The organism is Burkholderia sp. SIMBA_051, from assembly GCF_046534915.1.
GTDB lineage: Bacteria > Pseudomonadota > Gammaproteobacteria > Burkholderiales > Burkholderiaceae > Burkholderia > Burkholderia ambifaria.
Genome location: NZ_JAWRXS010000008.1, coordinates 343,586 through 396,566 on the forward strand (window position 1 = coordinate 343,586; position 52,981 = coordinate 396,566).

A 52,981-nucleotide genomic window follows, 5' to 3' on the forward strand; every position below is an offset into this window, starting at 1 on the left:
TCCGAGTCACGAACGTCGCGACCTGACGCGCGAGATTCTCGAATTGATCGACCTGCGGCAGACTTTCACCGACATCCATATCGAGCAGGACCGGCCGATCATGATCAAGGCGCCGCGCGGCTGGCTCGCCGTCGGCGAGGAGCCCGTGCTCCACGACGAAATGCTGCCCACGCTGGCCTCGATCGAACCGGACTGGGAGGCGCTGCTTCAGCACGGCGCGATCGATCGCCCGTTCGTGCTCACGCGCTGCCGCCTTCGCTGCAACATCTACCGCACCAATGGCGGCCGCAAGCTCGTCATCTCGATCCGCCGCCTGCCGCTGCAGCCGCTCGCGCTCGACAAGCTCGGCCTGCCCGCCTACGTGCGCTCGATGATCGACAGCGCCAAGGGGCTGATCCTCGTGACGGGCCCGACCGGCTCGGGAAAGACGACGACCATCGCGTCGCTGCTCGAGCACATCAACCGCACGCGCAACAGCCACATCGTCACGATCGAAGAGCCGATCGAATACGAACTCGAGGGCCGCACGTCGATCGTCTCGCAGCGGCAAGTGCCCACCGACACGCCGAGCTTCTCGGCCGGCCTGCGCGAGGCGCTGCGGCAAAAACCCGACGTCATCATGGTGGGCGAGGTGCGCGACCCCGAGACGGCGGAGACGGCGCTGCAGGCCGGCGAATCCGGCCACCTCGTGCTCGCGACGATGCACACGGGCAGCGCGATCGGCACGCTCACGCGGCTGCTGTCGTTTTTTCCGGCCGAGCAGCGCGAGCGCTATGCGGCCGCGCTCGCGAACTGCCTCATCGGCGTGATCTGCCAATGCCTCGTGCCGACGGAGGATGGCGAGAACTTCGTGCTCGCAAGCGAACTGCTCTTCAACAACAATCAGCAGATCAGCGGCCTGCTGACCGATCCGGGCAAGCTGCCGTACCTTGCCGAGTTCATGAAGCGCAAGGAAGACAACATGTCGCGCATGCTCAACGACCACCTCTTCAGCCTCGTATCGAAGCAGCAATGCCTGCCGCGCGACGTGCTGCGCGCGACCTACAACCGGCTCGAGCTGCACGAAATGCTGCAGACGCTCGCGCCGCACTGAGCCCGCGCGAAGGCGGTGCCGGCGCAATGGCGCCGCTTTCGCCCGTCGCGCCGTGCGTGGCGGTGCTGCGAAGGTGTGCGGTGTCGATGGGCTCACGGTCGGGCGCTCAGTAGTAGGAGTTGATCGTCCAGCCCGCCGCGACGGGCGTGTTCCAGACCGTCTGGCCGGACTCCCCGCAAAAGCTGCTGACCCACGGCGTCGTGATACCGGCGTACGTCGCCCAGTTCGTCGTCACGACGATCGTATAGGTGCCAGGCGTGCCCGCCTGGGACAGCGCGTTGTTGATCCCGCCCGAATCGTCCTGAAGCGTCGGCGTCTGGCTCTCCGTATGCCCGAGGTTGTGGTTGCCGCTGTCGGTGATGTCGATGCTCTGCGAGAGCTGCGCCCGGTTGCCGGTGGGGCCGTTGCACATGCCGTCGTTCAGGTGCGCCCACGTGGACGCGACGATGATCCCCGGCTTGGTGAGGTTGACGGTCATCCTGAACGTATACGAGTACGTACCGTTGCTGCCGTTGTACGAATAGGCGCCCGATTGGAAGTTCGTCGCCGGCTGGCCCGTGCAGGCCGAGTAATCGCCCGCGCCGTTCGGGTTGGCCATCACGAGCTGACAGCCCGTGAGCGATGACGCCGGCTCGATTTCGCTTTGCGTTTGCCACTTGCCGCCGCGGCACGACAGCACGCGCCCGTTCGCATCGGTGGAGACGAGCGTCGTGCTCGCCGACGCGGGGGCGATGGCCGAATTCTGCGGCGCGGGCGGGCATGGGTCGCCGACGGTGTGCGCGTTGCCGAGCGCGAGATTGCCCGCTTCGTCCACCGCCAGCGCCTCCCATGTGGCGCCGTTGTACGCATAGGCCCGATTCGCCGCGGTGGTGAGCCGCACGTCGCCCTGATGCGCGGCAACGCCCCCGAGCGCCGCTTCGTCGGCCACCGGTTCGCGCCAGTGATAGGCCGCCTGCGGCACCCAGAGGTTCTGCGTTCCATCGCAATTCAGGACGTTGCCCAAAGCGTCGGCCGCGATGGCGCCGGGCTGCGTACAGGCGGCATAGTCGATCTGCCGCGCGAGCACGATCGGCACTTGCATCGTGTTCGCCTGCGGATTGCCCGGCACGGCCACGCGGTACAGATAGTCGACGTTCTGCGCCTGCGTGCCGTCGTAGAAAATCAGGCTCGCCAGATGTCCCGTGCCCGTTTTCGAGCTTGTGCAGGAGGTATTCGCCGGGTTGGGCGTATCGATCTTCCAGGTGCCGAAGGCGCCGATGGCCGCGCCGATCGCATTGTTCGCCGCCTGGATCGAACCGCCGCCCGGGCCGGCGTTCGCCGCGATGTAGCCGAGTTCGGGATCGGCAATGGTCCGGCCGCCCTCCGTGACAAGCAGCGCCTGCAACGCCACCGGATTGGCGCCGCCCGGGGCCGCGTAGACGAGCAGGCACGGCACCTGACCATAGGGGTTCGTGCCGCTCAACGCATTCGACAGGTAGGTCGACAGCTGATACGTCGAGCCGGTCATTTTCGCGATCACCGGCGAGGTGGTCGTGGCCTGGGCCGCGAGCGCCGTGTAGTTCTGTTGAATGAGCCGCGTGGCAGCCGCCGTCAGCTGCGACTGATAAAGCGCGGCCTGCTGCGCGCGCGTATCGTCGAGCGACGAGTTCGTGAGCGTTACGACGCCCGCCATCATCAATGCGGCGAGCGCAAGCACGGCCAGCATCTCCACCATCGTGAAGCCGGACATGCGGCGAGCCGGCCGCACGCGGGGGCCGGGGCGCCGCATGCCGTTGCGGGCAAGGGTACGGGTGCACTCAGTCATACGCTTGCGCCATCCATACCGGCATGCCGTTCGGGATCGTGTTCGCCAATGCGGCCGGCAGCGGCACGGCCGGGTTGCCGGGGGACACGAGATTGGCGCCGAGCGCCACGCCGGCCAGCGCCGAGCCCTGCGCGATCTGCTCGATGCCGTCGACCGCGGCCGCGGCCGACGCCGACGCCGACGCCGCATAGACCACGACCAGGCTGCCCGCATAGCCGGTATTGGGCTGCACGTAGTTCCGCCACATCGGATTGGGAATGGTCGCCCCGAGGTAGGGCGCGAGGCTCGCCGCCGGCACGCTGCCGGCGAACGACGGGTTGGCGCGCGCGAAGGCCACCACGGCCTGCCGGTAGGCGCTCATGTTCGCCGCGAGCGCCATCGCCGACGGCGCGAGCGGCGCCGGCGCCGCCTCGGCGCCGAGCAGCGCGTAGGCACCGGTAAGCATCGCGAAGGCGGCGACGATCCAGATCAGGAACATGGCGGGCGGCTCGTGGCGTCAATCGGAGCGAAGGCCGATACTCGGGCCTCGATCAGGCGGAGGTCCAGATGATGGTCTTCGCATCACCGGCACACGCTGCCTGAGCGGCGGCGGGCGTTACCGGCACGGTTTGCGCCGAGCCGCCGATCGAGACGGCTGTCCAGGTGCCGCCAGCAGATGCCGCGTTGATGCATACGTCCGTCGGCACGGAATCAAATTCGATCGTGAATGTACCGGTGCCAGCGCCCGTAACGGTTACTGCGCCCCCCCAGGCATCGGTGACGGTATTTGCCGCGGTGTCGATGACGAGCGTAGTCGGGATGATGCCGGCGGCAATGGCGACGGTGGTCGTCAACCCGGTGTAGCCGTTGGTCTGCCCCATATACAGCTTCTTGACGCCGGTCTGGATGGCCGTCACCTGCTCGGCCGTCTGATTCGACGAAGCACTGCCGAATGCGCCGCGCAGCAGCGCAATGGCACCGATGACGACGATTGCGGCGATCCCGAGATAGGCGATCGCCTCGAGCAGGGTGGCGCCACGCTGCATGCGCCGCGACCCACGGCTGCCCACCCTGGCGCGAATCGATGCGACGGTCTTGACATTCATGTTGCTCTCCTTGGTTTCCTCAATCGACACTAGAGAAAGACGTGCCATCTGCTTTCAACACCCGTTCGTTTGCACTGCGCTTGCACGTCATTACACGGCACGCTCAATGCAGACTCCGAGCCAAAGCCGCAATTTCCTGCTGAATTCCGAAGAAGCCGCTGATGAGCCACGACAGCACGAGCGCGAGCACGACGATCGCCGCGCCGTTGACCACGCGCATCTGCGCCTCGATCGTCTCCACGCCGTCGGTCATCCATTCGCTGGCGATCGCGTGCAGCGCCTCGGCGAAGCCCTTGTATTCGGCATACACACACAGATCGTCGACGATCTCCTCGGAAGGAAACCGGTAGCCGGCGTTCTTCATCGCCTCGCCGACGTTGAGCCCCGACTTCACGCCGAAGAGCATGTCGTCGATTCGCTGCCTGAGCCACGGCTCCGCATCGGTGGCCAGCCGCGCGAGCGAGCGTTCGACCGTGAAGCCCGCCGCCTGCAGCGACGAAAACGCGACGAGAAAACCGCAGCCCGTAATGAGCCGATAGATCGAGTAAGGCGGGTAGCGGTCGAGCCAGACCCGCACGTTGCCGGACCAGCGCGGCATCGAGTAAAAGAGCGCCGCGACGAGGATCGCGAGCACCACGAGGCAGTAGATCATGCCGCCCTGCACGAACCGGGACAGCTCGTAGAGCGACTTCGCCACGCCGTGCCAGCGCTCGGGGCTCACGATCGACGCGAAGCGCGGAATCACGAGCTTGCCGAACAGGTACACGTAGCCGATCGTCATCGCCACGATCACGCACGGGTAGGTCAACCCGCCGACGATGGCCGTGCGGATCCGGCGGCTGTACTGCACGACGGTGCACACGTTCAGCAGCGCGGCCTCGAGGCGTCCCGACTGCTCGCCGGCCATGACGATCATCTGCTCGGTATGCGGCACCCACCACGCCATTGCCTCGGCCAGCATGCCGCCGTTTTGCACGACGCTGCGCCAGTCCGCGAGCGTCAATGCCAGCGGCTCGTTCGGCTTGCGGCCCTCGTGCGACGCACGCAACTCGAGCTCCTCGAGAATCTTGAGCAACGGCAAACCGTTCGCGAGCATTTTCGCGATCTTGCGATAGAGCCGCAGGCGCGCCTGCGTCGTGAATTGCAGGCGCGCCCAGCGCCGGTTGAGTTCAAGTGCCATAGCCGCTTCCGAGCGGCTGCGGCCGCCCCCCGCTGCCCGGCATGAACGGGCCGACCACGCGCTCCGCCATGCGCGGATCGATGAGGCCCGCCGCCACTTTTTCGAGCGCGTGCTGCGCGACCGTCTGCCCCGCGAGCTCGCTGAGCCAGTACGCCTGTGCATCGGGCTTGCGCCCGGCGCGCAGCAATTCGCAAAACGTCGCGTCGGTACGCACGACCTCGGCCACCACGGTCCGGCCGACCGTGCCGTTCTTGCAATGCGGGCAACCGGGCCCGGCCACGCGCACCGCGTCGAACCGCGCGCCGACGGCCCGCTTCACGCGCGCGACGAGCCCCATGTCGAGCTGCGCCATCGCCTCGGCCAGCGGGCGCGAGCAGTGCGGACACAGCAGCTTGGCGAGCCGCTGGCTGATGAGCCCCGTGACGAGCGATTCGTCCGTCACCATCGCGATCGGCAAGCCGAGATCGACGAGACGGTCCACGATCGCGAGCGCGCCGTTCGCGTGCACCGTCGTCCAGACCTGATGGCCCGTCATCGCGGCGCGCAACGCGCTTTGCGCCGAAGCGCGGTCGCGCACCTCGCCGATCATGATCGTATCGGGATCGAGCCGCATCGCATTCGCGATCGCGGCGGCGAACGCGAGCGAGCGCGCCTCTTCCGTCGGCGCGTTGACGACGGGCGTCTGCACGGCGCCCTCGATCGGGTACTCCACCGGGTCTTCCACGGTGATGACGTGGATCGAGCCGGCCATCTCGCGCAGTTGCTTCGTCAGCACGCGCTGCAACGTCGTGGATTTGCCCGAGCCGGTCGGGCCGCTGATGATGTTCATGCCGTGCGGCTGCTGCGCGAGCAGCTCGAACGCGTTCGCCTGCGCCACCGTGAAGCCGAGCTCGGTCAGGGCCGTCGCCTCGCCCGCATCGTTGTAGAGCAGCCGCAGCACCATGACGCTGCCGACGCTCGTGGGCGCCGTCGCGATCCGCACGCCGAACAGCCGGTCCGGCAGCTTGTCGCGATCGCCGATGGCCGCGTCCTGGCGTTCGTTCGGCTTGTAGGTGTTGTCCGATACGCTCGACATCGCCGCATACAGCGTGGCGAGCAGCCGCTCGCCGTACTCGCGCGTCTGCTCCGAAATGCGCACGAGTTCGTTGTGGATGCGAAAAAGAATCTCCGTGCTGAAGCGGTTCACACGGATATGGATATCCGACGCACGCTCGTCGCACGCCCGCGCGATCAGGTTCTTCGCGAGGACCTGCATCCGCGTGTGATCGATGCGCTCGGCACTGCCGTCGCGGCGCGGGCCCTGATAGCTGCGCCTGATCGCATCGAGTGTCACGAGCCGCGTCGTATAGTGGCAATTGAGCCGTTCGAGCCTCGCGCAGTACGACAGCACGAACGGATTCATTTCGTGCCCTTCGGCAACGAGCAGCGTGCCGTCGTCGAGCAGACAGAGAAACTTGCGCTCCTCGTCGCTCGCGGCGAACTCGCCGCTGTCGGAAAGCGGGCGCGCCACTGCGGCGAGCGGCAGCGCCTGCCCCGGCGGCTGGCTTTGCGACGCTGTTTGCGCGGGCTGCACCGAAGCGGCGGCGGCAGCGGCCACGGCGCTCAGCACCCGCTCGCGTGGCCGCGCAACGGGCGCGAGAGCCGGCCCGGCCGGGGCCGCCGGCTGACCCTGCGTAACAGACGGATCGGTTTCGACCGGCTTCACGGCGCGCGAGAGAATCAGCGGCGTCACGCTTGTGGGCGTCTTGCCCGGAGGTGTCGGAGACGAACTCATGGCATCACCTCGCAGGCATCGGCAAAGCAGGCAGCGTCGGCACCGGCGGCACGCCGGGCGAGCCTGTCGACGCCACGTTGCGCGCGGGCTGCTGCCGCGCGCTCGCGGAGACGGTCAGCGTCGTGCGCCGTCCGTCTTGCGATGCGAGGACGATCGCACCCGGGCGAACGGCCGCCACGCGCATGCCGTTGGGCAGCGTATCGCCGGGCCCGACGTCGAACTCCGCGCCGTCGCTCGTCGACACCGTTGCGCTGAGCTTCTTGCCGAGCCCTTGTGTCGCCACGAGCGACACGTCCGAATACGAGGAGACGGTACTGCCCATCCGGTGCAGCGCTTCTTGCCGCTCCGCCACCTGCGCCTGCGCATCGAGCTTTTTCAGCTGGGCCTTGAGGATCATCGTTTCCTCCTGTAGCCGCATCAGTTCGTTGGCTGCCTGCACGGCGGCCGGTGTCGGAACGACGTTCAGGCGCGGCGCCGCTTCAGCGGGCGCGGCGGCCGTGGCAGCCGCGGTGCTGGCCGCGCCGGACGCGGCCAACGGCCACGCGCAGCAGCAGGCGAGCACCAGCACAGTCAATGCATCGTCATTTCTCATAGAGCACTCCGTCGAGCGTCCACTGCCCGGATTTGTATGAAAGCGTCTCGACGCGCACGCCCGGCTCGTCGAGATACCTGATGAGGCTGTCGGGCCGCACGCCGCCCAGTTGCGCCGACATGCGCCAGGTCTGCCAGCTCGGCGCCGGGGGCGGGCCGCCGCCCGGATGCAGCCGGTCCAGCGTTTGCGAAGCGACGCTGCGCTGCGGCGCGCTTGCCGGCTGCAGCGTGAACGTCAGGCCGATGCCCAGCAACTGGAAGGCGGACAGCATGCGCAAGCGCACGCCGCGCACGCCATCGATCACTTCGTCTCCCCCCGCGGGCAATGCCAGCGGCTCCACGTAGCTCGCATGCTCGCCGTTGCCGTCGATCGTCGCGCGCGGCTCCGCCGCCATCAGCATCGCCACGTTCGATCCGTCCCGCGACCAGCTGTAGCTGACGTTCGACGCGCGGCAAACGTAGTCGTCGAGTTCCCAGCCGCCCGGCGCGATGTGCGTGAAGTGATCGACGCACGCGCGAACGAACGCATCGGGCCGCGGCTCGCCGGCCCACGGGTGCGCGGCTTCGGGCGGTGCCGCGGGCTTGGGCGGATGCAGCGCGAGCTCCGCGCGCATCCGCTCGAACGCCTGCTGCCGCTCGACTTCCATACGGTGGCGCCGGTACGCGACGATGCCGGCCACAACCGCGGCCGCCACCACGATCGCGACGGCGGCCAGCAGCACCTCGCGCCGCGGTGCGCGCCGCGAGACACGCGACAGATTCAGCCAGCGCGGCAAATGCGGCTTGCCGCCCCGGCGCGGGATCATGTCCTCGATGCGCCGCGCGTAGAAGTTGTGGAACCCCTGCACTTCCAGCTGCGGATCGCCGATGACGACGTTCCAGCCGCCGAGGCTGTAATCGCTGTGCAGCCGCTCGAACACTTCTTCGCTGGAACCGATCCGATCGCCGTTCGGCAGGAATGCGCCGTCGCGCACGGCGAAGTAGGCCCAGCGCCCGTCGGGCAGATGGAACGCACCGAGCCAGTTGGGCGCCGGCTGCTGGCGTCCGTCGTAGAACGCGCCTTCGGTCGCGATTGTCTTCGACACGAGCGCGCCGAGCGACGGCAAGCCCAGTTGCGCGCCCTCGCGCGTGCTCGCGAAACCCGCGCCCGCGAAGGTGCGGTCGATACGCAGCACCATCGCATCGAAATTCAGGCGCGCGGCGAGTTCCACGGCCTCCGCGCGCAGCGCGTGCCGGCGCGACAGCGATTGCCAGAAAAGGCCGCATATGAAACGCTGCCGGCCGATCTGGATGACTTGCGTCGCCATGAAGGATCCTGTGCCCGAGCGCGCTTCAAGCGCCGTTGATCGCGATCGGCGAGAGCAGGATGACGATCACCTCGCGCGTGCCGGAGGCGTTGAACCCGCCCATCGCGTAGTTCGACGGATGGCCGACGCCTTGCCGGTTATCCTGATCGGTGATCCCCTCGTAGCCGCTGATGACGAGCGTCTGCCCCGACTTCACGGCGATGCGCTGCAGGAAGTTGCGCGTATCGACGGTCGGCAGCTGGATCTGCTGGTTCGCCGGGCCGAACGGCACAAGGTTCACGAGCGACGAAATGTTGCTGTAGAACTGCATCATGATCGTGCCGTCGTCGAGGATGTGCGGCAGCACCGTGAGGTTGAAGCCGGTCGTGATCGTGCCCGGCGTGAGCGACGTCTGGCTGCCGATGTTGACGGTGTTGGTCGTCGAGATCTGCGCGAGATAGCCTTGCTGCTCGGCCACCTGCACGGGAACGGGCTGATCGTTGAGCGTCGTGATCGAGGCCGAGGTCTTGCGGTGCACCGTCCCCTGCGTCGACAGCGCATCGATGACGGCCGTCGTGCTCGACGCGCGGCTAGACGGTGTGATGACCGAGGCCGAGAGCTCGCTCGGGTTCTGGATCATGCTCGTGAACGCGGTGGTGATGCCGAACTGCGTGCCGAGCGCCTGATAGACCGCGTGCCAGTTGATGCCGTAGCTGTCCGCCGCGGAAAGCGTGACCGAGAGCACCGTCACGTTGATGAGCACCTGCCGCGCGAGCACACGGTTTTGCTGCTCCATGAACTCGCCCACGCGCTCGAGCACATCGGGCGTATCGGTGACTGCGATCGAGCCCGTGGCTGGCGACGTGATGACCGAGCCTGCCGGAGAGAGCATCGCCTTGATCGCCGTCTGCAAGCCGTTGTACACCGAGAGCTGCGCGTTCATCGTGATGTTCGCGGTGTTGTCCGACGACACGGAGGGCGAACCGGACGTCCCGCCGCCTCCGCCGCCGATGCCCGCGCCGCCGGCGCCCGATCCGCCCGCGGCCCCCGTGCTGTTGCTCGAGGCGCCGCCGCTGTTGCTCGCACCGCTCACGACGTTCGTATCCAGCTTCGAGTCGCCCGGAATGGCGACGACCTGATAGACGCGCGTGGCCGTGTAGAAGAAGACGATCGCGCCGTCCTCGTACTTCCAATAGACGCCGAAGCGAGCCGACGCCGTGTCGAGCAGCCCGCGCAGCGTGCCGCGCGAATACGCGATGCGCACGGGCGAGGATACGCTCGGCACGCGCGCGGCCACCGTCGCGGCGCTCGTGCTCGGCGCGGGCCCCTGCAGCAGGCCGGGGGGCAGCGGCGGCACGCCGGGATAGGCTCCCGCGCCCCCCGTATCGACCGCGGTCTGCGTCGCGCGCGCGGCCGCTTCGCTCGTGCCCGGCGCAACCTTGGCCGGCAGGTGCGCGAGGCGCGAAATGCGATCGGCGAACATGCGCAGCGAATCGACCGTGCCGTCGAAGCTCGCCGGCTCGTCGAAGAGCTTCGGCAGCGTCGATTTCGTCGCGATCTTGATCGTCTTGCCCGAAAGCCAGAGTTCGTCTTTGACGACGACGTCGTCACTGCCCGGCACCGCGCGGTTGTCGCCGTTCGAGAGCTTGCCGAGCAATTGCCCCGCACGCGCGGTATCGGATTGCGAGCTGCGCTCGATCTTGTCCAGGAGACCGGTGCACCCCGCGAGCAGCGACAGGCATGCGGCAAGGACGACGAAAGGACGACGGAGGACGCTCATCAACTTGCTCCTTTGGGAACGACGCGCATGACGTGGTTGCGCTGGTACAAGACCACCTGAATCGGCACCTGCGAGCCGGCGAGCGCATTGGTCACCTGACGCAGCGCTTCGGCGAGCGTGCCGTGTATCGTGGCCGTCGCGTCGACCTGAAAATCGGTCGGCACGTCCCAGATGAATTGCCAGCCGGCTTCGCTCGCCCAGCGCGCGAGCGCATTGCGCACGGAGCCGTCCGACAGGCGCATCTGCCACTCCGTGCGCTCGGGCGCCGCCGCGGGTACGAACGCCGGAGTCGCGGCGGGCGCCGACGATGGCGCCGGGGAGGCCGGGCCGGACGCCGGTTGCGTGGCGGCGAGCAACGGGGGCTCTATGGCGTCACGCTTTGCGGGCGCGGGCACCTGCGCTCGCGGCGGTGCTGAAACAAGTGCCGGTGCCGATGCCGGCATGGCCGGTGCGGGTGCGGGTGCGGGCGACATCACCGGAGCGGGCGCGGGTGCTGGTGCCGGTGCGGGCGACATCACCGGAGCGGGTGCGGGTGCGGGTGCCGGTACCGATGCCGGAATGACCGGCCCGGCTGCCGGTGCGGGCGACATCGCCAGAGCGGGCGCGGGTGCGGGTGCGGGTGCCGGCATGGCCGGCCCGGCAGCCGGTGCGGACGACATCACCGGAGCGGGCGCGGGTGCGGGTGCCGGTGCCGGCACGGGCGGGACCGCCAGTGCTGCCGCCGGTGTGCGAGCCGATGCCGGTGTTGCGGGTATCCACGTCGAAACGCGCGCCTGCACCAGGGTCTGCGCCGGTGCAATGGCAGGTCCCGCCGCGGGAGCCATCGCCGCCGCGCCCGTGGGCAAGGTGGAAGACGCATTCGTGGCGGCACTGTTCATGCGCGACACCGCGCCGGCCGCCGGCGAGGAAGGCTGCGGCGCGTCAACGTTTGCGCGCCGCGCATGCGCGGTCACCGTGAGCAAACGCATATCCGTATCGACGCGCGCCTGCAGCGCAGGATCGACCGACAGCACCTCGCCGAGCGCGTGCACGACCGACGAGCCGGCGCGCCAGCTCACGGACGCGTCGGCCCATGCGCCCGCGTTCGGCACATTGATGCTGTAACTCGTCGGCATGATCTGCTCGAGCGCGCGCAGCAACGGAACGTCGTGGCCGCCCGTGCGCACGACGCCGCCCAGGCGCTGCCCGCCGTCGACGATTACTTGCTGATCGGAAGCGTGCGCGACCGTGCAGGCGAACCAGACGCCGCACAGCAGCGCCCGAATTGCCGGCGGCATCGCCGCTATCCGGACATTCGCCCTCGGCCGGCTCCGCCTGTTGTCGCTCACGCACCTCGGATGGACCGGGAGTTCTATTTTTTTTGTTGCCACGTTCTTTTCACTCTGCTTGAACCATTACACCTGCCGGAACAAACCGAGCAACGGCAAGCCGACCCCTCGCTTTGTTCCGGAAACGCCAATAATTGCCCTAAAAGCAGCAGTACCGAATGGCGTCCGGAATTCGAAAGCAAGTATGCAAGAAAACAATACCGACTTGTAAGGATAGCTACAGCCCAATGGGTAATTACGGCAAAGTACACCGCACCTTTAAGTAAAAAAATACCCCTGGAAAATCATCCTTTCTCGGCCAGCATGGATGATACAGGCACCGGCGCAAGAATGTCGCCTTCGCGTCACAAGCCCCGCCCAGCATGGCGCTGTGGCAGCCGCCACGTTTTTTTTGGACGTTTCGGCGCGAATCGCGGAATGGCCGCCCGCAGAAATATGCCAGATACAAACATGTGCTATGGCGCCGTTCGCGGGCGAGCCGCCCATTGGGTGCCGTGCACTGCGCCAAACAGCGCACGGCGGCGGAAAACGTAACAAAAAATCATCAAAAAAAGCGACGCAGGCCTCCCGCTCGTGCGTGAAAGCCCACCGCGGCACCGCCCTCTCCGGCAAATGCCGATGCCAAGCCGAAGGTAACAAACCATCACAAACACGAGCCTAAATCGGCCCGCGATGAAAACATGCGCTCACTGCTTCACGAATCGTTTCACGCCGCTTAACGCATCGCTCATTGAATCAGGAGCACGACATGTTCTCGACGATCTACTTCGCCGCGGCCTCGGCCCTCGCTTTCGACGACACCCCTGCGGACGTCGCCTCGAAAATGCTCCAAGGCCAGTTTCTCGACGCTGTCCGCCACGCCGCACGCCATGCCGATACCGACACGGCGCAAGCTCAGCCCGGCTACGCACAACTGCAGGTCTGCGCCGACCTCGAGCTGATGCTCGGCCGCCATGAAGAAGCGGAGGAAACGTATCGCCGCGCGCAAAAAGCCATTCGCGCCCAACGCGACGGTCTGCGTATCGCGTCGTGCCGCAATACCGGCTGGCAAGCCTTCTTCCGCAATCAGTTCAACGTCGCGCTCAGTTGCTTCAAGCGCGTCGGCGAGGAAAAGGCGGCCACGCCGCACCAACGTCTCGACAGCCTCGTCGGTGCGACACTCGTTTCGTTTCATCTGGGCTTGATCCAGGCGGCGTGCCATCGCCTCGGCGAGCTGGCCGCGCTGGCGGCAACGCATGGCGATCGCCGCTGGAGCTACCTCGTGGAGGCGCTGCGGCGGGACCTCTTCGCGCAGCACGAACTGCACGGTGCCGAGCGACTCGCCGACCACATCTACTGGCGCTCGGCGATCGGGGAGTTCGAGTCGAGCGAGGCACCGGTACCCGGCTCGCAACCCACCGGGACCGTGCTGCCGCTGCTGGCCGAACGACTCTCGCACCTGAACCGGCTCGTTTCGTTGGCCGACGGCCGGACGAGCGCGGGCGAAACGCTCAAGCAATACGTGAGCTGGAGCCGCCAGGCCGGCCTCAACGATTATCACCGCAGCCTGTGCCTCGAAATCACGTTGGCCGCGATCGCCGGCCACGCGACGCCGTTGGCCGAAGCGATGCTCGATGCGTCCGGCGCGGCGAATTCGCAAGGCAGCCAGCATGCGCGCTGGTACCTCGACTACCTCTACTGCCGCGCGAAGATCATGCAGCAGCAGATGCGCACACAGGAATTCGCACAGTTCTACGGCCGCTACGCGCTCGCGTCGATTCAGCACGTGCGCGCGGACATGTCGATGCCCGCCGCCGCGGCCGATCACATGCAGGCATCGCGCACGGCGCAGCGCTCCGACGACGTGAGCGCCCGCCTGCCGGCGAAATACCGCCGCGCCTATCGCTACCTGATGGACAACCTCGACCAAAAGGACCTTTCGGTGCGCGAAGTGGCATCGCATGTGGGTGTGACCGAGCGCGCGATGCAGGCAGCGTTCAAGAACCACCTCGGGCTGTCGCCGAGCGAGCTGATCCGGCGCCAGCGGATGGAGCGCATTCGCGACGACCTGCTCGACGACGGCGCACCGGCCACGCGCGTGCTCGACGTCGCGAACAAGTGGGGGGTGCGCCATCGTTCGACGCTGATCAACGGCTACCGGCGCGTGTTCCAGGAAGCGCCCTCGGAGACGATGGGCCGCTGAGGGCAGCGGTGTGCGGCGCCAAAGCGCCTGCACCACCGATCGGTAACACGGCCGGTCCGCGGCTTTTTTCCGCCAACGCCGTCCGACGAAACGCACACGCGTGGGTCGGACGGCGTTTTCATTCACACGTCGGTGCGAAGCGATTCCCGCACCGCTTCTCTTACCGGATGATCCATGATGCGACTATTCACGCCCAAGCCGGCGCTCGCGCTGGCGCTTGCCGTTCTGTCCGCGCGGCCCGCAGAAGTGCGCGCGCAGACCGCCGACTGCTTTGCGGCGGCCGCAGCCTATCAACATGTGAGCCCCGTCGTGCTGCGCGCGATCGCGTGGCAAGAATCGCATGGCAACGCGAACGCGCTCCATCGCAACCGGAACGGTTCGACCGATTACGGCATGATGCAGATCAACTCGATTCACCTTCCGCTGCTGTCGCGCTACGGCGTCTCGGCCGACGACCTCATGAACCCATGCTTGAGCGTGTACGTGGCTGCGTGGCACCTGCACAAGATGATGGTCAAGTACGGAAATAACTGGGCGGCGATCGGTGCCTACCATTCGGAGACACCTGCCGAGCGCGACCGCTACGCGCGTTCGGTGCAAAGCATCGTCGAACGCATGAAGCTGGCGGATGACGGACAGTAGGACGAGCAGGGGCAGCCGGGGAGACCCGGCTGCCCGCGAACGTCATCAAGAGAGAAAGGGACGTTGCATGAGGAAGTCGTCCCGTATGGCGAGCGCCAAGGCAAGCGCGAAGCGGGGACGAAGCAGGAACAAAGCAGGCAGGAAGCGTAGGCGATCAGACGGGGGCATTCGCGAGCCGCGCGCGAAAACGCGGCGGCCCGCCGTAGCCGTTACTGCCCCTTGGCGGCGTTCGAAATGTTGCTGGCACCCTTGTTACCCACCGACGCCAGCGCCGATGTGAGCTCCTGCGACTGCTGGTTGACAGCGGCCGCCAACGTGTTCGCGTTGTTGAGCCGCGTCATCTCGCTTTGCTGCTGCATGAAGTCGTTTTGCATCGCAGCCATTTGCGTCACGGGATTCCCTGCACCGAGGGCCGATGGACGCATCATGTCACCCGCCGCATGCATTGCGGTGGACGCGACGCCGGGCGGCAGAAAGTGACTTCCGGCATGAAGCGCCGAACTCAGAAACTGTGCACCGACGTTCCCCGCGCGCCCCGGCAGGCTGGCAAAGTTGCGCGGCGGTGGTGGCGGAGGTGGCGGCGCGCCGTCGGCCCCCTTGAAGCTGGATAGCCCGTCCAGTTGGCCTTTGCTGCGCGCGGGCGCTTGCTTTTGTGCGCCGTCGGTCGCACCGTTCTTCGTCCCTTTCTCGAACTCCGCGATACGGGACTGGACGAGCCCCGGTCGAATTCCTATGTTGTTCATGGCGAACTCCTTGAGTGACATGACGATTTCCGTCGCCGGCAACATCGCTCGATGTCGGCGCGGTACGGTCCCCGCATCCCACTCACGCGGAGCGATATCGAGGAATGCAAGCGCAAGCTTATGCGCCACGGCATTGCGCAACGCAAGCGACGCGACGCGGCGAGCGAAATTGCGAAGCGCGCATGCGGCAAGTGCGATGAAGTGCGCAAATGGATCCGCAGTCGCAGCACCGGCGCCGGCATCGACGTGCGCTTTTTTGCACGCCACTTCGGAATCGGCAGGCTGTCACCGTTATGTCGTTTTACCTTTCCAACACGAGAACCCACGTTCGCAAAGCGCGAAGACGGAATCGACGGGCGAACGCACGTCGACCGCCTGGACGCGATGAGGCAGCGCGTCAGTCCATCAAGGCCTTTGTCGCGAGGCGACGTCGAACGATCGAAATCAACCGAAAGGAAACGTCATGCCGATCAGCAACAGCACGCAAGTACGGTCATCATCGCTCGACCTCCCGCGCAACGACACGCAGCCCGCGCCGGCCCCGCGCCAACGAAGCGCATCGACGAGCGGCCCGCGCCCCTCCGGCGGCGCATTGCTCGGCGCGCTGAGCAATGCACCCGCCTTTCCGGCGCACACCGGCACCCATGCACCGGCGCAGGCGGGCCCGCTTTCGACAACATCGCAACCGGCCGGGACGGCGCAGCCCCCATCGTCGCCGCTGCCGGCGCCAGTCAGGCGCAGCTCGCTGCCTGCGCGCGCGTCGTCGCCGTCAGGCTCCGCGATCGGCCGCCCAGGTGGAGGCTCACGGTCGTTGCCCGGTTCGGGCAAGCTGGGCGCTCAACGTGCAGCCCTGGATGACGAGGCGGTGCCGGTGCTCGACTTGTCGGGGGGCGGGCAGTCGAGCGAAGACTTGCCCGTACACGAGGAACCGCAGCCACACACGCCTGCCTCGCAGCACGAGAGTGCGGCGTCCGTTGGACATCAGGAGCCGGTGGAAACGAGAGCTGCCGGCAAGCAATCGGCCACGTCGCGTTCGGGCAGCCCGCTGCCGCACGAGAAGGAAGCCTCGGGGCTGACAGCCGCGACGACGAGCGAGGCCGAAACGGAACCCGAAACGTCCCGTTCGGCCGGCACGCTGCCGCACGCGAAAGAAACGCCCGTGCGCCCGGAAGCGGAAACGGCGAAAGCGACCGGAGAAAAACCCGAAACGTCCCGCGCGGCCAGCCCTGTGCCGCTCCCGAAAGAGTCGCCCGCGCCCGTGGAAGAGGCAAGGACGAGCGCTGCCGGCAAAATGCCCGAGACGTCCCGTTCGAGCAGCCCACTGCTGCTCGATAAGGAAACCCCTAAACCCGCGAAAACCGCCAAGAGCGACGTCGAGCAGAAAACCGTGATGACGCGCCCTCACCTCGTCGCGCACGACATCGATAGTCAGGAGCCCGAAAGCCCGCCCGAAGCAAGCGTTTCGAGCTCGTCGTCCCGGGTAGCGCCGGAAACCCGCACGCTGGCCCCCGCCAGGACATCGGTGGTCGCGGAGACCGGGGACACACGTCCGGCATCGGCCGCGGCGGGCACATCGGCGGTCGCGGTAACAGAAGACATGCGTCCGGCGTCGGCCGCCGCGATCAGCACCAACCTGTCGGCCGCGCTGTCCCGGCCGGGGCAGATCCGGTCGTTCATCTCGAACGTCGGCGACATGCTGACTCAGAACCCCTACGGCGCCACGCAACCGCTCAAAGGGTGGACGGCCAACCTCGTCAACGCGTTCAGTCATGAATTCGTCGCAACCGGCGGCGCCACGCTCTTCCGGGAGTTGTGCTCGATGGCGACCGAAGCAGTCCTGGACAAGACCGGCGCCGGGCCCGAAACACGCGGCGCAATTACGGCCTCGCTGTTCACAGCGGCGGCGATGGGCAACCTGGCCGCGATGTTGCACAAGTATCACACCGGCGCCGCGGACAACAAGACCTACGCGGGCCACGGTGCGCAGATCATCGCGCTGATAGCGACGGTGGCCACCGCAGCCTATACCGGCAAGAACGACGAGGGCAACGGGCATCTTGGGCAGCTCGCCGGCATACTGCCTAGCGCGATCAAATCGTACGCATACCTGGCGCGCGACGTGATCAACGTGTTCCGCCCGCTCGAAGGCAATCACGACGCAGGCTACGAGCGCCCCGTCAGAGGCCAGATGCTCAACGACGTTCCGTATTTCGGAAACCAGCTCGCCGTGAACACCGCGCAGGGCAGCTCGCAATGGTCGGCCACGTCCTACGTCGACAGCCTCATTCACCACACGAAGAGCAATGCTGCGATCAAAGGCCTGTTCGGCTATTCGGCAGCGAATGCCGCCGGCGAGGGGCTGGATGCGATCGGGGGACGCGTGGCCTCGGAAATCTCGACGCACGGCTTCACGGGCAAGGCGCTCGATGAACTGAAGACGCTGCGCGTGAGCTGGGGCAAGCTCGACACCTCCGAAACCAGCACCGCCAAGCAGCTCGGGAACAAGGCGGCCGGCGCGGGAATCGCGCGTCTCAGCCTGTTCCTCTCCCTTTATGCCGCCACCGCGGTGGTCAATCACGCCGTGGAGGGTAGAGGCGATTGGTCCGCCGGCACCAAGAGCTTCACGGAGAACGCGTTGGGCGCACTGCTCATCATCGCGGGATGCCTGCCGTTTGCCGCGAGCACGTCGAGCCCGTCGAACCGGTCAAACGAGGGGCGAACGATCGGCGCCGACAACGCGGCGGAACTGAGCGTGATGCGTCGCTCGACCCCCTGAGCACGCGGGCCGCGCCGAGCACGCGAAACGACGAAGGTTCGCGCAGGTGGCCGCATCGGTGGCGCGGCGGCTCGCCTGCCGCAAGCCGCTTGCATCGGCATCGCGGCCGCCACCCGGTTCGGCAGTTCGGCAATCCGACAACGACTTCGCATCCGTCAACGCGCTGTAAGCGCCGGGCAATAAATTAGGTTTCGCAGGCGGCCGTTATCGGCCCTCCCCCAGCAACTGATGAATACCGTCATTCTCACGCGGAGAAAATCATGTCCACCACAGCAGTGCAAGGCTATAACGCCGGCTATCTGAACGGCATCGACGATGTCGGCGGCATCGGCGGCACGAACGAATCGCAGCTCGCACAACTGCTCGAGTTGCTCATCGAAGAAATCAAGCAGATTCTCGATCCCTCCAGCCAGAATTCAGGCGATGCGGGTGGTGTGGGCGGCATCGGCGGCGGTACGCCTTCGTACTCCGCGCCGCCCGCCTATGCCGGCGGTGGCGGCGCCGCACCCGCTGGCGTGAGTGGCGGCGGTGGCGGCCAGGGCGGTGGCGGCGCGTCGCCGGGAATAGGCGGCGGTGGAAGCGGTGGCGGTGGCGGCAACACGCTGCCCAACGTATCGGGCGGCGACGCCGCGCACGCCATCGCACAGGACCTCAAATCGCGCTACGGCCTGACCGACGCGCAGGTAGCCGGCGTGCTCGGTAACCTGCAGCAGGAAAGCGGGCTGAAAGGCAACGTCAATCAAGGCGGAGCGACCGGCGCGCCCTCCGGCAACTTCGCGGACGACAACGCCAACGGTTGGGGTCTTGCGCAATGGGGCGGCACACGCAAACAAGGCGAAATCAACTATGCGAAGGAGCACGGGCTCGACCCGGGCAGCCTCGAAGCCAACATCGGCTTCATGAATCAGGAACTCGACACGACGTACAGCAAGACGATCACGGACATCAAGCAGACGACGACGGCGGAACAAGCGGCACTGGTCTGGGACAAGGACTACGAACAGGCCACCGATCCGCAAATGGAAAACCGCAACAAGTACGCCGAGCAATTCCTCGCGCAAGGTCTCTGAACGCGAGGGCGTCCCCCCCGAGGCGTTTGAAGCTCGCACGATCCCGTCCGATGTCCGGGCGGGATTTTTTTTGTCCGGCATTTTCCGCCGCGCGAAAACACCGCTCGTCGGCAATACACAGACGACCGGTCGCGCCAAGGCAGATCAAATCGCGACGCGATGGTGCTGGCAGCGGTGCGCCGTATTCATCAGAATTTGCTCCGAGAAACCCCGCCATTGATGGCTGGGTTTTACCCACAAGTTACGGACCTGGATTAAAGATGCGCAACATCTCGGTAATTTCTTGCAGGACGAGGAAGCCTCTCCAGATGACGGTTGCGCCGGGTGGAGGATCATTGTGACGACAGAGGTAGCCGCCCACGGTAGCAAAGCTGGCGAAAGCGCAACGGGCGCGAAAGCACAAGCGGCATATCGCGAAGCTGCACGCCAAGGTCGCGAATCGATGACGAATCGACAGCGGCTCGCGAGAAGTCGATCTGGTCTGCTGCTCGCAGCTTCGCGAGCAGCAGCTCGTGCAAGCGGTCCCACACTCCAGCCGCCTGTCAGTCGCGTAGTCGTCGCCAACATGTCACGCCCGAGCCGCACCCCATCTCGGCCGGCAGGTCGCGCCAGCGAAGCCCCGTCTCGAGAACGAACAAGATACCGGTCAGCGCGGCGCGATTCGAAACAGGCAGGCGTCCCGGGTTCTTCTCGCGCCGCGGCTTGGATGGTGGCAGTACCGGTTCGTTTTGAAACCGTCTCTTAATTAGTAATGCCGGAAAGATATGATTGTCTCAACAGCAGCCGGCATCTCGACGCTCGCAGTCTCCGAACGCATTAAATCCGACAAGCGAGCGCGCTCCGCGTCGAAGACAGCGATATCATTGCCGTCCGCCCGATCGCTGCCAGCCTCAATCGTGCTGCTAAGCGACCTCAATTTTTCGTAATACTTGTGATTCCTCTGCTTGGCGTAAAAGCTTTTACCAGTATGGAGTTGAACCTCAAGATCTTTGCCGTCTTTGGTCCGCAGCCCGACGTTAATTCCGCGATATGTACCGTCATCTTCGACGAAAGCATTGCGAACCCGCATCACCTCCAAGCCGTTCTCAGAGAAGTCCTCGAGTAGTCGTTTTGCGGACGCAGTAAACGACTCAGGCTTCAGTTTCACCGTATAGCGAAGCGCGTCGTGCACGTGCTGGGCCGCTTCGTCCAAAGTCAGCCCCCGTTCGCGTCTGATCAGGTCGATTTTGCGCGCGATGGATGTCTCCTTCTTCAGCAATGAAGCACGCCATTTTTCCCCCTCTGCCCATTCGCCGCCGACGCGTTTTACCAATTTCTCAACAGTCGGTGTGCACACCTTCTCCAGTTGCAAGGCCGAGTTCGCCACCGCCCGAGCTCTCTGATTCGCCGGCCCCGCCGCAACCATTCCACCCAAACGCGGCGCCTTCGGCTTGATATCCTTTGGACGGGCAACCTCTCGAGTCCAGTCATCGATCTCTAGCCATCCCTCCGGCTTTGGCATCGCCTTCGTCTTCTCAAGCGTGCCCGCGAGCAACTTCGCTCGGTCCTCGTGCCGGCCGTCCAGCTCAAGCGCATGTGATAACTTGTACTGGTCGTGGTTAGCCTCCTTGAGCTCAAAGCTTTCAGCGGTATGAAATTGAATCTCGACGAGTCGGCGTTCTTCATCACCCTGATCGTTTGGCACGTTCAGTTCGCAGGTGACCGACACCGCGTTGAACGCCTCCGACGGCTTTCTGAAATGGTTGACAACCTTCACGCGCTCCATTCCGCTCTTCGCCAGCTCAGCGATCGCCCGGTCATACGATTTGGCAAACGTAGCCGAATCCAACACCACGGAATATCGCACAGCGTCGTTCACGCCGGCACTCGCCTCAGCGAGCGATAGCTTGCGCACTCCGATGAAACGCTTCAACTTCTCCTGCAGCGAACCTACGGATTTGAGCCGGTGCTCCATATTCTTCAAACTGCCGCCCTCGATCTTGCCCACAACATTGGTCACTAAAGGCGTTACGGCTTCCTCAACACGCGCAGCGGTGGCTCGGATGCGCTTTGCTTCCGCGTCGATCTCTGCCGGTGACGCAGTTTGCGCGATGCGCTCACGAGGAGTGAGTGATCGCGCCAGCAGACCGAAGCGCTGCTGCTGCTCGATCGAGGTTTCCATGACGGCTGCAGCCATGGAAGGCATCGTACGCAATTGTTCTAACGCGCTATCGGCATCGAAGCGGTCATCACGCAACAGGCGCGCTGTTTGTTTTCCGTAGGGAACCGTCCTGACACGTTCGTCGTATTGCTTCTCGACACGTTCGAACAACGCCATGACCGACATAAAGGTCTCCGTCCCGGTGTTCGATTTGAGCGCATCAGTACCCACTTTGACTGCCAGCGTTAGCAGATTGCGCGCCGTAAGTTCGACTTCTCCTTTCACGTAGCCAGGTTGCCCTTGCGGGAATTTCGACGCCGGCAGGCGGCACACCGGATAGTGATCGAGGATTGCGGCGATTCGATCGACGGGCGCTTGGGCCTTGCCGTAGCTTTCCGCCAATTCTGGAAACCGTTTTTGCAGTTCAGCACCGGTCGAAACGGCTGGCGTTGCCTTCTCTCCGCCCAGCGTCCGCCGCCAATCGGCGACGGCCCCGTGCAACAGTTCAGCGACCTCCTTGGCGACAGGATGATGAGCCGCCTCGACGGCCTGCTGCGCCGCCTCGAACTGCTTGTCGAGCATCGCGCGATTCGGGCTGCTGTCCGAAATCAGATCCTGCAACGCATTGCGAAGATCGCGATCGATACCGTCATAGGTACCGAACATCCAGTCCTCCGCCATTTTGTGACGCAATGCCTCAGGTTGCGCCATAAAGCGGACGGCCGCCATGCTGGCCTTGCCTACGAGCGCATCTCCCTGTTGGGCGTCGATGATGTTTCGCGCCCGCCCCGCGTGGTAGTTGCGATCCGAATCAAAGGCCGTCTGTGCCGTCTTCGGCGGCTTAAAGGAGCGATGTACGCCCTTGCGATTTGCGCGATCCGCCACAACTTTCGCGATGTGTTCGGTAAGTTTGGGATAACCGGCAAATACATATGCGTCATCTCCATCGGTATCCATGTCCCGCTTACGCAACTCTCTGATCGGCACCGCGCCTAGTTCGCCAGGCAACAGCAGATCCTTCACACGAAGGCTCCCCGTTGTAGTCATCGACGTGGGCGATTGCGGGCGGTTTCGAGATTCCGCCCAAGTAGATAGCGTCTTCATGTCTTCCGTGGAACATGCTAGATCAAGGTGCTGGTACGCCTCTGGCCAGGATCCTTTCGGCGGAATAATGAGCATCCCTTTGCAATGGAGAATGTCTGCATCCGACTGCTTGGCGTCATCGAAGCCCGCATAGCTATATTGGATCGCAAAGCAGTCGTTGCTTAGGAACTTCGCCGTGACATCGCCGGCCCCTATTGTCTTCACACGGTCTTCCTCAATAGGCAACAAGTTTTCCTTGTCGTACGGCGGCTTCCCCAGTAGGACGGCACCGCCCTTTTTGTCGAACGTCTCGCCCTTTTGCCGGGGTAGGTGGAGGTCGTCGTCGGCAGACGGCACCGCTCGGATTTTGCACCCTTCGTAGCCGCCGTTAACGAGCAATCGATACTGCTCAAGCTTTGTGACGTTGTCCGGAGCCAGAGGACCAGGCATGCGCACGTCGAGCACCGGTGCCTTGCCGACACCCGTCGTTACCTTGGCGAGTTCATTCAGCTTTTCCTCGATAAGATCGCTCGCCTCCTTGACCGCTGCTTCGTCGCGAGGAAAATGCTGTAGCGCCTGGGGAGCCATGTAACTGGGCTCTTGCTTGAACGACTCGATTACCTTGCGCTGCGCTTGGTCGGCGTGACCCTTTCGACAAGCGGTCCACGCATTGATGAGCTCAGCCACGACCGGAATCTGTATGGCAGCCTCGTAGCGCAAGAACCCGCAACCGTCGTTCGGACATAGCTTTATTTCCTTGCCGGAGGCGGGATCCACCGGCTTGAACGGATGTTCCGGTCCGGGCACGTCTGGGAACCAGCCAATCCTCACTGTCCCTTCTACGGCGTGGTCGGCGGGCACGATCTCGAGTAGAGAACGCTGAATTCGCGACCAATCCTCTCGCTGCGGCCCCAGCTTTGAGACCAGCTTCATAAATGGGCTCGTCGGCGCGCTGTCCGAGTACCGAATCGCTGGAAGCCGGCCGTATCCACGCTTTGAACCCGCCAGGATAGCTTGCGGACGCATACTCGGCACCTTCAAATGGCTGCCACCGAACATATCAAAGCGCCACTGCTCGCCGTTGTGGTTGATCGTGCGCGCCAGCATGAAGGGGCTCAAAGGACCCGGTAGCTTGACTTCTGTCACAGGCTGGCCTGTCAAGCGTGAGTAGAAGGAATACTGGGGCCCACCTTCTGACTCGTCGCTCCGCAACGTCTTGCCGGTCATATCAATGAGCGTGTAGTGCGGCGAGCCTTCTCCTGGCTGAACCGGACGCAGCGTGCCTGGCTTCGTCTTCATGCTCGCCTGCAGCTTATCGAGGTCGAGCGGAATTGGTTTGCTCTTTGCCGTCAACAAAGCTTCGTCTCTGCGCATACGAACATCTAGCGCATTGAGAATGTCGTCGCCGACTTCGATCTGCGCAATGAGATTCCAACTCATCTCCTGCAGATCGGTGGTGACCGCGTTGCGCGTGCGCTCCAGCAGGCTTTCGACCCAACCTTTTAGCTCAGCACGCTGCTGTGCCACCTCGGTACGTGGCGCGTCTACCCAGCGCGTTTTCCACAAGCTTTGCGTGATCGCGAACGACTTCAGGATGTGCACGAAAGTCAGGGCGGGGCGACGCGTATCGAACTGTTCTGCCGGCTCGCCCGTAGCAGACTGATTCTCTCGACTATTTCCTAGTGTGGAATCTTCCTGGTCCAACAACAATTGGATCTTACGATCCGCAATCGGCTTCAGGCGATCCATCAGCTTTAGCGCGGCTTTGCGATGACGCACGAGTTCCGGGCTTCGCTGTACCGGCACAAGGCCCATGCACAGTGTTCCCAGCGACTCCAGGTTTTCGCCGCGCAGGGCGTCCGTGTCGATCAACGCATGGACGCGTCCAAGGGCAGTCGGGACGAGTGGCTTCATCGCCTTCTGCATGTTGGCCGAACCCAGCGCCTTGAAGATAACGCCGATATGTTTGACGGAAGCTGTTCCGAGCAGCTCGCTCTTGTGCGTGTCGAGATGGGCCGCGAGCATGTGCAAACATGTCTGCGAAAGAGCTTGTAGGTCGTCGGCACTATCATCGGCCGAATGGAGGCGTGACATCGCATTCGCGAGTTGCGAGAGCGACACCATGTTGAACTCGCTCCATTGCCGCTTGCCCTCGGATAGCGTTTCGGCGATGGCCTGCAGAGCGGTGGTGCATGCCGGCTCACGAGGCCAGCGACTCAACGCGTTGGCGATCGTAGCAAGCGAACGCGCTTCAAATTTGTCCGGATAGGCAAATTCGGCGCGGCGCTCGATGAGCGCCTCGGCAAGCGCCCGCCCACCTGCAACACACTGCTCATCGTCAGGCCATTTACTTAGCGCGACGAGCGTGTTTGAAAGTCCCTGATCGTTGAACTTCGCGCAAAGACCATCTTCCTCATGGATCCGCTGACCAAGCGCACCGGCGACCTTTAGAGCGGTCGGCTCGGCGGTCCAATGGGACAAGGCGTTAAGCGTGTTGCTGACGTCCTCGCTGTTCATCGCGATGAGCTTGGACCTGTCTTGATCGAGTTGCCTTGCCAACTCCCGAGCAGCTTCGGCACTACCTGGAAGATCCGGCATCTTGCTGAGCGCGTTCAGCGTCCCACTCATTTGATGAGCAGAAAAGTTTTTGCGTAACTCTGCATCGTCAACGATGCGTTCGGTTAATGCGGCAGCAAGTTCTGTACACGAGTCGTACTGCGGAAATTTGCACAGTGCTACGAGCATCCCTGAAATTTCCTGTGCGCCGGCAGTAGCGATTGCCTCCTCGTCACTGCGCAAGCGTTGGGCGATCTCGCGAGCCCCATCGGGGAATTCCAGCACATGTGCAAGCCGCGCCATTGCAGAAAGCGCATTGAGGGAATCCAACGGGTGCTTCACCAGGTCGCCTTCTGCACGCAAGCGGCGAATCAAAGTAAGTGCCGCATCGCGGCACTGGTCGTCTTCTGGCCAATAACTGAGCGCATTCGCTGTCAAACTAACGTGGCCCCCAGTGAGGCCACGGGCTAACGGACCTTGATCGTTTTTACTCGGCACGAGAACGCCCGCGAGTGCGCGAGCCGCCTGTATACATCCGGGGTCCTTCGCCCACGCCCGCAATGCATTGAGCGTTTGAACCGCCTCCTGCTGGTTGAAAGAGCGTACGACGCTCGGATCGGTCGCGATGCGCGGAATGAGCGTGAGCGCGGCTTCCGTGCAATAGGGCACATCCGGCCATTTTGACAGCGCACCTAATACGTTGCTAACCTCCTGTTCATTGAAGCCGACCTGAAGGTCGCGTCTAGAAACGATACGCCCAGCAAGCGTGCTCGCGATCGACTGGACAGCCCGCTCCGGCCATTTCGATAGGGCAGTCAACACGTTCGCAAGGGACTGCTCTTGCAGCTTTTCCCGCAATGCTGGCTCGTTTTTGAGGCGGTCAACAAGCGCTTGCGCGACTTCGATACAGGGGCGCGCCGAAGGCCGTTTGCTGACGATATTGAGTACGCTGGCGACTTCCTGTGCGCTCAGCTTACTGCGCAATGCGGGTTCGTTTTGCAGACGCCCGACAAGAAGCCGTAACCCCGTTTGCGATTGATCCTTGAGTCCGTCTCGCGCCAGGGACGCGAGCGCGTTGCTAACACCCTGCGGGGAAAGATCGGTAAGGATCGTACTGCTGCTGTTCAAGCGTGCGGCGACATTCTCGGTTGCCGCCACGCACAAAGGATCTCCCGGCCACTTGGCAAGCGCGCCGAGCACGTTGCTTACGCCTTGCGCGTCCAGCGTCGTCGCTAACGTCGGCGTGCTCACGATACGCTGAGCAAGATTCGCTGCCGCTTGCGCACATCGGGGGATATCAGAACTTTGCGAAAATGCATTGAATGCCATACTGAGGCCCTGCCCTTCTAGTCTACCGAGGCAGTTCCCGTCTTCCAGCAGAACATCTGCGACATGGGATAGTGCAGCATTACGCGGTTCGCTCGGGAGCTTGGAAAACGCGTTGAGCAGAAGTGCCGTCACCTTTGGATCCCTAAAGTCCGCGTCGGTCCCGCGTTCTTTCACCTCGCGAGCGATTTTTGCGATTGCACCTAAAGCGACGGGAAGACGTTCGAACTTGCTCAGCCGGTTCGACAAGTGGGCCAGGTGATAGACGGACCCACCGTTCAACCACTCCGCCTTGACCAAGTAGTGCGCCACATCCTCTATGCGCTGCTCCACCTGCGGGTCTTGCAGAGGCTCGTGCCGGCCGTCCGCCGAGCGCAGCGTGCATTTGTCGAGCGCGTCCACATATCGGCCAAGTAAAAACAGCGACACATCTGTCTTGCCCTTCGGATCCAGAAAGGCGAGCGCCCTCGGATGCCCCTTTTTCCCTGCAAGCACGTTGGTGGTCGCAAGGTCTAGCACTTCCGCGCGTGAATATCTGGCGGTATGTTGCAGATAGATCTGTTGCCGCTTGCGCTGTTCGAGCAGGGCCTTCGCATCGGGGCCACCAACGGGATGGTAGGCGATTGCCTCCCGAGATGGCCCTTTCCTCGCAAAGTCGTAATCGACCGTGCGAACTTCTCGCTGCGACCCGGCGAGGCGCTGAGGCCGCGCTGGTACCGGTTGCGTAGCATGTTGACTAAGCGTACCTGTGCCGGTCCCTGAGAATGCAGAGGACCTGACGGGCGTGCGGGAAAGGTTTATGAAATTGCCCGACCGCCGAATGGAGCTGGAACCTATGGCCGCGGTGTTCTCGGATCGGGTATTTGCTCGCGGCTGGATATTCCCCAGCATCCCTGCTGGTCGAGACACGGCTCGCGGTTGCGAAGCTACCGAAGACGATGCCGATAAATTTTCCGGCCTTGTATCTGATTCCCTCGGAATGCTGGGGGAGTTCGAAACCTTTGGTCTCATGGCATTGGCCTCCGTAGGCATCGCAGTCTAAAGACGTTACAGTAATGAGGTCGTGTGCATCGTAAGTTGCCGGCGCGAAGGAATGTGTCACCAGGCGCAACGAAGCCGACTGCCGCCAGCGCGTGCCGAAGCGCTCGCAGCCTGACCCGGCGCTGTGTCCAAAGTTACTTGACCACTTCAGAAGGGCTCGCCGAGCGGGGCCGAAGGCCCCGGGAACGGCCATCAGTCTCTTTCGAGCAGGCGCCGCATGGCAAGGCGCACGTAGGGATCGGTACTGTCCTCGTGTGCCGTCGCATAGCCATGCCACGACGGGTCGTCGAGGACTTTCAGGCAGATTGCCTTCAGTTCGGGCGCGCGATCGTCGGGCAATCCGTTCACGATCTGCCACGCTTCGTGCGGACGCCCGCGCACCAATGCGATCGTCACTGCAAACACGTGCACCTCGCGCGTTTCGGGGTAGACATCGTGCATGCGCGCCAGCAGCGCCTCGGCCTCGTCCAGCTCGTTGGCCTCGATATGCTCGATGATCGCCTGCGCCATGGCCGGCGCATCGGCCGGCAGTTCGGTAAGAAGCTCCATCATGCTCGTCACCGTCCGTGCATCAGGCAGCGCCAGTGCCTGAGGTCAGCGTTCGCACCGCCTCCTTGCCGCCCGCCAATACGAGCGCGGTAGCGGCGCCCTCCGGCGTCAGGTTTTCCGCGAGCGCCGTGCCGCCCTCGAGCGCCTCGAGCCCACCCGTCGCAATGGCCCCCGCCCCCGCAAGGGCTTCCTTCGGGTTGCCGCTCAGCAGCCCCTTGCCGAACGTCGCCGCGCCGTGCAGCGCGTTGCCGACACCATTGAGGACACCCCCGGCAGCCTTGGTGACATCCCCGACCACGCTTTTCACAATATTGCCGATGAAGCTCATTCGTTTTCTCCTTGATCGTGAACGAAGCGCGCGTTCGATGAAACGCGCGAAACCGAGCCGCGTGAAGCCGGCCCTCGTTCCAATCTAATGAATGCGGATGCGAAAGCGTTGGCGCGCGCGAAGCCGCACCGCGAAAACCGAATGAGCGACACCCGCGAGACGGCTCGGCGGTATGCCGCCGCGAACCTGCTTCGCCAATCCGAACGAGGCTTCGCGCGGTTCACGGGAGTGTCATGACCGGCCCGCACAGTGCAGTCCATCTTGTCTCCCGGTCCGAGAACATCGTGGCGCCTCCACCCAAGATCGAGTTCCGGTCGCATGCGATCGAATCCGCGTCCCTCACCCGCACGACGAGCGACCCCGGCCCCTCCACGGGAGCGAAACCCGCGCCGGTGCCGACCCGGCGCGCGAGTGCCGGTGCGCTCATCGACGAACTCGGCAGCCTCGGCAAGCGCGCGGGCGCGGAAGGTCTGCCCGCCGCGCCCGCTGCTCCCAGGCCCGCAGCGGCTATCGCGCCGCAGAAGCCCGGTGTGGACGACATCGGCGCATTCGTGCCGGGTGCCGGCGGCAAAGGCCGACGCTTCGCCGATTTCGCGCACGCGATGGGCGTCAACCGCAAAGGCATGACGTTGACGGCCTTCGCCGCCAAGCGGCCCGCGAAAGACGGCCTGAACGGCGTATCGACGGCGACGCACGGACAGTTCGGCTACGACGCGGCGCCCGCCACCGACCTCGTGAACGCGCTTGCCTCGGGCTCGAACGCCGCCGCCGCGCATTCGATCCATAGCCGTTACGAAAACAAGGTCAAGGCGATGCTCGCCGCCGACGTCGAACGCTTCCAGCACCCCGAAAAACGCCCTCCGGGCGCGCCGATGCCCAACCAGGTCGAGAATCTGCTGCTGACGAAAAACAGCAAGGGAGAATGGCAATACGACAAAGGCAAGCTCTCGCGCATCGCGCGAGACGACGCGCATCCGCTCACGCAGCATGCCCGCGACGTATTGACCGCCATGAGCATCGCGGAGAACAAGGGCAAACAACGTAACGGCGCGCTCTACCAGTCGGTCACGTCCGCCATCGGTCTGACGGCAAGCGGGCTGCTCATAGGCGGCTCGCACGGCGCGCTGGCACCGCTCGCGGCATCCGGGCACCTGACCAACGCGGTCAAGGAAGCGCTCGATTTGAAGAAGCCGTTTGTGGAAGGACGGCAAAACCTGCGCAATGCGAAGGCCGCCACGATCCAACGCTACGTCGACACGGTATTGGCCCCGCACGACTACACCGGCCAGACGCAGGACGAGCGCCTGCGCGCGGCGCTGCAAACGAGCCGCGCGAAGATCGACGATCTGCGCGCCATGGAGGCGCGACCAGGGGACGAAGGCCTGCCTGCGGACTTGCGCAGCCCGCACGCGCAGGCGGGTATCTATGCGTCGCTCTATGACGATGCACGCCGCTACGCCAACAGCACGACGTCGTTCGGCAAGCGCTTGATCTCGGGCATGCACGCTGAAGACAAGGCGAAGGTACACAAGGATGCCGAGCGCGACATCGTGGTCAAGCACATTCTGTCGATGGTCACCAAGAGCATCGGGCGCCTCGATCCGGCGTCGCTTGCGGCGCTCGCGGGTGCCGACATGGCAGTCGATGCATCAGGCTCGCAGCGCGCCAGGCAGGCGCTCGCGATCGTGGGCAACCATCCGCGCGCGAGCCGCAATCAGGATCTGATCGCCGCGCACACGCTGCTGACAGACAGCGGCATTCCGAAGGGCGAAGCGGCACTGCTGCTTTCGCAGCTTGCACGCGCGCGGCGCGAAAAACCGCAAGAGGCGCCGGCGCCGCGCGATACATCGGCTGCCAGCCGGAGCGCCGCACCGCTGACCGAAAGCGAGCGGCTCAAACAGATCGCCAACATCATCGGGCAGCCCGGCCTCACGGCAACCGCCGCCAAGACGGCGGAGGACGCCATCAAGAAAAACCTCGGGCTGAGGTCCTGACGCGCGGCGCGCAGTCGGCGATTTATTTGCCGGTTCGCGGCACTCGACGAAACTTCGGAATGCGCAGGCTGTTCTCCACCGTGCGCGCTTACCGTGAAGCGGGGTGGCCGTCGGCCGTCATCGCCGTCCATGCCGCCATGACCTTCATTGCGAAAGGGAGAACCGATCATGCGATTCGCGTTCGCCGGCTTCGATCGCTGGCGTGTCGTCTTCGACGCGTTCGTTGCCGCCGGCTGGGAGCCTGTGGCGCTCTACTCGATTCCGGTCGACAACCGGCTCGACTTCAATAGCGAACTCGTCGAGCGCGCGGACAAGCTGCGCATTCCGGTGCAGCTGTCACGCATCGACGAAGACGATCTGCGCTGGCTCGCCGAACGGCAATGCGACGCACTGATCGTGGCCGGCTACAACCGGAAAATTCCGGCGTGGCAGCCCTATCTGCGCCATGCTGCGAACTTCCATCCGTCACCGCTACCCGACGGGCGCGGCCCGTACCCGGGCATGCGCGCGATCCTCGAGGGGCGGCGCGAGTGGGGTGTCAGTTGCCATCGAATCGATGCCGATTTCGATACCGGGGAGATCGTCGATTCCGAATGCTTTCCGCTCGATGCCGACGAATGGCACGAGACGCTGCAGCTGAAGCTGCAGATGGCCGCCCATCGGCTGGCCACGCGCGTGGCCCGCGACTTCGATCGGCTTTGGAACGAACGGCGTCCGCAAGGTGCGGGCAGCTACTGGCCGCGCCTTGCCGATGCCGAGCGCACGATCGATTTCGCGCAGCCCGTGGCCGAGGTGATGCGCGTCGTGCGGGCCTGCGGGAATGTCGAATCGATCGCACCGCTGTTCGGCACGACCGTCCACGTGCGGCGCGCCACCGCCTGGCAGGAAGCACACACGTACGAGCCCGGGCAGATCGTGCATCAGTACCGGCGCTGGGTCGTGGTCGCCGCGCAGGACGGCTTCGTCGCGTTGCTCGAATGGAGCCCGCTGAACGCGTCCCTTCGTCAGCAGATGGAGGGCTGAATCGGGACATCGGTTGCGTCGGTAAACAACGAAGCGGCCGCGCTGCGGTGTTTCGCAGCGCGGCCGCCGATTGTCGCCGCTTGTCCCCCATCGTCGCTTCCTGCAGCCCCCGATCGGCGGCCGCTCGGGTCGCCGATCGGGATGATCGCCGGAACTGCCGACAACGTTACTTCGTGCTGACGCCGGCGATCGTACCCGTGTGAATGCCGGTGATGTTCTCGAAGGCAACCGCGGCGCGCGTCTTGCCCGGCGTCAGCACGTTCGCGCCGCCCAACGCATCCGAAAGCGCCTTGCTCGCGTCGTGGCTGATCTTGCCACCGCCATGCGCGTTCGCCGTCTGCTGCAGTTGTGCGCCGATCGCCGCCGCATCCGACTGGCTCAGCTTGCCCGACTTCACCGCGTTGGCGAGCGTCTTCGCCGCGGCATTGCCGTCGCCGTGCGACAACGCGCTTTCCATGGCCTGGAAGTCGGCACCATCCTGCGCGTTGAAGTTGGCCAGCGCCTTGCCTTCGTCGGCCATCTGCAGCGGCTTGCCGTCCTTCAGGAGGTCGCCCGTACCGGGTGTGAAGCCTGCCGTCGCGCCCGTCGTCGGCAAGCCACCCGTCGTCGGCAGCGGACTGGTGTTCGCCGGAAAACCGCCCGTGCCAGGCAAGCCGCCGGTCGTCCCCGACTGCCCCGCCACGCCGCCCGCGCCACCCGTTGCGTTGCCCGCCGCGCCGAGTCCGCCTTGAGCCGCCCATTGGAAATTGCTGACCGCGGACTTGCCGTCGGTGCCCGCCACGTCGTGCGTCTCGATCTGCTGGTAGGCGCCCGGGTTCGCGAGCATTGTCTGCGCCGCTTGCTGCACCGTGGGTGGCGTGCCGCCGTCGGCGTTCGTCGAGAGTTTGTACATGGTGTTCGGGTCCGACGCGCTGAGGCCATGCTGCCCCATGTACGAGGCCAGCACGCCCGCCGCGTTTTGCACCGTCATCCCCCCGGTGCCGCCCGGCATGGCGCCCGCGCCCCCCATGCCGCCGGGCGTCGCCCCCACACCGCCGGGCATTGCGCCCGCGCCGCCACCGGACATGCCACCGGACATGCCACCGGGCACGCCGCCGGGCATGCCGCCGGGCATGCCACCGGGCATGCCGCCGGCCTGCCCGTTCTGCCCGGCCTGCATCTGCTTGAGCAACTGGCTGATGAGGCCGATGAGATCCTTGAGCACGTCCTGCGTCGAGCCTGTCGAGGCACCGTTGGTCAGCCGTTGCAGGTAGCTCGCCGGATCGGTGGGGTAGGTGTTCATACTCGGAACGTTCAGATTCATGATGTTTCCTTCCTGTCGGGTAAGTGGTTGCGTGACCGTGGGTACTACGAGGCAAAGTCAGTCTAGGTTGCTGTCGCTGCTACAAGCGCACCGATGCGAAGGCTGCGATTGAAATGCGAATCGCCCGGCGCGCGGAAAGTGAAAACGGATGCTCATGCGCGGACCCACGTCATCGACGCGGAGAATCCGCTGTGGTCGGCCGGCACGCCGTGCGTGCTCGCCGGTGCGTCGGTGGACGCAGGCGCTTGAACGCTGGCGTCGAGCTTTGCGGCACGCTCGAGCAGACGCGCGCCGATCGTCGCGCCCTCGATGCTTTCGCGCTGCTCGGCCGCGCTGAGCGCATAGCTGTGCCACAGCGGGTCTTCGAGGCCGAACAGACACACCGCCATCAGTGCGGCATGAAGCCCCGAGCGCTTCGCTTCGGTGTCGTCGTCTTCGAGCACGCGGCGCGCGTCGCCCCATGCCTGGCGCCGGACGTAGCGCCACGCGGCGACCGTCCCCGCCCCGGGCCACTTGGGCCGAAGCACGCGGATCGCTTCGAGGAGATCCTCGAAATCGGCTTCGTCGTCGAGCTGCGAAGCCGTCCACAGCACCTTGGTTAGGCCGCCGGCAATCTCATCCCTGCATCCTGTGTAAGTCACGATGTCCTCGTCTGCTGGAGTGCTGCAATCAAAAAGCGCACGGCGGCGCCGCGCACAGCCGTGCCGCGCTTGCTGCCGGCTCGTGCGTCGTGGGCGTCCCCTGGCGGTTAGTCTCTTGTATCGGGTCGGCTTTCGCCGACGCGACGCGAACGGAACGATCGGGATGCGAAGAGAGAACGGAGAAGAAAACCGACCGGGGCGATGGGATCGATCGGTGCGACAGGCCGGAGCGGGCATTGGACCGTGCAGCTCGCTTTCGTGGCTATACCAAGGTGGCGCGAACAGACCAGGGGCCCGAATTGACGAGCCGCGCGCTTGACCAGTGGGCGTATGCGAACGGCGTCACGCTGAAGTTGATTCAGGCGGGCAAGCCAACGCAGCATGCGTACAGCGAATCGTTCAACGGCAAGTTCCGCGACGAATGCCTTGACGAGCACTGGTTCACGACACTCGCGCACGCTCGGGCTGTCAGCACGGCATGGCGTCAGGACTACAACGAGCAAAGGCCGCACAGTGCACTGAACGACCTTGCGCCGTCAGAGTTTGGGGCGGAACATCGGACAACCGCGGATGCTCCTGCCGCTTTCCAGGAGTTGGTTCAAAGGGACTTTGCCGGAAGCTCATTGGCCTTATTGAAGGGGGCAGCTCAGGGGGCAGGTCAATCGCGCTCCATTTTGACCTCGGCCAGTTCGCGTTTGACCTGCGCCCGCTCGACTTCCATTTCCGTCAGTGGCTTTGGGTGCCGACCGACATCCTTCAGCTTACCGGCCTTCGCCGCGCGTACCCAGTTTGCCAGCGCACTCAGCCCCCGTGACAGCTCAGAGATCCAGCACCAGCCGTCCCCCGCGGCATCGCGACACGCACGGCATCATGCAATCGTTGCGGGCCTTTTCCGCCGCACTCAGGAACGCGTCCCGATGATCGGGCGTGCCCTCGAGCACGGTCGTCCGGCATGCGCCGCACACGCCCGCCTCGCACGACGTGGCGACCGCGATGCCGTGCTCGTACAGCACATCGGTGATCGACTGCCCCGGCGGCACGAGCAGCGCGCGCTGCGAGCGCGCGAGCTCGATCCGGAACGCGTCGGCCTCGCCGTCGGCAGGCTCCGCGGCTGGCGCGGAAAAATACTCGTGATGAAGCCGCGCATCGCCGAGCGCCGGACGCGCGATCGCGTCGACGGCCGCCATGAACGGCGCCGGTCCGCAGAAATACAGATGCGAGCGCGAATCCATCGCGCCGACGATCGTCGTGATCGCGTCGCGGGTCGCGTCGGGCGTCAGCCCCGTGTGCACCGTCGCGACGTCCGCGAGCCGCGACGCGAGCGTCGCCCCGTACGCGGCCGCGTCGGCTGAACGCACGAAGTAGTGGAACGCGAGCGGCCGCCCCGCGCGCACCAGGCTATGCGCCATCGCGAGCAACGGCGTCACGCCGATCCCGGCGGCGAGCAGCACGGCCGGGCTGTCGTCCGGCGCGAGCGGGAAGTAATTCAGCGGCGCGCCGATCCGCAGCACGTCGCCTACCCGGATCGCATCGTGCACGTGCGCGGAGCCGCCGCTCGACGCCGGCTCGCGCTTGATCGCGATCTCGTACACGCCACGCTCGACCGGATCGTTGCACAGCGAATACTTGCGCGTGAGCCCGTCGCGCAGATGCAGGTCGATATGCGCGCCGGCTTCGAACGCCGGCAAGGCGACACCCGGCGCGTCGCTGACGAGCCGCAGCGAAATCACGTCGCACGCGACGCGCTCGCGCGCAATCACGCGCGCGGCAAGCAGATCGTTTTCGATCATTGGATTCACCGTTCAGGAAAACTCACAGCAGCCCGATCAGCCGCCACCACAACGCATTGACCGGGATCACGAACACCACGCCCAGCAGCGCCGTCGCGATGCAGTACCGGAGCACCGCACCCCGGTCCAGCTGCGCGAGCGCGTTGCCGAACACGATCGGCGGCGACTGGTACGGCAGGACCGTGGTCGCGTAGCCCATCACCTGCGCGAGCAGGCCGGCCTTCAGGTGCAGCCCCTGCGCGAGCAGGCGCGACACGATCGGCACGTATAGCGCCGGTTCCGCATTCGACGTGACCGCGAAGCAGACGACGATCGACAGCGCGGTCAGCGCGAAGTACACGAGCATCGGGCTGTCGCGCAGCGCGTCGAGCGCGAGCGTGTCCGGCATGCGCATGTCGAGATGGTTGACGAGCGCGGTCAGCCCGATGATCGCCGCGATGAACCACAACAGGTCCATCTTCAGCGTCGCGGTGAAGCGCTCGAGCTGCGCGGGCGGCGACGTGCCGAAGTAGACGAGCGCGAAGCCGAGCCCGACCCAGCCGGGCGCGATGCGATGCACGGCGTCGGTGAACCAGAGCGCGAGCGTGATCGCCAGCAGCACGATCGCGTGCCATTCGCGGCGGCCGAGCGCGACGCGCGCCGCCGGTATCTCGACTTCGCCGACCGTATCCGCGAACAGCCACCAGGACGCGAGCACCAGCACCGCGCCGCGCACGATCACGCCGGCCGGAAAGAACAGCAGCAGATACTCGGAAAAGCGCAGATGCATCCCGTGCGACTGCTCGAGAATCCCCGCCATGATCACGTTCGGCAGGTTCGCGGGCAGCACCGCGGCAGCCAGCTCGTACGAGCCGACGATCACGAGCAGCAGGATGCCGCGCCGCCCGTTCGCGTGCGCGCCGAGCTTCACGACGTCGCAGTAGCCGATCGCGATCGGAACCAGGATCGCGATCCGCCCGAACGTCGACGGCATCACGAGCGACAGCAGGAAGCTCAGGATCGCGAATGCGAGCAGCGCCTTCAGATACGAGCCGCCGATCCGGCGCGCGAGCGCGATGCCGATCCGTTCGCTCAGGCCGCTCTCCTTCAGCGCGAAGCCGATCGCCGCGCCGCTGAACACGAGCCAGAACGCGCTCGACCCGAAGCCGGAGAAGATCTCGGCGGTGGGCACCGCCGTGCAGGTCGCCGCGAGGAAGAAAAACAGCAGCGACACCCACAGGCTCGCGACCGCGCCCGTCGCCCACAGCACGATGCAGGTGAACACAATCGCGACGATGCGTGCGTCGCCGGCCGACAGCGTGCCGCGCGCGCCGAGCGCGGCGACGCTCGCGAGCCCCGCCGCGAGCAGCGCGGCCGTGACGCGGCCGCCCGTCAGCATGCCGGCGCCGCGGCCCGGCCCGCCGAGCGCGCCGCCGCTCAAGCGCGCATCACCGGCGAGTTCGCCGGGATCTCGTATTCGACGTGCGACTCGTCGAAGATGTCGCCGAATGCGCGCTGCTGGCGGAACGTCGGGTCCGGCGCGCAGCTCATCGGCAGATAGCCGCCCATCCATGCGCGCAGGTCGGTCACGTCCGGCGCGCCGCCGTACACGTTCGCGACCGGCCGCTCGCCGCGCGCGACCGCGTCGATCTGCTCCTGCAGCATCTGGCGGAACATCACGATCCCGCGATCGGACGCGCCGAGGTTCTCGCGCGAACGATCGAAGATCGGGCCCTGCGTCTCGACCGCCATCGCATCCTGGCTCATGAACGTGTCCATCAGGTAGCGGCCCGCCGCGTCGGTGCGCGCCGGCTGCCGGACGATCTTCGGCGCCTCGTCCGCGGGCGGCTGCGTGCCGTCCGCGTTCGGCGTGAACGACACCCAGACGATCCGCGTCGTCGTATCGTCGACCGGCACGCGCCAGTGCATCTCGGTCATGATCCGCAGCATGTTCGGGAACACCATCAGGTTGCCCCAGCCACGGCCCTCGCCTTCGTATTCCCAGCTCTTCACGATGCCCCAGTCGAAGCGCTGGAAGCCGAACCGCTTGAACGGCTTGCCGAATCCGGACGCGTCGCGCATGCCGAGGTGCTCGAAGTATTTCGAGTGCGTATAGAAGGTGTGCGTGACGTCGACCGCGTTTTCCTGCACCTGGAACCAGTTGCACGCGAGATCGTCCTGCACCTCGAAATGGCGGACCCCGTCGTTGCGCACGAGGATGTCCCAGTTCGGAAACGCGGGCTTCTGCTCCGCCGGCCCCATGTATGCGAAGATCAGCCCGCCGCATTCGTGCGTTGCATAGCTGTCGATCAGCTTCTTGCAGACGCGGCTCGCCTTCGCCGATTCGAACGGCCGCTCCACGCATTCGCCGGCCGCGTTGTACTGCCAGCCGTGATACGCGCAGCGGATCGTGGCTTCCTCGACGAAGCCGTACAGCAGCGATGCACCGCGATGCGGGCAACGCTCCTGCACGAGCAGCACGCCGCCGTTGCCGGTGCGCGCGAGCACCAGATCCTCGCCGAGAATCCGCACGCGTTTCGTCTGGCCGGCTTCGGCCAGCTCCGACGAATAACCGACCGGATGCCAGTAGCGACGCAGCAACTCGCCGCACGGCGTGCCGGGCCCCACGCGGGTCAGCAATTCGTTGGTGGCGTGGTCAAGCATGAATACACCTCTCTCTCAGGTTATAGCGGGCTGTATCGCCCCGGAGACGTCTGCGTACCGGCGAACCCTCGAGTCGCGATACGTCCGTCGATAAATCTATTTTTTTAGACTAAATAAAGTGAAGGGAAAATGCAAGACGGGAAAGTCCACAATTTTCAGCCCGTCATCGCCGTCGCATCGCCAGAAATCGGTCGATGTGTATAATTAAAAAGACGAACGGCACGCGCGATCGCTGAGATCGACGCGCCGCGCGTCGGCCAACCAGGAGGACAAGATGGCGATCATTGGCGTGATGGGCTCGGGCAAGAACGAATGGCCGGAGTTGGCGACGCCGCTCGGAACGTGGATCGCCGCGCAAGGATTCGACCTGCTGACCGGCGCCGGCCGCGGCGTGATGCTGTCGATCGCGCGCGCGTACGCGACGACGCCGGGGCGCCGCGGCCGCTCGATCGGCATCGTGCCGAGCGAAGCGCACCCGCTGTTCGGCTTCGTGCCGATCGCCGGCTATCCGAATCCGTTCATCGACCTGCCTATCGTCACGCCACTGCCGCGCAAGGAAGCGGACGCGCCGAACGACGCATTGAGCCGCAACTACGTGAACGTGCTGACGAGCGACGTCGTCGTCGCGCTGCCGGGGAGCAAGGGCACGCTCGACGAGATCCGCCTCGCGACGCGCTTCGCGAAGCCGTTGATCTGCACCGGGCCCGCGAGCGCGTTCGATGGCGTCGCGGCCGGCACGCGCATCGTGTCGGCGCTCGATGACGTCTATGCATTCGTGCTCGCGCACGTGAGCCGCGCGGAAGGCGGCGCGGGCGCACACGTTCCGTCGGCGTGAACCGCACGCCTTCCGGGTCCACGGCGCGTCGGCCGCCATCGCTTCCCGTGTCGCCGGTCACAGCCGCGCAATCGTGTCGGCGAGCACGCGCACGCCCAGCATGAAATCATCGATCGACATCGCCTCGCGCGGGTTGTGCGACCCGTGATCGTTGCGCACGAACAGCATCCCGCTTGGCACGCCCGCGTTCGCGAACAGCGCCGCGTCGTGGCCCGCGCCGCTCGGCAGCGTCGCATACGGCACGTCGAGCCGCGTGCACGCGTCGGCTAGCGCGGCGCGCAGGGTGGCATCCATCCGCGCCGGCGCGCTCGCCAACCGCCGGTCGAAATCGAATCGCACGCCACGCTCGCGCGCGATCGAATTGCATTCGGCGATCAGCAGCTCATGGAAGACGTCGAGCGTCTCCGTGCTCTCGCTGCGCGCCTCGAAGCTGAAATGCACCTGGCCGGGAATCCGCGAAATCGAATGCTCGTCCTGGTCGGTCGACACGATGCCGGTCGTCACGACGAGATCGATGTTGCGTTCAAGCAGCCGGCGCCAGTGCTCGTCGAGCCGCGTGATCAGCTCGGCGACCGCGAAGATCGCGTCGTGCCGCAGGTCGCGCGGCACCGCGCCGGAGTGGCCGGCCTCGCCGATGCAGCTGATGGAGTTGTGCCGCACGTTGCCGCGAATGCCGGACACGACCGCGACCGGCAGCCCGCGCGCGACCATCACGGGCCCCTGCTCGATGTGGAGCTCCAGATACGCATGCGCGCGCCGCACGTCGAACAGCGGCTTGCGCGCCCGCACCGCGTCGATGTCGACGCCCGCCGCCGCCATGCAGTCGGCCAGCGGGCGGCCGGTGCTGCGATGCTTCATCGCGAGATCGTCCGGCGTCAGCCGGCCGAACAGTGCGCTCGATCCCATGTAGGCCTTGCCGAACCAGGCGCTCTCTTCGCCGCGCAGCGCGATCACGTTCAACGGGTGCGGCGACGCGCGGCCGCTGCGCCGTTGCGCGACGAGGCACAGCAGCCCCGCGACGATGCCCGCGAGCCCGTCGTAGTTGCCGCCATGCGGCACCGAGTCGAGATGCGAGCCGACCCAGATCGCACGCGCATGCGGGTCCGCGTCGGGCAGGCTGAAGATCAAGTTGGCCGCGCGGTCGGCGCGCACCGCGATGCCCTCGCGTTCGGCGTGCGCCGCCAGCCGCTGCGCGGCCGCCGTTTCGCTGTCGCCGTAGCTCTCGCGCGTGACGCCCACGCCGTCGGCCGACAGCACGCGGATCTCGTCGAACCACTGCTCGGCGAGCGCCGTCAGTTCGGCAAGCGGCAGCGCCGCCGCGTCGTGCACGTCGATGTCCGCCGGCGCGTCTGGCCTGTCGGTATGCGCGTTCATCACGCCCCCGCCGTCGTGCCGCCCGCGCGCGCCGGCGCCGCGCAAAAGCGCTGCCAGCGCTCGCTCAGCTCCGCGTCGAGCCTGACCTGCCCGGTCAGCGACGCGATCGCGCCGATGCCCTCGTCCGCGCAAAACTGCTCGAGCCCGTCGATGATCGTGCGCATCACGCCCGGATCGCGGAACGACGCAGTGCCCACCTGCACCGCGCTCGCGCCGGCGAGCAGGAACTCGATGGCGTCGGCGGCGCTCCGGATGCCGCCGCAGCCGATCACCGGTATCGACACGGCGCGGTAGCACTGGTGGACGAGCCGCAGCGCGATCGGCTTGATCGACGGCCCGGACAGGCCGCCCATCACGTTGCCGAGCGACGGCCGGCGCGTGCGCACGTCGATCGACATGCCGAGCACCGTGTTGCCCATCACGATCGCATCGGCGCCCGCGTCCTGCGCCGCTTGCGCGATCTTCGCGATGTTGCCCGCGTTCGGCGTCAGCTTCACCCACAGCGGATGCCCGGTGCGCGTGCGGATTGCGTCGACGACCTGCCGGGTCATGCCCGCGTCCATCCCGAACGCCATGCCGTCCGCCTCGAGATTCGGGCACGAGATGTTCGCCTCGATCGCCGCGACGTCCGGCCGCGACAGCGCCTCGCACGCGCGCGCGAACGCGTCCGCCGTATCGGCGGACACCGACGCGACGACCGGCGTGCCGTGGCCCGTGTACGCGGGCAGCACGTGTTCGAGATAGTCGTCGATGCCGCGGCTCGGAATGCCGATCGAATTCAGCATGCCGTCACCCGCGTCGGCGACACGCGGCGTCGGGTTGCCCGGGCGGCTGACGGGCGACACGCTCTTGATCACGAGCGCGCCGAGCCCGCTCAGGTCGAGCGCATCGCGATACTCGATCGCGAAACAGCCGGATGCCGGCATCACGGGATTGCGCAGGCGCAGTTCGCCCACGCGTACGCTCAGGTCAGCCAACTTCCACCTCCACCTCCGTCACCACGTCGCGAATCGCGAACACCGGGCCCTCGCGGCACACGCGCCGGAATGCGCGGGTCGCGCCGTCGTCGAACATCCGCACGCACGACAGGCAGACGCCCATCCCGCATGCCATCCGCTGCTCGAGCGCGACCTCGCCGCGCATCGACGGATGGTCGGCAAGCACGCGCTGCAGCAGCGCGAGCAACCGTTGCGAGCCGCACGTGTAGACCGCGTCCGGCCGATCGCGCGCGATCGCGGCGCGCAGCAGCGCGTCCACGTTCGCGACCGCCGACGAGCCGTCGCTGTCGAACACCGCATGCACGTCGGCCGGCGCGCCGCGCAGGAATTCCGCGGTCATCAGGTCGTCCGGCGTGCGCGCCGACATCACGACCGTCAGCGCGATGCCCGCCCGCGCCGCGCGCTGCACGAGCGGCGCCATCGTCGCGAGACCGACGCCGCGCGCGACGAGCAGCAGCCGTCGCGCGCCGGCGTCGAGCGTGAACGGGCGGCCGAGCGGCCCGACGATCGACAGCCGCGCGCCGACGCCGAGCTGCGCGAGCGCACGCGTGCCTTCGCCGGTCACGTTGTACAGGAACTCGATTTCGCCGGCGCCGGGGCCGACGCCGTACACGCTCATCGGGCGCGGCAGGAATGGCCGGTGCAGATCGCTGACGGGGCAGACGAGCTGATAGAACTGGCCGGCCTGCGTGACGCTCGCGAGCGGCGCGTCGGCGCGCACGCGCAGATAGCGATAGCGCCGGTTCACCGCGCGATGCGCGACCACGTCGCACGCGTGCGTGGCGACCGTGGCCGCCCACGGCTGCGCGCAGGCGCGCGCCCCGTCGATCACGTCCATCGTTCTCTCCTCGTTACGGTTGGGCGGGAGCCACGCGCGTCAGTCGAGCGCGCGGTCCTTCAGTTCCGGAATCAGCGTGACCGTGACGATCATGTCGAGCACGTACAGCGCGGCCAGCATCGCGATCGCGATCTGAAACGAATAGCGCGCGGCGAGCGCGCCGACGACGAGCGGCCCGAGGCCGCCGATCGCACGGCCGACGTTCCACAGCACGTTCTGCGCGGTCGCCCGCACCGCGGTCGGGTACGCTTCGGACATCAGCGTGCCGTAGCCGCCGACCATGCCGTTCACGAACATGCCCATCAGCGCGCCGGCCCACAGCATCGTGGCCGGGTCCGTCAGCCGCGAATACGCGAACACCATCGCCACCGCGCCGAGCTGGTACAGCAGGAACGTCGGCTTGCGGCCGATCCGGTCGGCCAGGTGTCCGAACAGCCAGACGCCGGCCATCATCCCGAGCACGGTCACGGCGGTCCACAATCCGGATTTCGTCAGCGAGAAGCCGAGCTGCTTCGACAGGAACGTCGGCATCCAGATCATGATCCCGTAGTAGCCGAAGTTCTGCACCGCGCACAGCACGACGATGCCGATGCTCGTGCGGGTCGTGCGCGCATCGGCGAACAGCAGCCGGAAACGCGCGCCCGTGCGCGCCGGCTGCGGGCTCCGGACGAACACTTCCGGCTCGTGCAGCTTGTTGCGCAGCACCCAGGCGACGATCGCGGGCAGCACGCCGATCGCGAACATGCCGCGCCAGCCGACGCTCTGCAGCAGCAGCGGCGTCAGCAGCGACGCCGCGAGCACGCCGCTCTGCCAGCCGAGCGCCACGTACGACGACACGCGGGCGCGCTTGGCTGCAGGCCACGCTTCGGCCGCGAGCGCCATGCCGATGCCGAATTCGCCGCCGAGGCCGATGCCGGCGATGGTCCGGTACGCGAGCAGATCCCAGAAGCCCTGTGCGAACGCGCACAGCCCGGTGAACACCGCGAAAAGCAGGATCGTCCAGGTCAGCACGCGCACGCGGCCGTAGCGATCGCTCAGCGCGCCGAAAATCACGCCGCCCGCGACCGCGCCGACCAGCGTCCACGTGACGAGCGCCCCCGCCTGCTGCGCGCCGAGGTGCAGCGACGCCGCAATTGCCGGCAGCATGAAGCCGAGGATCAGCAGGTCGAAGCCGTCCATCGCATAGCCGATGGCCGAGCCGGCCAGCACTTTCCACGCGTAGCGCGACACCCGTTCGGGCGGTGCGTCGGCGGGCGCGGCCGCGGAGGATCGAAGGTTCGCTTCCATGATTGTCCGTATCGTGAGGAGGGGATATCGATGCCGGCGGTCCGCCTCGCGGTCGTTTGTCGTTTTTTTTAGACAGACGGACCACAACCCGATCGTCGGCATCGCACAGCTTAAGGGCGTGGCCCGGGCGGATTCGCGCCGGCGTCGCGCATCAGACGACCAGTTCCTTCGACACCTGCGCGGCGAAGCCGTTGAGCGCCGCGAGCAGCGCGTCGTCCGAGCGCCCGCTTGCATCGCTCAGCCGCCGCGCGTGCTCGCGCAGTTCGGCGAGAAACGCCTGCACCGTCTCCGTGCAGACCGCCACGCCCTCCTGCCGTTCGGCGAACGTCGCGGCCGCCTGTGCGAGCAGCACCAGCGCCGCCGATTCCCGCCCGTGCGGCGCCGCCGCGTCCCGGCAGCGCGTCGCGAACCGGTGAATGTCGGAAAAGCCGACGACGTCCTGTGCCAGCCACTGCGTGGCGTCCATAAGGTTCATGCTTTCCTCCTCGTCTAAATATTTAGACTACCCGCATCAAAAACGGAATGCAAGCGTCCGATGTATCGGGGTAAACCGGGAAGCCTCGCATCGCGATGCCTACGTCAGAAACGCGTGCGCAGGCCCGCGCCGTACGTGATGCCGGTCGACAGCCCGCCGACGTGATCGACCTTGATCGCCGAATAGAGGTCGGTGCGCTTCGACAGCAGATAGTCGTAGCCGAGCGCGCCGGTGCTGCGATGCGCGCCGTCGGCGAGCGCCCCGCTCGAATGCGTATACGCGTAGCTCGCCAGCAGCGAACCCACGCCGATCGGCACGCTGACGCCGGCCTGCAGCGTATCGCCGTGGAAGTTGCCGCGCTGCGCGCGGTTCGCGACGTTCATGTACTGCGCGAACAGCTTCACGACACGCCAGTCGTACAACGCACTGACCTGCACCGTGCGCTGGCTCGACAGGCCCGGCGCCGCGGCGAGCGCGCCGTCGAGATCGCCAGGCGTCGCGCTGAAATTCACGTACTGGAAGACCACGGCGGCCGCGAATGCGCCGCGCGCGTAGTTCGCGTTGACGCTCCATTTCTTCGCGCCGTTCCGGCCGGCCGTATTGCCGAGTGCATACAGCAGCCCCGCATTGAATCCGCCGAACGTCGGGCTCGTATAGGCGAGCGCGTTGTTCCACGCCGAATCGCCGACCACGCCCTCGGCGCCCACGCCCTTGAACGTGTGGAAGATCATCGGCGAGAACGTGTACGAATTGAACAGCGGGTTGAACTGGATCGTCGCGAGATACAGCGGCGTCGTGATCCGGCCAAGACGAAGCTGGCCGAACCGCGACTGCAATCCCGCGTACGCATTGCGCGAAAACAGGCTGTCCCCGGCGTAGCGGCCGTACGCGCCGCTTTGTGGTTGAAAGTAGCTTTCGAGCACGAAGAACGCCTTGTTGCCGTTGCCGAGATCCTCGCTGCCGCCGAGCCCCCAGAACGACGTCGTCATCCCGCCTCCCGACTGCACGAGCGCCGTGCGCCCGCCGGGTTGCTTCACAGAACCGACGAAAGCGTCGGCGACGCCGTACAGCGTCACGCTCGACTGCGCGTGCGCGAGCGACGCGACGCCAATGGCGCCTGCCGCGCCGGCCATCAGGAATCCTGCCCGAAATCGGGCGCGCGGGGTACGCAACGTCATGCTTTTCTCCTCCCGGCGCAATGGGCCGGCACATGTGAATGTCTGGAAGGGGCGATGCCTCTATCGCCGACAGCGTCTGCGCGCTCGCCCTTCGTCCAAATATTTAGACGATGTGCACGCGCACGGACACGGTCCAGTCGCAGGCCGTTACCGCGCACCAGACGAGCGCAAGCCGCGGATGTGCGAGCATCCGTTGTCGGCTACGTTAAAATACCCGATACAAAAAAATAGACAAACATCGATCTTCGCGATGCCCTCGGCAGGATGGCGGCGCGGCGCGGTCGCGCAACCCGGTGTCTGTCGATTTTTCACCCGCCACCTAGAGGTACTTCATGTCCACCGCCGGTTCCCGAAAAACGCGTCTGCGCGGCGCGCGCTTCGACTTCGACAGCATTGGCGAGCGCTTGCGCGCGTACCGGATGGCTGCCGAGTTGCGCAGCGAGGATGTCGCCGAGCGCCTGAACATCTCGCGCGCGGCGGTCTACAAGCTCGAACGTGGCGAGATTGTAAAGATCGATACGCTCGAGCGGCTCGCCGCGCTGTTCGGCGTGTCGCTCGCGAACCTGATGGGCGTCGAGGTCGAGTATCACGATTCGGCGATCAGCTATTTCGAGCGCATGCGGCAGATCGAGAGCCGCTCGCAGCGGATCTTCGCGCATTTCGATCCGTTCTCGTTCCTGCTGACCTCCGACGATTACGAAGGCTGGCTGCGCCAGATGCTCGAGGAAAGCATCCCGCCGTCGCTGACCGATGCCGCGTGGCGGCAGACGCTGTCGAAAGTGATGACGATCCTCGCGGACCGGAAAGCCGCGTTCCGGCGCGCACCGCTGAACGTGACGAGCCTGATCGGGCTGCGCCAGATCGAGCAGTTCCTGCACCACGGCCTGGTCGGTCGCCTCGGGTTGCCGCCGGGCGTGCAGCTCGAGCGCAAACTCGCCGCGCGCCGGGAAGTGATGCGGATCGTCGGGATGCTGGAGGACGATGAGAAAGGCGTGCGTATCGGCATCGTCAGCGACAACCTGCCGAACGAGACCTTCCAGATCTTCGAGGACGACGACAGCGCGCATATCGCGGTATCGCCATTCCGGCTCGGCGAGCTGCCGAACATTCGTACCGGCATCGCGACGATCACAACGTCGGCGGATGCCGTCGCGATGTACCGGAAGATGATCGACCGGCTGTGGACCGATTCCACGAAGGGGGCCGACGGGGCCAGGCTGCTCGTCGACCTGCTCGACCGGGCGTAGTGGGGCGTGGGGTGGATCACGCGCGATTCCGGGTTGGGAGCGACATGACCGCGCCCGGCGGCCGCCAATCCCGCCATGTCGCGGCGCGCATGCAACATGCCGCGCGCTGTCACGCCTTCACGGGTGCTGGAACCGACTGTATTGCCGCTCCCGCGAGCGCGGTTGACTTGCGTCAAGCGTCCTCTTTCGTTGCAGGCTTGACGCGTATCAAGTCGGCACGCGCGCTGCTCGGCTGCAATGGAGTCCGTCAAGCGGTGGTGTGTGGCTTGCCACACCGATCCGACAAAATCGAGCAGACGGGAACGTGCCGTTCTCGTTCGAATCCAACCTGCGCGGTGCGGCAACGACGCGCGCGCCCGCCATACCGATCCGTCCACCATGTCCCGAACGCCTCACGTACCGTTTGCGCTAGGCCGCGGAAACGCACGACGAAAGTCGATGCAATTCGATCGCGCATTGAGTCGGCCCGCCACGTATCCGCACCCCGCGGGACGCATCGAGCGGATTGAAACCCATCTGTCCGTCGTCTATCTGGCGGGGCGCTACGCGTACAAGCGCATCAAGCCGGTGCGTTTCGCGTTCGTCGATCTCGTGCGCGCTGCGCGGCGCCGCCGCTGTGCGCTCGCGGAATGCACGCTCAATCGGCCGTTTGCCGGCCCGCTGTACCTGGGCGTCTGGCCGCTCGTCGCACGCGGCCGACGATGCGCGTTCGATGCGCCGGTGCGGATTGGCGGGCGCCGTCAGCGGCAGCAGGCGGCGCCCGGCGAGTACGTGGTGCGCATGCGCCGGTTCGACGCGCGAGGGATGTTGTCCGCACGCAGCACGTCGCTCGATGAAGGGCTGGCGGATGCGGACGCCCTCGCCGATATGCTGGGCCGCCTTCATCTGCATGCGCCGCGCCGCGCCCCGCGCGGCCATCCCGGCAGCGCGGAATGCGTCGCGGCCCAGTGCCGGCCCTTGCTCGACACGCTCGACGTCGCCGTGACGGATGAAGCGGCGCTGCGCGCCTGGTACGAAGCCGAGTTGACCCGCATCGCACCGCGGCTTGCCGATCGGCATGCATACGGATTCGTGCGCGCGTGCCACGGTGATCTGCATCTCGACAATATCGTCCGCTGGCGCAACCGGATCCTGATGTTCGACTGCATCGAATTCGACGACACGCTGCGCTGGATCGACGTGGCGAGCGATCTCGCGTTCGCGTTGATGGATTTCTCCGCCCACGGGCGCGACGATTGCGCCCACCGCCTCCTTTCCGGATGGCTGGCACGCACGGGCGACCATGCGGCACTGGGCGTGCTGCCGTGCTACTTCGTCTATCGGGCACTGGTGCGCGCGCTGACCGCACGATTACGCGGTGACGAAGCGGCGCGTGCCCGCTATCTGCGCATCGCGTCGGCCATGGCCAATGCACGACGCGATGCGCAACCGATGCTGCTCCTGTGTCACGGGGTTTCCGGCTCGGGCAAATCGCTGGCCAGCCGTGCGCTGGCGGAGCGGCTCGGGGCGATCCGGCTGTCCAGCGATGTCGAACGCAAGCGGAATGCCGGTGCCCCCGGGGGCACCCGTCTGCCGCGCGGCGCCTATTCGGACACGGCGATCGACCGGGTCTACGAAAGGCTGCTTTCAGAGGCCGGCGTGGTGCTCGACAGCGGCTACACGGCGATCGTCGACGCGACGTTCCTGCGCGAACGCAACCGCGCGGCGTTCATCTCGCTCGCCGCACGCCACGGCGCGCGCGTCGCGATTCTCGATTTCACAGCGAGCCAGGCGACGCTCGCTGCACGTGTCGCGGCGCGGGCGGCATCCGGACGCGATGCCTCCGATGCCGACACGGCCGTGCTGGCACGACAGATCGAGCATGCGGACCCGCTGACCGAAGCGGAGGCCGCGATCGCGATCCGTTTCGACACCGATTGCGATGTCGCGGCGTATGGGAGCCGCGCATTCTGGGCACCATTACTCGCCGCGCTGCGTACGTAAGCTCGCGGTGCGCGTCATGGGCAAGCGGCCCGGCCGCCTGCGCACCTCGGACAAACCAGTACCCAGCCGGTCGAATCGCGTGCACGGCCGAATGCAGTGCGTTGGAACTGGCTTTCCGATCGGGCGCTGGATCCCGTGTGCCCGTCGATCGAACTGTCTGCGGGAAAGTCGCGCCGCAGCCGGAACGGCCGGGGCGCGATCGGCTCACTCTGCCAGCAATTCAGCGCTGCGACGCGACGAGATGCCGACCAGCTGGTCGGCAGGCTGCGGCCGTGCGAACAGGAAGCCCTGCCCCTGGTGGCAACCGATCTCCTGCAGGAAGGCCAGCTGCTTTGCCGTCTCGACGCCCTCCATCACGACATCGAGCCCCAGCGCGCGCCCCATTGCAACGATCGCGCGCACGATCGCGTCGTCCGTACTGCCCGAGCCGCAGTCCGTGAGGAACGACTGATCGATCTTCAGCGTATCGACGGGCAGATCCTTCAGATACACCAGCGACGAATAACCCGTACCGAAATCGTCGATCGCGAGGCTGATCCCCCGCGTCGCCAGTTCGCGCAGCAGGATGCCCATTTCCTCGCGGGTGTTCATCGCCATGCTTTCGAGCAACTCGAGCTGCAGGTATTCGGCCGGCAACGCGGTTTCACTGAGAATGGTCGTCAGGTCGCTCAGGAAGTGGTCGGTAAAGCACTGCCGCGCCGACACGTTCACCGACACACGCCCGAATTCGAAGCCCTCGTCGAGCCAGCGGCGCGCCTGGCGGCAGGCTTCGTGCAGCACCCACCTGCCGATCGGGACGATCAGCGCCGATCGCTCCGCGAGCCCGATGAAGTCGCCCGGCGGCACCAAACCCCTGCTCGGATGCAACCAGCGCAGCAGCGCCTCCACGCCGACGATCCGGCCGCTGGCCAGATCGTATTGCGGCTGGTAGAACAGGCGGAATTCATTCTGCTCGAGCGCGCGGTGCAACTCGCCGAGCGTCTCCAGCTGCTCGATCGCCGACGACGTCATCTTGCTCTCGAAGAACTGGAACACGTTCCGGCCGCGGCTCTTCGCACCGTACATCGCCTGGTCCGCGAGCAGGATCAAGTCCTCCGCCTCGGTGCCGTCGTCCGGATAGATGCTGATGCCGATGCTCGGCGTCACGAAGATCTGGCGATCGCCGATATCGATCGCCCGTCCCACTTCGTCCAGCAGCTTGCGCGCGACTCGCCCGACGTCGCGGACATCGTCGACCTCCTCGAGCACGAGCGCGAATTCGTCACCGCCCATGCGCGCCACCGTGTCGTTCGCGCGCACGTTCGCGACGATGCGCTCCGCGACCATCTTCAGCACCTCGTCGCCGGCGTTGTGGCCGAGCGTATCGTTGACCAGCTTGAAGCGGTCGAGATCGAGGTACATCACCGCGACCTTGCGACCGAACCGCTTCGCATGAACGATCGCGTGCGTGAGCCGCTCCTCGAACAGCATCCGGTTCGCGAGATTGGTGAGCACGTCGTGCGTGGCGAGATAGCCCAGCCGCTCCTCCGCCTGGCGCCGCTGCGTGATGTCGGAAAAAATCGCCGCGTAGTGAGAGATTTCGCCTTCGCTGTCGCGAATGCTGGTGATCGTCAGGTATTCGAGAAACAGCTCGCCGGTCTTGCGGCGATTCCAGATTTCGCCTTGCCAGTGGCCATCGGTCGTGAGCGAATGCCACAGCTGCTTGTAGAAATCGGGCGTCTGGCGCCCGGAACTCAGCAGGCCCGGGTTGCGCCCGACCACTTCGTCCTCGGTGTACCCGGTCAGGCGCGTGAAGGCTTGGTTAACGCGCTCGATCTTCGCGTGCCGGTCGGTCACCATGATGCCTTCGAGCGCCGATTCGAACACCCGATCCGCCATGCGCAGGTTAAAGCGCGCGAGGCCCAGCGCTTCGTCGCGCTCGCGCAACGCGCTGCGCAGCTCGTTCGCGTATTCGTGCTCGATGCTCTGCAGCACGTCCGCGAAACAGAGCAACCCGGTCAGCCTGTCATCGTCGTCCTGGATGCCAACATGTCGCACATTGTGGTCGGTCATGAAACGCTGCGCCGCATACAGGCTCTGCCTTGCGGTCAGCATCTGCAGCGGCCTGCTCGCGTAGGCCCCGACCGCACCTTCGGCCCCGCCGTCTGCCAAGAGCCGGACGATGTCCCGCTCGGTCAGGATGCCGTGCTCGCCATCGTCGTAGCCGACGAGGATCGCATCGAGCCGTTGCGCACGCATCCGTGCGATGACTTCGTGCAGCGCGGTCTGCTCGGGCACCACAACAGGCGGATGAACGCGGATCGATTCGATGGGCTTCAGGTGCAGGAAAAATTCCGCCCCCTGGTTCACGACGATGTCGGTCTGCGTCAGCACGCCGATCGCGGCGCCGTCCCGGACCACCACGAAGTGCCGCACGCCCGACTGCTTGAACTTCATCGCGGCTTCACCCAGCGGCGTATTGGCCTCGAGCGTCAGCACCGGATGGCTCATCACCTCGCTGACCGGCCGATCGAGTTCGCGCGGATTGTCGCCGGCCGACAGTGCATCATGCTCGGTCCAGATCCCGACGACCTGTTCATCCTTCATCACGACGATCGAACTGCAACGTTCGGCGAACATGCGTCGCGCGACCTCCCGCACCGGCGTGGCGGGCGCGCAGGACAGAATCTGACGCGCAACGAGGCGCGCAATCGGAACATCATAACTGTTCGGATACATTCTCTAACCAATACGAAAAACCCTCGCCGGCGCACTTCGATCCGGCAATCTTCGGGCGCGCCTGCGGCGGCAGGCAGGATATAAGATCACCTGCCTCGAATGGTTGCGTACTCATCGAACTCGCAAACGAGGAATTGACCCATCGTCGGGGCGTCGCGGCGACGAGCGCGGCACTGTGGCCTCGAGACTGCGGTTGACGGCCCCCTTGTCCAGCCAATCCACACGCCGGAACACTGCCCCCTCAGGGCCGGCCCCCTGGGTTAACGGCAGATTCGGACAAGAATTGAGTGCCATGGCGACGTTCGCGCCAATGACTCTTGTTCGCCATGAACCGGTCCTCCGATGTTGAGCCGCCGCAGTCTCCGTTGATTTTGGGGCAGCGCTTGTTCTTCACGAAGACCAACAGCCGAATGACCAGGAGGATATCTCGACTGCCGACGCCCGCCCGCATCCAGATCCCGTAGCACGGATTTCGCATAGCGCATCCACGCCGCGCCGGCATCCATGAATTGCACGTTCCGCCCCGAACGGTCTAGCCGCTGAGTGCGCAGCGTGTCTTCCAGTTGACGTATCCGCTGCGACAGCGTGGGCTGCGAAACGTGCAGTGCCTCGGCGGCGTACGTGAAATTGCGGTGTTCCGGGACGGCCAGGACGTAACGGACATCACACAACAGCACGGCGAATTTCCTCGTGTCCGACAACAATTGGTCTTGCCTATGGTTAGCATCACAAACCCGTCTTGGACACTATGACGCAACAGGTCCATTCTCTGTTCAACGCATCGCACTGACCGACGCGGCGACGAACGCCAGACTGAATGGAGCTGACCATGCAAGAGATCATCGACGGTTTTCTGAAATTTCAACGGGACATCATGCCCGCTCGCAGGGAGTTGTTCCGCAAGCTGGCCACCAGCCAGACGCCGCGCACTCTGTTCATTTCCTGTTCCGATAGCCGCATGGTTCCCGAACTGGTCACTCAGCGCGAACCGGGCGATCTGTTCGTAATCCGCAACGCCGGCAACATCGTGCCTTCGTTCGGTCCCGAGCCGGGCGGTGTGTCGGCAACCGTCGAATATGCAGTCGCCGCGCTCGGCGTGACGGATGTGGTGATCTGCGGCCACTCGGACTGCGGCGCGATGACGGCCGTCGCAACGTGCAAGTGCCTCGACCATATGCCCGCCGTCGCGAACTGGCTGCGCTACGCCGACTCGGCGAAGCTCGTCAACGAGGCGCGTGAACATGCAGGCGAGCGCGAGCGCGTCGACTCGATGGTGCGCGAGAACGTCATCGCACAGCTCGACAACCTCAAGACCCATCCCTCCGTTGCACTGGGACTCGCGCAAGGCCGCCTCAATTTGCACGGATGGGTCTACGACATCGAATCCGGCTCGATCGACGCGCTCGACGCCGCGACTCGCCAGTTCGTGCCGCTCGCCGCGCATCCCGATGTCACCGCGACGCCCGCCGAGTGCGTGGCTGCGCTCTGATTCCCGGCTCGTCACACCGACTGCCGATCTCACTAGGTTGATTTACTCAAGGAGCAACATCATGACCCAATCGCAAGTCACACCGAACGCGCGCGAAGCTCTGACGGAAACGATCGTCGACGCGAAGGTGCGCAAGAACCTCACGTTCGAAGCCATCAACGAAGGCACGGGCCTGAGCCTCGCATACACGACAGCCGCGCTGCTTGGTCAGCATGCGCTGCCGGAGAATGCGGCGAAGCTCGTCGCGGAACGCCTCGGGCTCGACGACGACGCCGTGCGCCTGCTGCAAACCATTCCCGTGCGCGGCAGCATTCCGGGTGGCGTGCCGACCGATCCGACCGTCTACCGCTTCTACGAAATGGTGCAGGTGTACGGTTCGACGTTGAAGGCGCTGGTTCACGAGAAATTCGGCGACGGCATCATCAGCGCGATCAACTTCAAACTCGATATCCAGAAGGTTCCGGACCCGGAAGGCGGCGAGCGTGCCGTCATCACGCTCAACGGCAAGTATCTGCCAACCAAGCCGTTCTGAACCAATGATGCGAAGACGAAAATTCTTACTGAGCACCGGTGCCGCGCTTGCTTCGGGCGGCCTTGCGCTCTCGGGTTGCACGATGACGGGGCCGCGCTCCACGTCGAGCACCAACAACGCGCTGTACTCCACAAGGAGATCCGAAATGACTTCACCCGCAGCAATTCGCCCGCCGCTTCCCCCGTTCACGCTGGAGACGGCCATCGAGAAAGTCCGTCTCGCGGAAGATGGCTGGAATTCGCGCGACGCCGCCAAGGTCGCGCTCGCCTATTCGCT

General features: G+C 65.6%; 39 protein-coding genes and 4 pseudogenes (1 of these 43 only partly in view). 15 read left to right on the plus strand and 28 right to left on the minus strand.

Annotated elements, in window-relative coordinates; all coding sequences use genetic code 11:
• Positions 1-1,093: the 3' portion of a type IV pilus twitching motility protein PilT gene (locus SB771_RS21835; protein WP_006750710.1), read on the plus strand. The gene continues 8 nt to the left of window position 1, outside the view; 1,093 of the gene's 1,101 nt are visible here — the last part of the coding sequence; its start codon lies beyond the left edge, outside the window; the stop codon is at positions 1,091-1,093.
• A 106-nt stretch (positions 1,094-1,199) separates the two neighbouring features.
• Here SB771_RS21835 and pilV read toward each other — a convergent pair whose 3' ends face one another.
• The 9 genes from pilV to SB771_RS21880 form a co-directional block, all read right to left on the minus strand.
• The gene (pilV, locus tag SB771_RS21840) at positions 1,200-2,897 is read right to left on the minus strand and encodes a shufflon system plasmid conjugative transfer pilus tip adhesin PilV (protein ID WP_175662427.1); all 1,698 of its coding nucleotides are present in this window, start codon (positions 2,895-2,897) and stop codon (positions 1,200-1,202) included.
• Positions 2,890-3,375, minus strand: coding sequence for a type IV pilus biogenesis protein PilM (gene pilM / locus SB771_RS21845; protein WP_175662426.1), 486 nt, complete (start codon positions 3,373-3,375; stop codon positions 2,890-2,892). The genes pilV and pilM overlap by 8 nt, the downstream gene beginning before the upstream one ends.
• 52 nt (positions 3,376-3,427) lie before the next feature.
• Entirely contained in the window at positions 3,428-3,982 is a 555-nt protein-coding gene (locus tag SB771_RS21850) for a type 4 pilus major pilin (RefSeq protein ID WP_175662425.1), read from the minus strand.
• Positions 3,983-4,085: 103 nt separating this feature from the next.
• A complete protein-coding gene (locus tag SB771_RS21855; RefSeq protein ID WP_175662424.1) occupies positions 4,086-5,162 on the minus strand; it encodes a type II secretion system F family protein in 1,077 nt (358 codons plus the stop codon).
• Entirely contained in the window at positions 5,152-6,936 is a 1,785-nt protein-coding gene (locus SB771_RS21860; protein WP_175662423.1) for a GspE/PulE family protein, read from the minus strand. The genes SB771_RS21855 and SB771_RS21860 overlap by 11 nt, the downstream gene beginning before the upstream one ends.
• Positions 6,937-6,940: 4 nt before the next feature.
• Complete coding sequence (gene pilP, locus SB771_RS21865; protein ID WP_175662422.1) at positions 6,941-7,528, minus strand: type IV pilus biogenesis protein PilP; 588 nt, start codon at positions 7,526-7,528, stop codon at positions 6,941-6,943.
• Positions 7,518-8,834, minus strand: coding sequence for a type 4b pilus protein PilO2 (gene pilO2 / locus SB771_RS21870; protein WP_175662421.1), 1,317 nt, complete (start codon positions 8,832-8,834; stop codon positions 7,518-7,520). Before pilO2 ends, pilP begins: the two co-directional genes overlap by 11 nt.
• Positions 8,835-8,859: 25 nt before the next feature.
• Complete coding sequence (locus SB771_RS21875; RefSeq protein ID WP_175662420.1) at positions 8,860-10,593, minus strand: PilN family type IVB pilus formation outer membrane protein; 1,734 nt, start codon at positions 10,591-10,593, stop codon at positions 8,860-8,862.
• Positions 10,593-11,870 (minus strand): toxin co-regulated pilus biosynthesis Q family protein, encoded by a 1,278-nt coding sequence (locus tag SB771_RS21880; RefSeq protein WP_175662469.1) that lies wholly within the window; start codon positions 11,868-11,870, stop codon positions 10,593-10,595. Before SB771_RS21880 ends, SB771_RS21875 begins: the two co-directional genes overlap by 1 nt.
• Before the next feature lie 799 nt (positions 11,871-12,669).
• Here SB771_RS21880 and SB771_RS21885 point away from each other — a divergent pair.
• Both SB771_RS21885 and SB771_RS21890 read left to right on the plus strand, forming a co-directional pair.
• Entirely contained in the window at positions 12,670-14,103 is a 1,434-nt protein-coding gene (locus SB771_RS21885) for a helix-turn-helix transcriptional regulator (protein WP_175662419.1), read from the plus strand.
• Between the two features lie 174 nt (positions 14,104-14,277).
• A complete protein-coding gene (locus SB771_RS21890) occupies positions 14,278-14,745 on the plus strand; it encodes a lytic transglycosylase domain-containing protein (protein ID WP_126223949.1) in 468 nt (155 codons plus the stop codon).
• A 209-nt stretch (positions 14,746-14,954) separates the two neighbouring features.
• Here SB771_RS21890 and SB771_RS21895 read toward each other — a convergent pair whose 3' ends face one another.
• Positions 14,955-15,755, minus strand: a complete 801-nt coding sequence (locus SB771_RS21895) for a hypothetical protein (protein ID WP_244096869.1) — start codon at positions 15,753-15,755, stop codon at positions 14,955-14,957.
• A 196-nt stretch (positions 15,756-15,951) separates the two neighbouring features.
• Between SB771_RS21895 and SB771_RS21900 the strand changes: the two genes are divergently transcribed.
• Together SB771_RS21900 and SB771_RS21905 are read left to right on the plus strand one after the other, a co-directional pair.
• The gene (locus tag SB771_RS21900) at positions 15,952-18,264 is read left to right on the plus strand and encodes a hypothetical protein (RefSeq protein ID WP_175662418.1); all 2,313 of its coding nucleotides are present in this window, start codon (positions 15,952-15,954) and stop codon (positions 18,262-18,264) included.
• 260 nt (positions 18,265-18,524) lie between these two features.
• The gene (locus SB771_RS21905) at positions 18,525-19,334 is read left to right on the plus strand and encodes a phage tail tip lysozyme (RefSeq protein ID WP_175662417.1); all 810 of its coding nucleotides are present in this window, start codon (positions 18,525-18,527) and stop codon (positions 19,332-19,334) included.
• Positions 19,335-19,759: 425 nt separating this feature from the next.
• Here SB771_RS21905 and SB771_RS21910 read toward each other — a convergent pair.
• Together SB771_RS21910 and xopAD are read right to left on the minus strand one after the other, a co-directional pair.
• Positions 19,760-20,098 (minus strand): annotated as a pseudogene (locus SB771_RS21910) (transposase); the annotation flags it as partial.
• The gene (gene xopAD / locus SB771_RS21915; protein WP_175662416.1) at positions 20,080-26,958 is read right to left on the minus strand and encodes a XopAD/skwp family type III secretion system effector; all 6,879 of its coding nucleotides are present in this window, start codon (positions 26,956-26,958) and stop codon (positions 20,080-20,082) included. The pseudogene SB771_RS21910 and the gene xopAD, both read right to left, overlap by 19 nt.
• 280 nt (positions 26,959-27,238) lie before the next feature.
• Between xopAD and SB771_RS21920 the strand changes: the two genes are divergently transcribed.
• Positions 27,239-27,481 (plus strand): hypothetical protein, encoded by a 243-nt coding sequence (locus SB771_RS21920; protein WP_175662415.1) that lies wholly within the window; start codon positions 27,239-27,241, stop codon positions 27,479-27,481.
• 191 nt (positions 27,482-27,672) lie between these two features.
• On the opposite strand, the gene SB771_RS21925 is transcribed toward SB771_RS21920, so the two are convergent.
• Positions 27,673-28,032, minus strand: coding sequence for an HrpB1 family type III secretion system apparatus protein (locus SB771_RS21925; RefSeq protein ID WP_006750727.1), 360 nt, complete (start codon positions 28,030-28,032; stop codon positions 27,673-27,675).
• Positions 28,033-28,051: 19 nt separating this feature from the next.
• Positions 28,052-28,357: a hypothetical protein gene (locus SB771_RS21930; RefSeq protein ID WP_175662414.1), complete on the minus strand. Its 306-nt coding sequence runs from the start codon at positions 28,355-28,357 to the stop codon at positions 28,052-28,054.
• Between the two features lie 233 nt (positions 28,358-28,590).
• Between SB771_RS21930 and SB771_RS21935 the strand changes: the two genes are divergently transcribed.
• Both SB771_RS21935 and SB771_RS21940 read left to right on the plus strand, forming a co-directional pair.
• On the plus strand, positions 28,591-30,351 hold the full coding sequence (locus tag SB771_RS21935) for a hypothetical protein (protein WP_175662413.1): 1,761 nt from the start codon (positions 28,591-28,593) through the stop codon (positions 30,349-30,351).
• A 168-nt stretch (positions 30,352-30,519) separates the two neighbouring features.
• Positions 30,520-31,374, plus strand: coding sequence for a methionyl-tRNA formyltransferase (locus SB771_RS21940; RefSeq protein ID WP_175662412.1), 855 nt, complete (start codon positions 30,520-30,522; stop codon positions 31,372-31,374).
• A 166-nt stretch (positions 31,375-31,540) separates the two neighbouring features.
• On the opposite strand, the gene SB771_RS21945 is transcribed toward SB771_RS21940, so the two are convergent.
• On the minus strand, positions 31,541-32,677 hold the full coding sequence (locus SB771_RS21945) for a hypothetical protein (RefSeq protein ID WP_175662411.1): 1,137 nt from the start codon (positions 32,675-32,677) through the stop codon (positions 31,541-31,543).
• A 152-nt stretch (positions 32,678-32,829) separates the two neighbouring features.
• Positions 32,830-33,318, minus strand: a complete 489-nt coding sequence (locus tag SB771_RS21950; protein WP_041491770.1) for an HrpB1 family type III secretion system apparatus protein — start codon at positions 33,316-33,318, stop codon at positions 32,830-32,832.
• A gap of 230 nt (positions 33,319-33,548) precedes the next feature.
• On the opposite strand from SB771_RS21950, the pseudogene SB771_RS21955 reads away from it, so the two are divergent.
• A pseudogene (locus SB771_RS21955) lies at positions 33,549-33,878 on the plus strand (integrase core domain-containing protein); the annotation flags it as partial.
• A 101-nt stretch (positions 33,879-33,979) separates the two neighbouring features.
• Here SB771_RS21955 and SB771_RS21960 read toward each other — a convergent pair.
• The 4 genes and pseudogenes from SB771_RS21960 to SB771_RS21975 all read right to left on the minus strand — a co-directional run.
• Positions 33,980-34,144, minus strand: a pseudogene (locus tag SB771_RS21960) (IS3 family transposase); the annotation flags it as partial.
• Positions 34,137-35,108 (minus strand): PDR/VanB family oxidoreductase, encoded by a 972-nt coding sequence (locus tag SB771_RS21965; protein WP_175662410.1) that lies wholly within the window; start codon positions 35,106-35,108, stop codon positions 34,137-34,139. The pseudogene SB771_RS21960 and the gene SB771_RS21965, both read right to left, overlap by 8 nt.
• 22 nt (positions 35,109-35,130) lie before the next feature.
• Positions 35,131-36,528 (minus strand): SLC13 family permease, encoded by a 1,398-nt coding sequence (locus tag SB771_RS21970; protein WP_175662409.1) that lies wholly within the window; start codon positions 36,526-36,528, stop codon positions 35,131-35,133.
• A complete protein-coding gene (locus SB771_RS21975; protein WP_175662408.1) occupies positions 36,525-37,751 on the minus strand; it encodes an aromatic ring-hydroxylating dioxygenase subunit alpha in 1,227 nt (408 codons plus the stop codon). Before SB771_RS21975 ends, SB771_RS21970 begins: the two co-directional genes overlap by 4 nt.
• A gap of 274 nt (positions 37,752-38,025) precedes the next feature.
• Here SB771_RS21975 and SB771_RS21980 point away from each other — a divergent pair, with 274 nt between their 5' ends.
• Positions 38,026-38,586 carry a DNA-binding protein gene (locus tag SB771_RS21980; RefSeq protein WP_175662407.1) on the plus strand — a complete coding sequence of 187 codons (561 nt, stop codon included), beginning with the start codon at positions 38,026-38,028 and terminating at the stop codon, positions 38,584-38,586.
• Positions 38,587-38,643: 57 nt separating this feature from the next.
• Here SB771_RS21980 and SB771_RS21985 read toward each other — a convergent pair whose 3' ends face one another.
• The 6 genes from SB771_RS21985 to SB771_RS22010 all read right to left on the minus strand — a co-directional run bounded on the left by SB771_RS21985 (position 38,644) and on the right by SB771_RS22010 (position 44,736).
• Positions 38,644-39,960, minus strand: coding sequence for a Zn-dependent hydrolase (locus tag SB771_RS21985; protein ID WP_175662406.1), 1,317 nt, complete (start codon positions 39,958-39,960; stop codon positions 38,644-38,646).
• Positions 39,960-40,937, minus strand: coding sequence for a dihydroorotate dehydrogenase (locus tag SB771_RS21990; RefSeq protein ID WP_165754159.1), 978 nt, complete (start codon positions 40,935-40,937; stop codon positions 39,960-39,962). Before SB771_RS21990 ends, SB771_RS21985 begins: the two co-directional genes overlap by 1 nt.
• Positions 40,930-41,796 carry a dihydroorotate dehydrogenase electron transfer subunit gene (locus SB771_RS21995; protein ID WP_175662405.1) on the minus strand — a complete coding sequence of 289 codons (867 nt, stop codon included), beginning with the start codon at positions 41,794-41,796 and terminating at the stop codon, positions 40,930-40,932. The genes SB771_RS21990 and SB771_RS21995 overlap by 8 nt, the downstream gene beginning before the upstream one ends.
• Positions 41,797-41,835: 39 nt before the next feature.
• On the minus strand, positions 41,836-43,083 hold the full coding sequence (locus SB771_RS22000; RefSeq protein WP_105830939.1) for an MFS transporter: 1,248 nt from the start codon (positions 43,081-43,083) through the stop codon (positions 41,836-41,838).
• A 151-nt stretch (positions 43,084-43,234) separates the two neighbouring features.
• Entirely contained in the window at positions 43,235-43,558 is a 324-nt protein-coding gene (locus tag SB771_RS22005) for a hypothetical protein (RefSeq protein WP_011660795.1), read from the minus strand.
• Positions 43,559-43,662: 104 nt separating this feature from the next.
• Complete coding sequence (locus SB771_RS22010) at positions 43,663-44,736, minus strand: porin (protein WP_175662404.1); 1,074 nt, start codon at positions 44,734-44,736, stop codon at positions 43,663-43,665.
• 332 nt (positions 44,737-45,068) lie between these two features.
• Between SB771_RS22010 and SB771_RS22015 the strand changes: the two genes are divergently transcribed.
• Complete coding sequence (locus SB771_RS22015; RefSeq protein ID WP_175662403.1) at positions 45,069-45,983, plus strand: helix-turn-helix domain-containing protein; 915 nt, start codon at positions 45,069-45,071, stop codon at positions 45,981-45,983.
• A 378-nt stretch (positions 45,984-46,361) separates the two neighbouring features.
• Positions 46,362-47,966: a bifunctional aminoglycoside phosphotransferase/ATP-binding protein gene (locus SB771_RS22020; RefSeq protein WP_175662467.1), complete on the plus strand. Its 1,605-nt coding sequence runs from the start codon at positions 46,362-46,364 to the stop codon at positions 47,964-47,966.
• 204 nt (positions 47,967-48,170) lie between these two features.
• Here SB771_RS22020 and SB771_RS22025 read toward each other — a convergent pair whose 3' ends face one another.
• Both SB771_RS22025 and SB771_RS22030 read right to left on the minus strand, forming a co-directional pair.
• Positions 48,171-50,684: an EAL domain-containing protein gene (locus SB771_RS22025; protein ID WP_175662402.1), complete on the minus strand. Its 2,514-nt coding sequence runs from the start codon at positions 50,682-50,684 to the stop codon at positions 48,171-48,173.
• A gap of 437 nt (positions 50,685-51,121) precedes the next feature.
• Positions 51,122-51,361: pseudogene (locus SB771_RS22030) on the minus strand (LysR family transcriptional regulator); the annotation flags it as partial.
• A gap of 152 nt (positions 51,362-51,513) precedes the next feature.
• Between SB771_RS22030 and SB771_RS22035 the strand changes: the two are divergent.
• The 3 genes from SB771_RS22035 to SB771_RS22045 form a co-directional block, all read left to right on the plus strand.
• Entirely contained in the window at positions 51,514-52,173 is a 660-nt protein-coding gene (locus SB771_RS22035) for a carbonic anhydrase (RefSeq protein WP_012372075.1), read from the plus strand.
• Between the two features lie 61 nt (positions 52,174-52,234).
• A complete protein-coding gene (gene cynS, locus SB771_RS22040; RefSeq protein WP_124657387.1) occupies positions 52,235-52,705 on the plus strand; it encodes a cyanase in 471 nt (156 codons plus the stop codon).
• Between the two features lie 145 nt (positions 52,706-52,850).
• On the plus strand, positions 52,851-52,981 hold a 131-nt coding region (locus SB771_RS22045), incomplete at its 3' end, for a DUF1348 family protein (RefSeq protein WP_410721816.1).

Excerpts from the sequence above, each read along its gene's own strand:
- pilV (WP_175662427.1), bottom strand. The coding sequence starts at position 2,897 with ATGACTGAGTGCACCCGTACCCTTGCCCGCAACGGCATGCGGCGCCCC.
- pilM (WP_175662426.1), bottom strand. The coding sequence starts at position 3,375 with ATGTTCCTGATCTGGATCGTCGCCGCCTTCGCGATGCTTACCGGTGCC.
- SB771_RS21850 (WP_175662425.1), bottom strand. The coding sequence starts at position 3,982 with ATGAATGTCAAGACCGTCGCATCGATTCGCGCCAGGGTGGGCAGCCGT.
- SB771_RS21855 (WP_175662424.1), bottom strand. The coding sequence starts at position 5,162 with ATGGCACTTGAACTCAACCGGCGCTGGGCGCGCCTGCAATTCACGACG.
- SB771_RS21860 (WP_175662423.1), bottom strand. The coding sequence starts at position 6,936 with ATGAGTTCGTCTCCGACACCTCCGGGCAAGACGCCCACAAGCGTGACG.
- pilP (WP_175662422.1), bottom strand. The coding sequence starts at position 7,528 with ATGAGAAATGACGATGCATTGACTGTGCTGGTGCTCGCCTGCTGCTGC.
- pilO2 (WP_175662421.1), bottom strand. The coding sequence starts at position 8,834 with ATGGCGACGCAAGTCATCCAGATCGGCCGGCAGCGTTTCATATGCGGC.
- SB771_RS21875 (WP_175662420.1), bottom strand. The coding sequence starts at position 10,593 with ATGAGCGTCCTCCGTCGTCCTTTCGTCGTCCTTGCCGCATGCCTGTCG.
- SB771_RS21880 (WP_175662469.1), bottom strand. The coding sequence starts at position 11,870 with ATGCCGCCGGCAATTCGGGCGCTGCTGTGCGGCGTCTGGTTCGCCTGC.
- SB771_RS21885 (WP_175662419.1), top strand. The coding sequence starts at position 12,670 with ATGTTCTCGACGATCTACTTCGCCGCGGCCTCGGCCCTCGCTTTCGAC.
- SB771_RS21890 (WP_126223949.1), top strand. The coding sequence starts at position 14,278 with ATGATGCGACTATTCACGCCCAAGCCGGCGCTCGCGCTGGCGCTTGCC.
- SB771_RS21900 (WP_175662418.1), top strand. The coding sequence starts at position 15,952 with ATGCCGATCAGCAACAGCACGCAAGTACGGTCATCATCGCTCGACCTC.
- SB771_RS21905 (WP_175662417.1), top strand. The coding sequence starts at position 18,525 with ATGTCCACCACAGCAGTGCAAGGCTATAACGCCGGCTATCTGAACGGC.
- SB771_RS21920 (WP_175662415.1), top strand. The coding sequence starts at position 27,239 with ATGAAATTGCCCGACCGCCGAATGGAGCTGGAACCTATGGCCGCGGTG.
- SB771_RS21925 (WP_006750727.1), bottom strand. The coding sequence starts at position 28,032 with ATGATGGAGCTTCTTACCGAACTGCCGGCCGATGCGCCGGCCATGGCG.
- SB771_RS21930 (WP_175662414.1), bottom strand. The coding sequence starts at position 28,357 with ATGAGCTTCATCGGCAATATTGTGAAAAGCGTGGTCGGGGATGTCACC.
- SB771_RS21935 (WP_175662413.1), top strand. The coding sequence starts at position 28,591 with ATGACCGGCCCGCACAGTGCAGTCCATCTTGTCTCCCGGTCCGAGAAC.
- SB771_RS21940 (WP_175662412.1), top strand. The coding sequence starts at position 30,520 with ATGCGATTCGCGTTCGCCGGCTTCGATCGCTGGCGTGTCGTCTTCGAC.
- SB771_RS21945 (WP_175662411.1), bottom strand. The coding sequence starts at position 32,677 with ATGAATCTGAACGTTCCGAGTATGAACACCTACCCCACCGATCCGGCG.
- SB771_RS21965 (WP_175662410.1), bottom strand. The coding sequence starts at position 35,108 with ATGATCGAAAACGATCTGCTTGCCGCGCGCGTGATTGCGCGCGAGCGC.
- SB771_RS21975 (WP_175662408.1), bottom strand. The coding sequence starts at position 37,751 with ATGCTTGACCACGCCACCAACGAATTGCTGACCCGCGTGGGGCCCGGC.
- SB771_RS21980 (WP_175662407.1), top strand. The coding sequence starts at position 38,026 with ATGGCGATCATTGGCGTGATGGGCTCGGGCAAGAACGAATGGCCGGAG.
- SB771_RS21985 (WP_175662406.1), bottom strand. The coding sequence starts at position 39,960 with ATGAACGCGCATACCGACAGGCCAGACGCGCCGGCGGACATCGACGTG.
- SB771_RS21995 (WP_175662405.1), bottom strand. The coding sequence starts at position 41,796 with ATGGACGTGATCGACGGGGCGCGCGCCTGCGCGCAGCCGTGGGCGGCC.
- SB771_RS22000 (WP_105830939.1), bottom strand. The coding sequence starts at position 43,083 with ATGGAAGCGAACCTTCGATCCTCCGCGGCCGCGCCCGCCGACGCACCG.
- SB771_RS22005 (WP_011660795.1), bottom strand. The coding sequence starts at position 43,558 with ATGAACCTTATGGACGCCACGCAGTGGCTGGCACAGGACGTCGTCGGC.
- SB771_RS22010 (WP_175662404.1), bottom strand. The coding sequence starts at position 44,736 with ATGACGTTGCGTACCCCGCGCGCCCGATTTCGGGCAGGATTCCTGATG.
- SB771_RS22015 (WP_175662403.1), top strand. The coding sequence starts at position 45,069 with ATGTCCACCGCCGGTTCCCGAAAAACGCGTCTGCGCGGCGCGCGCTTC.
- SB771_RS22020 (WP_175662467.1), top strand. The coding sequence starts at position 46,362 with ATGTCCCGAACGCCTCACGTACCGTTTGCGCTAGGCCGCGGAAACGCA.
- SB771_RS22025 (WP_175662402.1), bottom strand. The coding sequence starts at position 50,684 with ATGTATCCGAACAGTTATGATGTTCCGATTGCGCGCCTCGTTGCGCGT.
- SB771_RS22035 (WP_012372075.1), top strand. The coding sequence starts at position 51,514 with ATGCAAGAGATCATCGACGGTTTTCTGAAATTTCAACGGGACATCATG.
- cynS (WP_124657387.1), top strand. The coding sequence starts at position 52,235 with ATGACCCAATCGCAAGTCACACCGAACGCGCGCGAAGCTCTGACGGAA.